The sequence below is a fragment of the Clostridium sp. UBA1652 genome, from assembly GCF_002320975.1.
Classification (GTDB): Bacteria; Bacillota; Clostridia; order Clostridiales; family Clostridiaceae; genus Clostridium_T; species Clostridium_T intestinale.
In genome coordinates, this window is record NZ_DCLI01000039.1 from 57,672 (window position 1) to 113,862 (window position 56,191).

At 30.0% G+C, this 56,191-nt stretch carries 53 protein-coding genes, 2 tRNA genes and 1 other RNA gene (1 of these 56 running past the window's edge); 46 read left to right on the forward strand and 10 right to left on the reverse strand.

The window, feature by feature from the left end; genetic code table 11:
• The 8 genes from B3N22_RS06710 to B3N22_RS06745 all read left to right on the forward strand — a co-directional run.
• The gene (locus tag B3N22_RS06710; RefSeq protein ID WP_286905677.1) for an IS3 family transposase occupies nucleotides 1-732 on the forward strand; it begins 410 nt to the left of the window's first position. Within the gene, nucleotides 1-732 belong to an annotated coding region that runs on past the window's edge; the region does not span the whole gene.
• Nucleotides 733-1,217: 485 nt separating this feature from the next.
• On the forward strand, nucleotides 1,218-1,451 hold the full coding sequence (locus tag B3N22_RS06715; protein WP_286905679.1) for a single-stranded DNA-binding protein: 234 nt from the start codon (nucleotides 1,218-1,220) through the stop codon (nucleotides 1,449-1,451).
• A 65-nt stretch (nucleotides 1,452-1,516) separates the two neighbouring features.
• Nucleotides 1,517-5,161 carry a UvrD-helicase domain-containing protein gene (locus B3N22_RS06720; protein WP_286905681.1) on the forward strand — a complete coding sequence of 1,215 codons (3,645 nt, stop codon included), beginning with the start codon at nucleotides 1,517-1,519 and terminating at the stop codon, nucleotides 5,159-5,161.
• The gene (locus tag B3N22_RS06725; protein ID WP_286905683.1) at nucleotides 5,161-6,105 is read left to right on the forward strand and encodes a DNA-processing protein DprA; all 945 of its coding nucleotides are present in this window, start codon (nucleotides 5,161-5,163) and stop codon (nucleotides 6,103-6,105) included. Before B3N22_RS06720 ends, B3N22_RS06725 begins: the two co-directional genes overlap by 1 nt.
• Entirely contained in the window at nucleotides 6,102-6,623 is a 522-nt protein-coding gene (locus B3N22_RS06730) for an HAD family hydrolase (RefSeq protein WP_286905686.1), read from the forward strand. The genes B3N22_RS06725 and B3N22_RS06730 overlap by 4 nt, the downstream gene beginning before the upstream one ends.
• A 298-nt stretch (nucleotides 6,624-6,921) precedes the next feature.
• On the forward strand, nucleotides 6,922-7,905 hold the full coding sequence (locus B3N22_RS06735) for a DUF4003 family protein (RefSeq protein ID WP_286905688.1): 984 nt from the start codon (nucleotides 6,922-6,924) through the stop codon (nucleotides 7,903-7,905).
• An 18-nt stretch (nucleotides 7,906-7,923) separates the two neighbouring features.
• Nucleotides 7,924-9,543 carry a DUF2207 domain-containing protein gene (locus B3N22_RS06740; protein WP_286905690.1) on the forward strand — a complete coding sequence of 540 codons (1,620 nt, stop codon included), beginning with the start codon at nucleotides 7,924-7,926 and terminating at the stop codon, nucleotides 9,541-9,543.
• A gap of 87 nt (nucleotides 9,544-9,630) precedes the next feature.
• Nucleotides 9,631-10,491 (forward strand): pyridoxamine kinase, encoded by an 861-nt coding sequence (locus B3N22_RS06745; RefSeq protein ID WP_286905692.1) that lies wholly within the window; start codon nucleotides 9,631-9,633, stop codon nucleotides 10,489-10,491.
• A gap of 44 nt (nucleotides 10,492-10,535) precedes the next feature.
• Here the strand turns inward: B3N22_RS06745 and B3N22_RS06750 are convergent, their stop codons facing one another.
• The gene (locus tag B3N22_RS06750) at nucleotides 10,536-11,615 is read right to left on the reverse strand and encodes a tetratricopeptide repeat-containing glycosyltransferase family 2 protein (protein ID WP_286905694.1); all 1,080 of its coding nucleotides are present in this window, start codon (nucleotides 11,613-11,615) and stop codon (nucleotides 10,536-10,538) included.
• 200 nt (nucleotides 11,616-11,815) lie between these two features.
• Between B3N22_RS06750 and B3N22_RS06755 the strand changes: the two genes are divergently transcribed.
• Nucleotides 11,816-13,183 carry a bifunctional glycosyltransferase family 2 protein/class I SAM-dependent methyltransferase gene (locus B3N22_RS06755; protein WP_286905696.1) on the forward strand — a complete coding sequence of 456 codons (1,368 nt, stop codon included), beginning with the start codon at nucleotides 11,816-11,818 and terminating at the stop codon, nucleotides 13,181-13,183.
• Between the two features lie 229 nt (nucleotides 13,184-13,412).
• Here B3N22_RS06755 and B3N22_RS06760 read toward each other — a convergent pair whose 3' ends face one another.
• Nucleotides 13,413-14,426, reverse strand: a complete 1,014-nt coding sequence (locus B3N22_RS06760) for an exosporium glycoprotein BclB-related protein (RefSeq protein ID WP_349676614.1) — start codon at nucleotides 14,424-14,426, stop codon at nucleotides 13,413-13,415.
• Nucleotides 14,427-14,610: 184 nt separating this feature from the next.
• On the opposite strand from B3N22_RS06760, the gene B3N22_RS06765 reads away from it, so the two are divergent.
• The 5 genes from B3N22_RS06765 (at nucleotide 14,611) to B3N22_RS06785 (ending at nucleotide 19,607) form a co-directional block, all read left to right on the forward strand.
• Nucleotides 14,611-14,685 (forward strand) — tRNA-Arg (locus B3N22_RS06765).
• A 500-nt stretch (nucleotides 14,686-15,185) separates the two neighbouring features.
• Nucleotides 15,186-16,481, forward strand: a complete 1,296-nt coding sequence (locus B3N22_RS06770; RefSeq protein WP_286905698.1) for a sensor histidine kinase — start codon at nucleotides 15,186-15,188, stop codon at nucleotides 16,479-16,481.
• Nucleotides 16,482-16,629: 148 nt separating this feature from the next.
• Nucleotides 16,630-17,748 (forward strand): efflux RND transporter periplasmic adaptor subunit, encoded by a 1,119-nt coding sequence (locus tag B3N22_RS06775; RefSeq protein WP_286905700.1) that lies wholly within the window; start codon nucleotides 16,630-16,632, stop codon nucleotides 17,746-17,748.
• A complete protein-coding gene (locus B3N22_RS06780) occupies nucleotides 17,738-18,460 on the forward strand; it encodes an ABC transporter ATP-binding protein (RefSeq protein WP_337250876.1) in 723 nt (240 codons plus the stop codon). The genes B3N22_RS06775 and B3N22_RS06780 overlap by 11 nt, the downstream gene beginning before the upstream one ends.
• Nucleotides 18,423-19,607 (forward strand): ABC transporter permease, encoded by a 1,185-nt coding sequence (locus B3N22_RS06785; RefSeq protein WP_238905270.1) that lies wholly within the window; start codon nucleotides 18,423-18,425, stop codon nucleotides 19,605-19,607. The genes B3N22_RS06780 and B3N22_RS06785 overlap by 38 nt, the downstream gene beginning before the upstream one ends.
• A 75-nt stretch (nucleotides 19,608-19,682) precedes the next feature.
• Here B3N22_RS06785 and B3N22_RS06790 read toward each other — a convergent pair whose 3' ends face one another.
• Nucleotides 19,683-20,105, reverse strand: coding sequence for a hypothetical protein (locus tag B3N22_RS06790; protein ID WP_073021706.1), 423 nt, complete (start codon nucleotides 20,103-20,105; stop codon nucleotides 19,683-19,685).
• Between the two features lie 166 nt (nucleotides 20,106-20,271).
• Between B3N22_RS06790 and B3N22_RS06795 the strand changes: the two genes are divergently transcribed.
• Genes B3N22_RS06795 through B3N22_RS06805 form a run of 3 tightly spaced genes read left to right on the forward strand, consistent with a single transcriptional unit; the run spans nucleotide 20,272 to nucleotide 23,060 of the window.
• Complete coding sequence (locus tag B3N22_RS06795; protein WP_073021705.1) at nucleotides 20,272-20,997, forward strand: LytR/AlgR family response regulator transcription factor; 726 nt, start codon at nucleotides 20,272-20,274, stop codon at nucleotides 20,995-20,997.
• 24 nt (nucleotides 20,998-21,021) lie between these two features.
• Nucleotides 21,022-22,317: a sensor histidine kinase gene (locus B3N22_RS06800; RefSeq protein ID WP_286905707.1), complete on the forward strand. Its 1,296-nt coding sequence runs from the start codon at nucleotides 21,022-21,024 to the stop codon at nucleotides 22,315-22,317.
• Nucleotides 22,318-22,322: 5 nt separating this feature from the next.
• Nucleotides 22,323-23,060, forward strand: coding sequence for a LytR/AlgR family response regulator transcription factor (locus B3N22_RS06805; protein WP_286905709.1), 738 nt, complete (start codon nucleotides 22,323-22,325; stop codon nucleotides 23,058-23,060).
• A 65-nt stretch (nucleotides 23,061-23,125) separates the two neighbouring features.
• Here B3N22_RS06805 and B3N22_RS06810 read toward each other — a convergent pair whose 3' ends face one another.
• Entirely contained in the window at nucleotides 23,126-23,485 is a 360-nt protein-coding gene (locus B3N22_RS06810; protein ID WP_286905711.1) for a hypothetical protein, read from the reverse strand.
• Nucleotides 23,486-23,905: 420 nt separating this feature from the next.
• Here B3N22_RS06810 and B3N22_RS06815 point away from each other — a divergent pair, with 420 nt between their 5' ends.
• On the forward strand, nucleotides 23,906-24,202 hold the full coding sequence (locus tag B3N22_RS06815; protein ID WP_286905713.1) for a hypothetical protein: 297 nt from the start codon (nucleotides 23,906-23,908) through the stop codon (nucleotides 24,200-24,202).
• A gap of 48 nt (nucleotides 24,203-24,250) precedes the next feature.
• Here B3N22_RS06815 and B3N22_RS06820 read toward each other — a convergent pair whose 3' ends face one another.
• Complete coding sequence (locus B3N22_RS06820; RefSeq protein WP_286905715.1) at nucleotides 24,251-24,439, reverse strand: hypothetical protein; 189 nt, start codon at nucleotides 24,437-24,439, stop codon at nucleotides 24,251-24,253.
• Between the two features lie 285 nt (nucleotides 24,440-24,724).
• Here B3N22_RS06820 and B3N22_RS06825 point away from each other — a divergent pair, with 285 nt between their 5' ends.
• The 5 genes from B3N22_RS06825 (at nucleotide 24,725) to B3N22_RS06845 (ending at nucleotide 30,478) form a co-directional block, all read left to right on the forward strand.
• Nucleotides 24,725-26,941 carry a peptidase domain-containing ABC transporter gene (locus B3N22_RS06825; protein WP_286905717.1) on the forward strand — a complete coding sequence of 739 codons (2,217 nt, stop codon included), beginning with the start codon at nucleotides 24,725-24,727 and terminating at the stop codon, nucleotides 26,939-26,941.
• Nucleotides 26,931-28,346: a beta-barrel domain-containing protein gene (locus B3N22_RS06830; protein WP_286905719.1), complete on the forward strand. Its 1,416-nt coding sequence runs from the start codon at nucleotides 26,931-26,933 to the stop codon at nucleotides 28,344-28,346. Before B3N22_RS06825 ends, B3N22_RS06830 begins: the two co-directional genes overlap by 11 nt.
• A 481-nt stretch (nucleotides 28,347-28,827) precedes the next feature.
• Nucleotides 28,828-29,634 carry a hypothetical protein gene (locus tag B3N22_RS06835; RefSeq protein WP_286905721.1) on the forward strand — a complete coding sequence of 269 codons (807 nt, stop codon included), beginning with the start codon at nucleotides 28,828-28,830 and terminating at the stop codon, nucleotides 29,632-29,634.
• A complete protein-coding gene (locus B3N22_RS06840) occupies nucleotides 29,597-30,118 on the forward strand; it encodes a sigma-70 family RNA polymerase sigma factor (RefSeq protein WP_286905724.1) in 522 nt (173 codons plus the stop codon). The genes B3N22_RS06835 and B3N22_RS06840 overlap by 38 nt, the downstream gene beginning before the upstream one ends.
• Before the next feature lie 12 nt (nucleotides 30,119-30,130).
• Nucleotides 30,131-30,478 carry a hypothetical protein gene (locus B3N22_RS06845; protein WP_286905726.1) on the forward strand — a complete coding sequence of 116 codons (348 nt, stop codon included), beginning with the start codon at nucleotides 30,131-30,133 and terminating at the stop codon, nucleotides 30,476-30,478.
• Between the two features lie 77 nt (nucleotides 30,479-30,555).
• Here the strand turns inward: B3N22_RS06845 and B3N22_RS06850 are convergent, their stop codons facing one another.
• Nucleotides 30,556-31,500, reverse strand: coding sequence for an alpha/beta hydrolase (locus tag B3N22_RS06850; RefSeq protein ID WP_286905728.1), 945 nt, complete (start codon nucleotides 31,498-31,500; stop codon nucleotides 30,556-30,558).
• Between the two features lie 186 nt (nucleotides 31,501-31,686).
• Here B3N22_RS06850 and B3N22_RS06855 point away from each other — a divergent pair, with 186 nt between their 5' ends.
• On the forward strand, nucleotides 31,687-32,007 hold the full coding sequence (locus B3N22_RS06855; RefSeq protein ID WP_286905730.1) for a hypothetical protein: 321 nt from the start codon (nucleotides 31,687-31,689) through the stop codon (nucleotides 32,005-32,007).
• Here the strand turns inward: B3N22_RS06855 and B3N22_RS06860 are convergent.
• Nucleotides 31,994-33,376 (reverse strand): MATE family efflux transporter, encoded by a 1,383-nt coding sequence (locus tag B3N22_RS06860; RefSeq protein WP_286905732.1) that lies wholly within the window; start codon nucleotides 33,374-33,376, stop codon nucleotides 31,994-31,996. The two genes, B3N22_RS06855 and B3N22_RS06860, sit on opposite strands and share 14 nt — an antisense overlap.
• A gap of 290 nt (nucleotides 33,377-33,666) precedes the next feature.
• Between B3N22_RS06860 and B3N22_RS06865 the strand changes: the two genes are divergently transcribed.
• Entirely contained in the window at nucleotides 33,667-34,908 is a 1,242-nt protein-coding gene (locus tag B3N22_RS06865) for an HlyC/CorC family transporter (RefSeq protein ID WP_286905734.1), read from the forward strand.
• A 26-nt stretch (nucleotides 34,909-34,934) separates the two neighbouring features.
• Nucleotides 34,935-35,369: a nucleoside deaminase gene (locus tag B3N22_RS06870; protein ID WP_286905773.1), complete on the forward strand. Its 435-nt coding sequence runs from the start codon at nucleotides 34,935-34,937 to the stop codon at nucleotides 35,367-35,369.
• Between the two features lie 24 nt (nucleotides 35,370-35,393).
• Here B3N22_RS06870 and B3N22_RS06875 read toward each other — a convergent pair whose 3' ends face one another.
• Nucleotides 35,394-35,924 carry a hypothetical protein gene (locus B3N22_RS06875; RefSeq protein ID WP_286905736.1) on the reverse strand — a complete coding sequence of 177 codons (531 nt, stop codon included), beginning with the start codon at nucleotides 35,922-35,924 and terminating at the stop codon, nucleotides 35,394-35,396.
• Between the two features lie 121 nt (nucleotides 35,925-36,045).
• Between B3N22_RS06875 and B3N22_RS06880 the strand changes: the two genes are divergently transcribed.
• The 4 genes from B3N22_RS06880 to B3N22_RS06895 all read left to right on the forward strand — a co-directional run bounded on the left by B3N22_RS06880 (nucleotide 36,046) and on the right by B3N22_RS06895 (nucleotide 39,493).
• On the forward strand, nucleotides 36,046-37,059 hold the full coding sequence (locus B3N22_RS06880) for a homoserine dehydrogenase (RefSeq protein ID WP_286905738.1): 1,014 nt from the start codon (nucleotides 36,046-36,048) through the stop codon (nucleotides 37,057-37,059).
• 109 nt (nucleotides 37,060-37,168) lie between these two features.
• Nucleotides 37,169-38,011 (forward strand): hypothetical protein, encoded by an 843-nt coding sequence (locus tag B3N22_RS06885; RefSeq protein ID WP_073021679.1) that lies wholly within the window; start codon nucleotides 37,169-37,171, stop codon nucleotides 38,009-38,011.
• A 71-nt stretch (nucleotides 38,012-38,082) separates the two neighbouring features.
• Nucleotides 38,083-38,346: a putative Se/S carrier protein gene (locus tag B3N22_RS06890; protein WP_021803924.1), complete on the forward strand. Its 264-nt coding sequence runs from the start codon at nucleotides 38,083-38,085 to the stop codon at nucleotides 38,344-38,346.
• 10 nt (nucleotides 38,347-38,356) lie between these two features.
• Nucleotides 38,357-39,493 (forward strand): aminotransferase class V-fold PLP-dependent enzyme, encoded by a 1,137-nt coding sequence (locus B3N22_RS06895; RefSeq protein ID WP_286905742.1) that lies wholly within the window; start codon nucleotides 38,357-38,359, stop codon nucleotides 39,491-39,493.
• Nucleotides 39,494-39,542: 49 nt separating this feature from the next.
• On the opposite strand, the gene B3N22_RS06900 is transcribed toward B3N22_RS06895, so the two are convergent.
• Entirely contained in the window at nucleotides 39,543-41,072 is a 1,530-nt protein-coding gene (locus B3N22_RS06900) for a coiled-coil domain-containing protein (RefSeq protein WP_286905744.1), read from the reverse strand.
• A 116-nt stretch (nucleotides 41,073-41,188) separates the two neighbouring features.
• Between B3N22_RS06900 and B3N22_RS06905 the strand changes: the two genes are divergently transcribed.
• The 11 genes from B3N22_RS06905 to B3N22_RS06955 all read left to right on the forward strand — a co-directional run bounded on the left by B3N22_RS06905 (nucleotide 41,189) and on the right by B3N22_RS06955 (nucleotide 50,370).
• Complete coding sequence (locus tag B3N22_RS06905) at nucleotides 41,189-41,809, forward strand: GTP-binding protein (protein ID WP_286905746.1); 621 nt, start codon at nucleotides 41,189-41,191, stop codon at nucleotides 41,807-41,809.
• A gap of 21 nt (nucleotides 41,810-41,830) precedes the next feature.
• A complete protein-coding gene (locus B3N22_RS06910) occupies nucleotides 41,831-42,718 on the forward strand; it encodes a permease (protein ID WP_286905748.1) in 888 nt (295 codons plus the stop codon).
• Between the two features lie 9 nt (nucleotides 42,719-42,727).
• Nucleotides 42,728-43,468: a TIGR03943 family putative permease subunit gene (locus tag B3N22_RS06915; protein WP_286905750.1), complete on the forward strand. Its 741-nt coding sequence runs from the start codon at nucleotides 42,728-42,730 to the stop codon at nucleotides 43,466-43,468.
• Nucleotides 43,469-43,577: 109 nt separating this feature from the next.
• Nucleotides 43,578-45,110, forward strand: a complete 1,533-nt coding sequence (locus tag B3N22_RS06920; protein ID WP_286905752.1) for an ATP-binding protein — start codon at nucleotides 43,578-43,580, stop codon at nucleotides 45,108-45,110.
• Between the two features lie 14 nt (nucleotides 45,111-45,124).
• A complete protein-coding gene (locus B3N22_RS06925) occupies nucleotides 45,125-45,805 on the forward strand; it encodes a response regulator (RefSeq protein ID WP_286905754.1) in 681 nt (226 codons plus the stop codon).
• 217 nt (nucleotides 45,806-46,022) lie between these two features.
• A complete protein-coding gene (locus tag B3N22_RS06930; protein ID WP_286905757.1) occupies nucleotides 46,023-47,441 on the forward strand; it encodes a flavocytochrome c in 1,419 nt (472 codons plus the stop codon).
• A 24-nt stretch (nucleotides 47,442-47,465) separates the two neighbouring features.
• Entirely contained in the window at nucleotides 47,466-47,810 is a 345-nt protein-coding gene (locus tag B3N22_RS06935; protein ID WP_286905759.1) for an FMN-binding protein, read from the forward strand.
• A 254-nt stretch (nucleotides 47,811-48,064) separates the two neighbouring features.
• Nucleotides 48,065-48,853, forward strand: a complete 789-nt coding sequence (gene lgt, locus B3N22_RS06940) for a prolipoprotein diacylglyceryl transferase (protein ID WP_286905761.1) — start codon at nucleotides 48,065-48,067, stop codon at nucleotides 48,851-48,853.
• Nucleotides 48,854-49,028: 175 nt separating this feature from the next.
• Nucleotides 49,029-49,118 (forward strand) — tRNA-Ser (locus tag B3N22_RS06945).
• 4 nt (nucleotides 49,119-49,122) lie between these two features.
• Nucleotides 49,123-49,387, forward strand: an RNA gene (ffs, locus tag B3N22_RS06950) — signal recognition particle sRNA large type.
• Nucleotides 49,388-49,662: 275 nt separating this feature from the next.
• Nucleotides 49,663-50,370, forward strand: coding sequence for a superoxide dismutase (locus B3N22_RS06955; RefSeq protein WP_476728472.1), 708 nt, complete (start codon nucleotides 49,663-49,665; stop codon nucleotides 50,368-50,370).
• A gap of 26 nt (nucleotides 50,371-50,396) precedes the next feature.
• Here B3N22_RS06955 and B3N22_RS06960 read toward each other — a convergent pair whose 3' ends face one another.
• Complete coding sequence (locus B3N22_RS06960) at nucleotides 50,397-50,888, reverse strand: dihydrofolate reductase (protein WP_286905764.1); 492 nt, start codon at nucleotides 50,886-50,888, stop codon at nucleotides 50,397-50,399.
• Nucleotides 50,889-51,154: 266 nt separating this feature from the next.
• On the opposite strand from B3N22_RS06960, the gene thiS reads away from it, so the two are divergent.
• Genes thiS through B3N22_RS06985 form a run of 5 tightly spaced genes read left to right on the forward strand, consistent with a single transcriptional unit; the run spans nucleotide 51,155 to nucleotide 56,174 of the window.
• A complete protein-coding gene (gene thiS / locus B3N22_RS06965; protein ID WP_073021663.1) occupies nucleotides 51,155-51,370 on the forward strand; it encodes a sulfur carrier protein ThiS in 216 nt (71 codons plus the stop codon).
• Nucleotides 51,360-52,175, forward strand: coding sequence for a HesA/MoeB/ThiF family protein (locus tag B3N22_RS06970; RefSeq protein WP_073021660.1), 816 nt, complete (start codon nucleotides 51,360-51,362; stop codon nucleotides 52,173-52,175). Before thiS ends, B3N22_RS06970 begins: the two co-directional genes overlap by 11 nt.
• 23 nt (nucleotides 52,176-52,198) lie before the next feature.
• Nucleotides 52,199-52,606, forward strand: coding sequence for a M67 family metallopeptidase (locus tag B3N22_RS06975; RefSeq protein ID WP_286905767.1), 408 nt, complete (start codon nucleotides 52,199-52,201; stop codon nucleotides 52,604-52,606).
• Between the two features lie 23 nt (nucleotides 52,607-52,629).
• Complete coding sequence (locus B3N22_RS06980; RefSeq protein WP_286905769.1) at nucleotides 52,630-54,933, forward strand: sulfurtransferase TusA family protein; 2,304 nt, start codon at nucleotides 52,630-52,632, stop codon at nucleotides 54,931-54,933.
• Nucleotides 54,934-54,944: 11 nt separating this feature from the next.
• Nucleotides 54,945-56,174, forward strand: coding sequence for an O-acetylhomoserine aminocarboxypropyltransferase/cysteine synthase family protein (locus B3N22_RS06985; RefSeq protein ID WP_286905771.1), 1,230 nt, complete (start codon nucleotides 54,945-54,947; stop codon nucleotides 56,172-56,174).
• The last annotated feature ends 17 nt before the right edge of the window (nucleotides 56,175-56,191 follow it).

Sequence of the window (56,191 nt, forward strand, 5' to 3'; positions counted from 1 at the left end):
AAGATAGAAGAAAAAATTACAGATATCCACAAAGAGAGCAAAAATCGTTATGGAGCAGTTAAGATAAACGAAGCTTTAAAGTCTTCAGGGATAACTATTAGCCTAAAGAAAACGCAACGATTAATGAAGAAACTGGGGATAAAATCTGTAATAGTAAAAAAATATAGACCTACTTCATCCAAAACGAAAATAAAAGCACAGGAAAACGTTTTAAAAAGAGATTTTAAGACTACGACAATTAATGAAAAATGGGTAACAGACATAACTTATATTCACACAGTGAAAGATGGCTGGTGCTATTTAGCCTCAGTTATGGACCTATACAGCAGAAAAATAATTGGTTACATGTCTAGGTCTATAGATACAACACTTGCCTTACAGGCCGTAAAAAACGCTATTAAGCTCCAGAAGCCAACTAAGCAGCTTGTTTTACACAGTGACTTAGGTTGCCAGTATACAAGCTACGCTTTCAAGGAATACATAGATAGCACTAAAATAATTAAGCATTCCTTTAGCGGTAAAGGATGTCCTTATGACAATGCTTGTATAGAGTCTTTTCATGCTTCTCTAAAAAAGGAAGAAGTTCACCTTGTTAATTACTTTGATTATGATACAGCAAGACTAGCAATATTTGAATATATAGAAGCCTGGTATAACAGAAAAAGAATACATGGAAGCATTGGTTACATATCTCCACAAAAATGTGAAGATTTAGCTAGAAAAATTGCATAAAAAGTTCAACTTTTTGTGTCTAAGATATTGACATAGATCCAAGATGAAGACTTAAACTATTTTGAATCGCAAGGCACCATTCTCTCCTGCCTTGCCTGTGGCAAATATTTTGTGCGACATTCGAGTCGTCAACTATATTGTGACAGTTGGGATTGCCAAGCTGAGCGTAATCGTAGAAACAGACGAGCCAGCTATGCTCGCAAGAAGGCCGCTGAAGCTGAAAATAAAGAATAAAAAACAGACCTAACTGCATTGCCCGGTGTGGGTATAGTAATTAGGTCTATTTATTATTACGGTTATGCCAGTATTTATTTTTATTAAGCAATATCATCCTCTCTCTCAAGTTATATTAAGAGGAAAAGCTGATTTTATCCCGTAGATAAAAATGAATTTTGGTTGGTTTCTCTTGTAAAAAACTTCCTATGAGAGTATAATTAGAATAACAATGTTGTTGATATTGTTATTGATGTGGGAGGTAAGAAAAAATGCCAACTGTGAATGAATTATTAGATAAAGCAAAAGATGAGTTGTCAAATCTATTACATGGAGAAGTTTTCCTTTTGCGAGACCTATTTAAGGGATACGAGTGGAATAGGATTTCTCGCAGTGATCGATTGCTCCTTGGTACCTTATTTCTCAATTATATAAAAACAGCTGATATAAGGGTTGTTCCGATTGAAAAGACGTCATCAGGTCAACAGAGATATGTTTACAGATAATTCAATCTAAGATTTTATATAAATGCAAAATGGATTCATTATAATTGAGAAAAAGGGGTGTAGATGTGGGTTTTTTCGATTTTTTTAAGAGAAAAAGGAATGTTGAAAATATAAAAACGGAAGTTGATAAAACATATGACAGTGAGACTGGACTCAAAATTGGGCAGAAGTTATTTGCTCAAAACGGTGAACTGGTCACAGTCTGTGCGATTAAGGAAAAAACAATAATTGTTGAATATAAATATAAGAAACATGAACGTGATAAGGCTGTTGTTGGCAAAACCTTGTTTGTTTCGAACCCTCTTGAAAGAAATGACATGCAACATCAGGCACAAGTGGAGGAGGAAAAGCGTCAAGAACAGTTAAAGCTTAAACAGGAGCAAGAAATTGAGCGTTTGCGTCTAGAACAATTAGAGTTTGAGAGGAAGCGAGCGGAGGAGCGCAAGAGACAAGAGCAATTGGAATTTCAAAGGAGAAAAGAAGAGGAAAGAAAGCTACAAGAGCAGCTAGCACTCCAGAGAAAGAAAGATGCAGAACGTAGAATACAGGAAAAAAATGAATTAGAAATAAAACAAGAAGAAGAGCGCCGGGCACAAGAACAGTTACGGCTTAAAAAAATAAAAGAGATTGAATTATCGGGAGGGTTTAAGAAAAATGTGACACCTCTCTATCATGATATTTATGGAGAAGGTGTATTTGTTGAGTTTGATTCAACTAATAATTACATACATGCAAGGTTTAATGGCGAAGCAAAGACTACTGTTTTCTCATATCCTGATGCTATTGGAAAGCATTTGTTTATGCAAAAGACGGACAAACTCTTAAAGAGAGAAGAGTTCTTAAAAGACCCAAAAAACGAGCAAGAAGATATAGAAGAACAACAGCATTTTGTTAGAGTATGCGAAGTCGCGGATAAAAACCTGAAAAGTGCAAGTCAAGAAGAGAGTCTCATAAAATATGGGTATAATGATTTTTCTGATAGCTATGATTCTTCAATTCATCAAAAGCATCAAATTGCAATTAAAGAGTTGGATTTATGGAGAGAGATTAGAAATAATCCATATTTTGCTCGAGTTGATCACGGTAAAAATTTGAAATTCTATATTGGCAAAAATGCAATAAATAACCTGGTTGTTGATTGGAGAGATAAAGTCTGTAATCTATACTACCAGTATAATATCTACATTGGGAATGAAGAGCATAACCTTTCGCTAGTACGTGATTTTGAGATTATTTCTGGAATTTATCGTGGCTTTATCGATAAATATTCTAGAAAAGGTGACTACGGAGCTAGCAATATAGAAGACAACGTGATTTCTGACAAATTTCTGATAAAAGTCATAAGTGCAAACAGAGGTGATAAGAAAACACACGATATTATTCAGACTATCCAAAGAAATCAGTATGAAATAATTACCTATGATGCTTTGAAAAGTATGCTTGTTTTAGGGTGTGCTGGTTCTGGAAAGACAATGATAATGCTACATCGCCTTTCATATATGGTTTTCAATAATCAAGATTTGGATATCAAGAGTATTTATATAATTTCTCCGACACGGTTGCTGAATTTAGAAAATGATGAATTGTCGCAAACATTGAAGATTAATTTAGCGAATAGGCTTGCAATTGAGCTATTCAACGCTAGTCTGATAAGACAGTACTATAATCAAAATAATGTATTTAATAGTTTAGATCTCCGAAAAATCACATCGAATTCTTTTATAGATGCTGATTTTATTAAGCTTGTTTATAGTGATAGTTTCATCAAAGCATTTAAAGGAGATGTCATTGCAATTGTATTATCTGACAGTGAAAAGCGTGAGAAGTTTATAGAACTCGAAGATGCGAGAATATTGGATGAGTATAGATATTTCTGTGAAGACGGCTTAATGTTTAGTAACATTTCAGACGCATATGCAAAGAATGCATCACTAAATGATATCTATGAGAATGTAAAAAAAGTAGTTTCGAAATTGCCTTTGGAAAATGCTATCGAAAAATTAAAAAAGTTTACTGAGTCTCTAAATTCATCTAATTCAAATGACAAAACATTGGAAGGCAAAAAAGAAGTACTTGAAAATCTTATTAATGACTGGGATTTATCTGATAAAACTGTCTATACAAAGAAAAATAATAGGAATGAAGTTTCGGTATCGGATGACATATTTAGTGATGTGTTTGGATATTTCAATGTTTTAGGGAGAAGTAACAGCCAAAACAAAGATATCTTAAGCAGATTTCCACATCTAGGAGTTCGTTATAGCACTACTCTACAACTATTTAATAGCTACAAAGCAGTTGCAGAAAAAATAAACCGGTTTGAACGGTTTGTTAATGGGCAAAGCTATGATTATTTATCTGAAATTATCAGGCAATTGATTGTTGATATAAAGAAAAATAACAGAATAGATTGCAAATTCACTTATGAATTCGAAGCATTTCTGCATTTAGTAGGGTGCAATGCAATTTTTAATAGTCTACATGATAAACGTACACTAATATTTGTTGATGAGTTTCAGGACTATGCGGTTACTGAAATATCACTATATAAGCAGATATTCCCTAATGCTTTATTCAATCTGTTTGGTGACATTAAACAAAGTATCAATCCTAAAGGCTTGAATGAAAATGAAGTAGAACAAGTAGTAGAAAACCATTGGAAGATGTACAGCATAAATGAAAATTACAGAAACGCTCATCAGATAACAGAGTTTATTAACTCGGAGTTCGGCATTGACATGATGCCAATTGGAATTGATGGTTCTGTAAAGCAATGTGATATAAGTGAGATTAGTTCAGTAATTCAGCTTGACGATACTGACAGAATCGCTCTTATCATAAAAAACATTCCATTATATGAGAACATAGAGTCAAAATATCGTTTTGGTGCTGTTGAAAAAGTCAATGTGATTAAAGATGATGAATGTGTAGTAAAAAGAGGGTTTTTAAATGTCATACCTATAAGCCTAGCTAAGGGGTTAGAGTTTGAAAGAGTTTATGCTATACCACATCAGATGACGCAAAACGAAAAATATGTAGCGTATACAAGAGCATTAAATGAGCTGTGTATTATCACTATGGGGGATATAATGAGTAACGAATTCATCATTGAAAGAAATAATTTTTTGAAAAGAAATACTATTGGATATTATCATCAGAACTATACGGGATTTAGACAACCGGGAAATCCTGATTTTTTGAATACGTTGAAAAATACTTTCGAGTCAGAAACACATAAAAACTTAATAGAAGCAAGAGACAAGGTTATAGAAATTTTGAAAGATGATCTACCGCAAATAATAAAAGAACAAAGCATGTCAAATTGTATGCTTGTTTGCGTACCTAGAGCGAAATCATTAAAATCATTTTCAAATTCCCAGCTAATGTTTAAAGCAGCAATAAAAATTGCTGTTAATAATATTCGTGGCACGATTGATGGAACGGATTGTATTAAAAGAGTAGTAAATACTCGTACAACACATCTGGGCAATGCATCTGGTATTGCTAATGATGGCGATAAACCATATCCAGGGATCACTGTTGCTACTTGTGAAATAGACAAAACTAGAATAATGAATCAAAACATTATTCTTATCGACGATATATATACAAGAAATGTTAATATAGATGAAGACTGTATCCAAGCATTACTTGATAATGGTGCGAATAAAGTGATATTTTATTCAATCGGGTATACGAGGAGGATCTAATGAAGTATTCAGATATTGGATTAAGGGTACTTGCTGCAAAAGAGTGTGGCATAGTAAAAACAAATGCGCAATTTTGGGGAAACTTTGCGGACAGGGAAAAGTTTAATAAAGTAGTATTGAATGATGATAGAGTTATTAAGACATCAGAAAAAATATCAAGCGAACTCGATTCAACAGATAGAGAAGAAGGAATCATTTGTGCTTATGATGATGAGTTCCCATTTATTAACCGAAAAGTTAAAAATAATGGAGACAAACCATATTTATTATTTTATAGGGGTGACTTATCATTACTTAATGATTTGAATAAGAATATCGCAGTTATAGGACTGACAGATCCAGACGAAGAAATTATAAAAAGAGAGACTGATATAGTTAGAAGACTTGTTAAAAACGATCTTGTAATAGTAAGTGGATTGGCAATAGGTTGTGATACAATTGCTCACAAAACTAGCTTGGAAACAAACGGCAAGACAATCGCCATTTTACCATCTCAATTGGGTAAAGTATATCCTACTGAAAATCGAGATTTTGCAGAAGAAATCGTCAGAAAAGGCGGTCTGTTAGTTTCTGAATATTATAAAGATGCTACTTCAAAATATGAAGCAATAAATCGATTTATTGAAAGAGATAGATTGCAAGCAATGTTTTCAAAAGCAATTATTCTGATAGCTAGTTATAGAAAAGAAGAAGGAGACAGTGGTTCTCGTCATGCAATGGAAGCCGCAAGGAAGTATGAAATAGAACGATATGCTATGTATAATAGCAAGATGGATGAAGACAATAAGCGATTCGGTTTAAATAAGGATTTAGTAAATAGTAAAGGCGCAGATCAAGTGAAAATTTTGATGCCGAGTTCGATTGATCTTATTAAATCGTTAGCGAATCCTAATTTATCTTTAGATGCGGAACCTAATATTGGTGAGCAGTTGACACTATTATGATAACAATGAAGAGACATGTATTTGATCTGGACAATACGCTGATATACACAGATTTATTAAATAATGATTCTTACAATTATGCATTAAATTTGCTTGGATTAGCATCTATTGTTGATTGCAAAAGGATTACTCGAGATGTTGTTTTTAGTAGATATCCAGATTTGAATAGCATACAAAAAAATAAAATCATAGAATTAAAGCAGAAGTACTTTATAAATAACTTGAAGGAGACTATTCCAAACAAATCATTAATTCAACTTTTAGAAGATCAAAATGTTGAATTGTGTATTCTATGGACAAGTGCTGATGAGACTAGAGTATTAGCAATTTTGGATTACTACAAAATTAGCAATGCATTTAAGAGAGTCCTATTCAGCAGTAAGCTTGAAGTGACAGAGGATATAGTGAAAATCTCTGAACTACTTGTATGCGGTATTGAACACTTAATTTTTTACGAAGATAATCAGAGAGTAATTCAGGATTTGCAACGGTTAAACCTGAATGTAATCTCTGTATGATCAGTGAATCTCACAAGTGATAAAGATATTAATGAATTAGTTGTGGTGTGTCGATGAAATAAAAGACAAAATAAAGACCTCCCCCAAAGTTATACTTTGAAGTGGTCTTTATTTGTTTAGCCTCCGCTTGAAGAGAGTCGGTCAAAAATTTACTTGTTTTCGTAAATCCCTAAGTTGAACTCCCATTAAATGGAGTGTTCTTTTTATTTATGGTAAAATATTGACAAGAGATAAAACTAATGATAGTATAAAACCTATAAAGAGTTAATAAATAACTCATAAAATGGAGTGATAATTTGTGAGAGCAGAGTTACAAGAAAAATTAGAATTACTAAAAGATAATTATAGTGATGCTAAGAAAGAATTTAAATGGGACATGGCTATATTTAATCATTTTATAGCATTAAGTTATGCTAGCAAAGGTAAGAGAGCAGATACAGAAAAAATTAAAGAAATAAAAACTTATATTAAAAATAATACTGGCTTTTTCTCGAAATTTAGAGGGAATAGTTTATCTTTAATGTCTTTATTTTTATCTTTTGAGGAAGATTATAAAACTACTTTTAAAGAGATAGAAGAAATGACAATTAAACTTAAAGAAAATGGTATAGCCTCTTATGAATATAGTCCAATGATAGCATACACATTTTTGAAGAATTCTAATAAAGAAAACATAGACAAACATATTCAAAGAGCTAGATTATTTTATGAAGATATGAAAGATAATCATGTATTTTTGACATCTAAGGATGACTATGTATATGCGGCATTATTAGGATGTACAGATTTAGATGTAAAAGGAACTTGCGATAAAATAGAATATATATATTATAAATTGCACAGTATTGGATATAGTAGGAGCAATGGACTTCAGACAGTATCTCATATTCTATCACTGAGAGATGACTATGAGTTTAGGGTAGAACTGTTTAATCAGATAGTAGTTAAGTTAAAGCAATTAAGGGTTAAAGTTAATAGTTATAATCTAGCTTCCATAGCATTAGTTGCTTTAATCGTTGATGATTACTCAGAGATTTGTAATGAAATACTAGAAGTATATGATGATATAAAAAATGCCAAGGGTTATAAATATGGGGTGCAGGCACATATAAAAACAATGTTTAGCTCTATTTTAGTTTCAAGTATATATACAGATGAAAAAAATAAACTTATGGATATATCATCAGGGCTAACAATGCAGCTAATTGTAGTGGCACAACAACAGGCTATGATGGCAGCAGCGTCTGCAGCAGCCGCTTCAGCGGCAGCATCATCATCTTAATAAATTAAGGAGGTTCTTATGAGAGTTATTAGTAGAAGTATGGCTATTTTTATATTAGGAATTATAGGATTTTTTGTTTTTCTAAGTCCAAGTAATACTTGGGCAGCATCCAAAGAATATTATATTTCAAATATAAACATAGAAGCTAAAGTCGATGATAAAGGCAATATGAATATTGAAGAAACCTACAAATACAACTTTACAGGAAAGTTTAATGGAATAAAAAGAAACGTAAAAACTAAAGGTTCTGATGGGGTTGAGGATGTTAAGGTATCCATAGTAAATAACAACAAGGATGAATTTATAAATGAAAGTAATAGTGAAAACAACAATACTTTTCAGTTAAATAAATCAAGTAGTGAAACTGAAGTAAAGATATTTAGCCAAAGTCAAGATGAAGAAAAAGTGTTTAAGATAAGGTACACATTAAAAAATGTAGTAACCAGTTATAGTGATTTATCAGAGCTTAAATGGGTGTTTTTTGAGAATGAAGATGATGTAAAAATAGATAATATTACTGTATTTTTGACTCTTCCTAATGAGATCACAAAACAGGTTACTTATAGTGGAGAGGGTCCCAAAAGAGGAGAATTAAGAAATATTGACAATAAATATATAAGACTTACTTTAAATGATATGGAGAATAATGACGTTATAGGAGCTTCGGTATTATTTCCATCAACTTGGATTAATACTTCTAAAGTAGTAGATAAAACCTATGATGAATACTCTAAAGAGGCTAAAAAACAAAAAACAATTACTACAGTTGTTATAGCTTCAGGAATATCAATAGCAGTACTTTTAATAACTATTCCTTTATATTTAAGTAATAAGCGTAGAAAAAAAGCAATAGATAAATATAGGGAAGATTATGTGTTTTTTAACGGAAACTTATATGAAGATATACCATCAGATTTAACTCCTGCATTAGTATCTAAATTAGTAAATGGAAGAATAGATATAAATGATTTCCTAGCTACGATATTATACCTCTCAAACAAAGGAATAATAAAATTTGAGGGGAATTACAGTGAAGATGATTATGAAAATGTCTCTATATCAATAGATGAAAATCATAGTTCAGCTTATCTTTTAGATAGTGAAAAGTATTTAATAGGCTGGTTAAAAGGATATATGAAAAATGGGAAGGTTAAACTTTCAAAATTGCAAAAGGTATCTAAAAGTGAAAGCTTTAGAGAGGAATACTCAAGCTGGGAAAATGTAGTTGATATAGATGCTGAAAATCTTAATTTCTACACAAATATTTTAGGAAAGCAGATATTAACAAATGAGTATGAGGATGAAAGGCTTAAGTGGAGAGCTTTTGAGAGATACTTTACTAACTTAAATGATGTTGATGATTTAAAGGACTTAAACATATGGAGTAGAATATTACCTTATGCAATAGCTTTAGATATATTTGAGGATGTACAAGATTTTATAAAAGAAGATTCAAATTATTATGATTCATATAATCCTATGTATAACTATGGATTTATGTATTTCTATGCAAGTAGTTATCATGATAATTTTAACCACAATTTCTCTAGCTCAGATAGTAGCAGTTCCACAAGTAACTTCTCCGGTGGAAGTGGAGGAGGAGGCTTTGGTGGCGGAGGGGGAAGTAGTGCCTTCTAAAATCTCTTAACTGTGATATAATTTAATATATATTTTAATAGTGGATATATGTGTTATTATCCACTATTTTCTTTGGAGGAGTAGGATATGAAAAGAGTTGCAGCTGTTCATGATTTGTGTGGATTTGGAAAAGCTTCTTTAAATACAATTGTACCTATATTATCTTCTATGGCGATTCAAGTGTGTGCTGTACCAACTGCTGTGTTGTCTACTCATACAGGCGGGTATAAGGATATTGCTGTAAGAGATTTAACTGAATATATGGAGGAGCATATAAATCATTGGAAGAAGTTAAATTTGAGTTTTGATTGTATATATTCTGGATATTTAGGTTCTCCCAAACAAGCAAAAATAATAAAAGAGTTTATAGAATACTTTAAAACTAAAGATAATATAGTTTTAATTGACCCCGTAATGGGAGATGATGGAGAACTATATTCATCAATAACAAATGAAATGGTCTTAGAAATGAAAGATCTAGTATCACATGCAGATATTATAACGCCTAATGTAACAGAAGCTTTAATGATATTGGGTAAAGAATATAAGGACAAAGAAGATTTATTATACTGGAAGGAAATTTTGATTAACCTAGCAGAATTGGGTCCTAAAAAAGTTGTATTAACCTCTGTAAAAGTTTTTGGTAATGAAAATGTATTTACTTTGGCTTATGACAAAGATTTAAATAAATTCTATAAGGTTGAGACTCAGCATATAAACATATCATTTCCAGGAACTGGTGACACCTTTGCATCTATAATGCTTTCGTACATACTAAAAGGGGAAAGTTTTGATAAAAGTGTGAGTAGAGCCTGTAGCTTTATATATAAGCTTATAGAAGAAGGTAAACATCATGTAGAAGATATACGTGAAGGATTACCATTAGAAATGTTTTTAAAAGAACTTATTTTAGATGATTATTATTTAATAGATTCTAATGAGCTATAATAAAAAGAAGCCTTCTAGTATGATTTTAGAAGGCTTCTTTTTATTTATTTTAATTGTGTAGCAAGGTATTCTCTATTATGAATTACACTTGGGTTATTAGGAATGTATTTTGCAGCAAGTTCATTATGAAGGTTTGCTTCTACAAATTTACCTTGTCTAGAATAACAAACACATAATTGAATATGAGGAATCCAGGTAGAATAGCTAGCTTGAACTAAAGCAAGAGAACCTTTATTTTCAGGTAGTTTTGTAGCTAAGTCATACCAAAATATAGCTTGATCTAATTGATTGCTACTAAAGAAATAATAAGCTACTTTACAACAAAAATCAGCTCTAGGTATATCATACTGGAATGTTTTTAAGCAATAATACATAAAACTATCCATGTCTTTCTTTTTAGCATAACATTCAGCTATGTTTGAGCAAGCTGTTTTATTATCTTCAACCCATCCTTGTTTTGAGTTTATAAATTTCTCATAATAAGTTATAGCCTCATCAGTTCTATTGTTATAATAAAGCTCATTAGCAAAATAAAATGTATCTCTTGGAGAAAACTCTTCTCCTCTTTCAGCTCTTGCCTCAAAAATTCTTAAGTTTCTATTGCCACTAGATTTAAGTTTCTTGTGATATACGTTAATATCACCACTATGGATATTACCATACACAGATAGATACTCGTGAACTGGCCCTATCCACTCGAAGTTATTGCTCCTTTTTACAAGTCTATTTCTTCTAAGTTGGCTTGTAGGATTCCCATATTCATCTTGACCTAAAATATAATTCATAGTTACTGAATCTATAGTTGTGTCAAAATTACTTTTTAAATTTATAAGTTTATTTACGTCTTCCTCCAATAAAATGTCGTCCGCATCTAACCACATAATATAATCTTTAGTGGCCTTACTAAAAGAAAAGTTTCTAGCTTTTGCAAAATCATCAATCCATTCAAAATCATAAACCTTAGCACCAAGCTCTTCTACAATACTTTTAGTATTATCTGTAGAACCAGTATCAACGATTATAATTTCATCTAAAGCATCTCGAACGGAGTTTAGACATCTTGCAATAACATCAGCCTCATCTTTTACTATCATACATAAACTTATAGATATTTTTTCATTCATAAGTGCACCTCTTTTGTAATTTATAAAAATACTTTCAAAGTATATTATGAATTTACTCTATAAATGTACACTGTAAATCCCTCCAAAATAATATGAAAGGCTAAGAAAATACAATTTATATATATAAAATATAAATTTCATGAACAGGTAAGGAGATATAATAATAATTTATATAGTAAGTAAAATTTTTGGAGGAAAAGATGAAAACTAGTATAATCATATTAACTTATAATAAACTTGAATACACAAAACAATGTATAGAAAGTATTAGAGAATTTACAGAAAAAGATTCATATGAATTAATAGTTATAGACAATAATTCAACTGACGAAACACCTAAGTGGTTAGGAGAGCAAGAGGACATAATAGCAATATTAAATGAAGATAATAAGGGATTTCCTAAAGGATGTAATCAAGGGATAGAGATAGCCACAGGAGATAATATATTACTTCTTAATAATGATACTGTAGTTACAAAAAATTGGCTTAAAAATTTAACTACTGCATTATATAGTGATGAAAGTGTAGGGGCAGTTGGGCCAGTTACCAATAACTGTTCTAACTTTCAAAATATAGCTGTGACTTATAACAATCTAGAAGAAATGAAAGTATTTGCTGAAGAGTATAATAAATCAAATAGCGATAATTGGGAGCATAGACTTATATTAATAGGATTTTGTTTACTTGTAAAAAAAGAAGTTGTAGATAAGATAGGACTCCTAGATGAAAGATTTTCACCAGGAAATTATGAAGATGATGACTATTGCTTTAGAATTACTGAGGCAGGATACAAACTAATTTTATGTAAAGATACCTTTATTCATCACTATGGAAGCCTAAGCTTTAGTGCAGATTTAGTAGCTTTTAATCATTTAATGGCTACTAATGGAATTAAATTTAAAGCTAAGTGGGGTTTTGATGTAGGATATTCATGTGGAGTTAGAAATGACATTATAGGACTTATAGATTCACCAAAAGATAAGGCGATAAATGTATTAGAGGTTGGATGTGCTTGTGGAGCTACATTAATAAGAATAAAAGACCTTTATAAAAATGCTAATATATATGGGGTAGAGTATAATTTAAATGCAGCAAAAATTGCTGGGAAAAATGTTAAACTGCTAGGATATAATATAGAAACTGATAAAATAGAATGTGAAGAGGAATTTTTTGATTATATTATATTTGGAGATGTACTAGAACATTTACATGATCCTTCTAAAGTATTATTAGATTTAAAGAAGTTTCTAAAAAAGGATGGCTTTGTAGTAGCTAGTATACCAAATGTTATGCATTATAGTGTTATAAGAGGACTTTTAAATGGAAACTGGACTTATGAGGATGCTGGATTATTAGATAGAACACATTTAAGATTTTTTACTTTTAATGAAATTAAAAAGATGTTTATTAATACGGGCTATGTTGATAGATTTTATCTAAAGGTATTTATAGGAAGAACTCCTCAAGACGATGAATTTATTAACAAAATATCTCCATTAATTGATGATAGCTTAAAATGGCAATTAGATGCATATCAATATCTTGTTAAAGCTCAAAGAATAAACTAAAAATAGGAATATTTTTAATTAATAGATAATATACATGTATAAAATACGTATATATTATCTGTTTTTTTATTTTTTAGATAAGTATAGTTTGCAGTAAATGAATTTAATGAAGCTGAGAAAGAAGGAATCTAATATAGAATAAAAAAACATCCTTTTAGAAATAGGTTTCTAAAAGGATGCATGGTTAAATTATTTTAGATTCTTATAGTTATTATAAACTATAGAATAACTAGTTGATAGTTAAACCTGCACTTGCATATCCAAGTACTGTATTTATTAGTGTTACTCCAGCAGCAGTTGCTGAGAATACTAATAGAAGACGAGTCTGAGCGGTTACAGGAATAGCTAAACCAGTTGTAATTCCATTACTTACAGCTCCTATAGCTACTATACCAGTTAATGCTGGTGCTAAAGTTACACTTGCACCTGGAACAGCAGTAAAGGTATCATCAGGTGTAGGCGAACTAAATAATTGAGCTGTAATTGTTATAGTAGTTCCTACAAGTGTTAGGGCAGCTGCTGTACTGAAGTATGCTGCTATTGAGGTAATTGTTCCATCACGAGGAGCTGAGAATGCAAAATTATTAATACCAGTTAGATCTATAGTACCACCAAGTATGCTTATACCTGTTTCATTTGAACCAAATCCAATAATACTAGTAGTACCAACCAAACCACCTGCTATAGTAGTAAGTGCAGCAGGTGTACCAGAAGCAAATGGGATTATAGCACCTGCAGCAGTAGCACCAGTAACACCAGTAGCACCAGTAGCACCAGTAGCACCAGTAACACCAGTAACACCAGTAACACCAGTAGCTCCAGTAACGCCAGTAACACCAGTAGCACCAATAGCACCAGTATCGCCGGTAGCACCAGTAGCTCCGGTAGCACCAGTAACACCAGCAAGACCAGCAGCACCAGTAGCGCCAGTAGCGCCAGTTACGCCAGTAATACCAGGATCACCAGTAGGGCCAGTAGGACCAGTAACTCCAGTAGCACCAGTAGCTCCGGTAGCACCAGTAGCGCCAGTTACGCCAGTAATACCAGGATCACCAGTAGGGCCAGTAGGACCAGTAACTCCGGTAGCACCAGTAGCACCGGTAGCACCAGTAACCCCAATACCAGGACCAGTAGGACCAGTAGGTCCAGTAGCACCAGTAGCGCCAGTAGCACTAGTGGCACCTCTAAAAACAAGTGTGCAGCAAGCATTATTGCAACAACCATTATTTAATCTATATACCATATTTAAAAGTACCTCCTAATATATAATTAGAAATAAAATATCTCCTATATATAGATTATGGAATTTGGTGAGATTTGCCACATTTTATAATAAACATAGACATTTTTAATTTCTGATAACAAATATAAATAGGGTGAAAGTTGACATAAGGAAAACAATGTATTAGAATTTAATAGTAATTTATGTCCTCATAGTTCAATGGATAGAACAGTCCCCTCCTAAGGGACAAATGTAGGTTCGATTCCTACTGGGGATACCAAGAACCAAAAAGCCGATTTAAACTCAAAGTTTAAGTCGGCTTTTTTATATTAAGATTGTTAAACTATTAAATTATAACAACGAAACTCGAACATTAAATCCAAATAAGTAAATTATATACAGAAAAATTGAGAAAATAATTATTAAACACAAATTAAATAGAATTTTAACAAAAAAATAGTGAATATTCACACTATTTTAGTGTACAATAGAATTAAGATACACACTTATAAAATAAATGTGTAGAAAAGGGGCCATAGGAAATGTATCAGTTTTACTGAACGTTATCCTATGGTTTTTTTTATCTGTATTATTACCATATAAGCTATTCCACGAATTACTTACAAAAACTAAGAGAAAAAGAGATAATACAAGAAAAAGATTAATAAATCACTTAAAAAGATATTAAATAACCTATTTAATGGTTAACAATAAGTTGTGATAGAAATATTAATGGGTTATAATGTAATAAAGTAATAAATAGAGGAGAATATAGGATATATGCCCATATACATACAAATCTTAGTGACTGTATTATTGATATATGTGTCAATAATAAATCTAGTTAGCTACAAACTAAGCCTTAAAGATCTTTTCATAATGATATTAGCTGCTGAGCTTATTGCAGTACCTGTAGCTCAAATAGAAGAGTTTTTAGCCATAATTCCAATGATAATAATAACAGGAGCTATTTTATATAAATATGATAAGAACCTTATGATAAGCATAATAATTCCAATAGGGGCAGTGCTTATAGGTGTGGTTGCAGATTATATAGTGAGTAATACCTATATATCCTTATTTGGTATAAATGTAACTAGAGGAAATTTTAATATAGGAGTTGCCTTACTGGAGTTTTTTATATGCATAATGATAAGTAAGGGGATAGGATACTTATTAAATAAAAAAATCAAGTTAACTAATATAAACCTAAAAGGAAAGTATGGAGTACTTATAGTTTTAAGCTTACTACTAACATTAATTATTTTTTATACAAACATTTATTTAGGTAGCAAGGCTGGTTTTAATGAAGATGTATTAAGAGCTAACGGAATTTTATTTTTAACATACTTTATTTTGCTGGGAGTAATTCTTTTTGTTTTAATTAGAAGCTTAACTAAGGAGTTAGAATTTAGAAATAAACAAAAGGAATTTGAGAATCTAAAACAATATACTGAGAGTTTGGAAAAGCTTTATTCTGATATGAGAGTATTTAGACATGATTATATAAACATAATATCATCAATGATTGGATATATAGATAATAGAGATATGGACGGATTAGAAAGACATTTTTATGAAAATATAATTCCTGTAAGTAAAAGTATGCAAAAAAAGGATTTTAAAATTGGAGCAATAAAAAATATCCATATACCAGAGATAAAAGGAATAGTTTCTTCTAAGCTTATAAGAGCGCAGGAATTAGGATTAGATGTTCATGTAGAGGTAGTTGAAAATATAGATGATATAAAAATGAATATTATAGATTTAAGTAGGATATTAGGAATTTTATTAGATAATGCAATTGAAGCATCTAAAGAAAGTTTAGAATTTAAGTTAAAGCTCGCATTTATTAAAACAGAAAAAGCAATAATTATTGTAATCTCTAATAGCTACAAGGAAAAAAATATTTCTCTAAATAAGATATTTAAACCTAATTATTCTACAAAGGGATCAGGAAGAGGACTTGGATTAAACAATTTAAAAAAGATAATAGATGATTATGATAATGTATTTTTAGAGACAAAAATGATAGATAATTACTTTATACAAGAGCTACAAATAACTAATACTTAAGATAAAATCTCTGAATTATTTTTCAGAGATTTTTTTTAAAAGTGACGTTTATTACAGAAATAAGCACGTTTACTGCATAATCAACACAAAATTTTACAAATATGTTACATTAAAATAATATACATATAATAAGATAAGGGGGATATTAATGAAGAAACTGAAAAAAAACCACATAATATTAATAGCTATAGCAGTTATAATTTTAGCAACCAGTATAGGTTTTTATTTATTAAAGAAAAATATGCACACAAATGAGAAGGCAAAAATAAGCACCTATACAATATCATCAGGAGAAAAGGTATTTGTTAATGGTATCATTGGTCCAGAGGGTACTGAAGATATATATCTAGATGCAACAAAAGGAAAAGTAGATAAGGTTTCAGTTAAAGATGGACAAGTAATTAAAAAAGGAGATAACCTGTTTACTTATAAAAATGAGCAGGTAACTGAACAAATTAATCAAATTAATTCTCAATTAAAGGCAAGTAAATCCCAAAGGGAAGAGCTTTTGGCACAAAAAAAGGCTCAAGAAGAGGCTATTAAAAATCAAGCTTTATTAGCAAGTCAAAATCCAACAGAAGATAAAGCTACTAATACATCAAATATTAATAGTAGCCTTGTATCTACAGCTAGTATAGATAGTCAAATAAGTGTGTATGAGGAGCAATTAGCTTCACTTAAAAATAAAGAATATGCAGGTATAAATGCACCTATAGACGGAAGAGTTATACTACATGGCGAGTCTAACAATATGACGAGTCCGTATATAACTATAGAATCTGTTAAATTTTATATTAAAGGAACCGTTAATGAAAAGGATCAACCTAAATTAAAAGAAAATCAACTGGCAGAGATAATAATCCTTCCTACAAACAAAAAAATAACAGGAAAAGTTACTACAGTAGGAAACAGACCAGTAACTAATAATATAGCCATTGCTAATGCAACTGCAGCAACTGCTGGTGCAAATATTTCTAACTATGAAGTAATAATAACACTGGATTCACAAGAAAATTTAACTAATGGATTCCATGTACAAGCTACCATAAGGTTAGATGATAAAGGGGTAGAAATACCTAAAACTTCAATCTTAAAAGAGGGTGAAGAGTCTTATGTTTTCAAGGTTGTAGATAAAAAATTAGTTAAACAAGTTATAACCTACAGTGAAGATGGAGAAAAAGCAAGAGTTACAAGTGGACTATCAGAAGGTGATGAAATAGCAGAAAATCCTAATGATGAAATGAAAGAAGGGATATCTGTTGAGTAAGGTTATAGAGCTTAAGAATATAGATAAATACTATAAGTTAAAAGGCGATAGATTACATGCACTAAAATCTATAAATTTAGATATAGAACAGGGAGATTTCTTAATGATTATGGGTAAGTCAGGTAGTGGTAAGACAACCCTTCTAAATCTTCTTGGTTTTCTAGATAGCTTTGATAGTGGTAATTATATATTTAATGGGAAAGATGTAACTAACTTAAATGAGAATGAAAAATCAGAATTTAGAAATGAATATTTGGGTTTTATATTTCAACAGTTCCACCTTATAGAATCGTTAACTATAGGGCAAAATGTTGAATTACCACTGCTTTATAAGGGAAACATACCCCATAAGGAAAGAGATAAAAGTATAGAAAAATATCTAGACATGGTTGGATTATTAAATAAAAAAAATCAGATACCTACAGAATTATCAGGAGGTCAGCAGCAGCGTATAGCAATTGCTAGAGCTCTAATAAATAACCCCTATGTAATATTTGCAGATGAACCTACAGGAGCCTTAGATAGTAATACAAGCACAGAGATAATGAACATACTTAAAAAGCTTAATGAAGAGAATAAAACCATAATAATGGTTACTCATGATGAGGATCTAGTTAAGTATGCAAATAAAGTAATAAATATAAAAGATGGGGTTATAACAAAGGGGATAGGATATGTCGATAATAAGCTTAATCAAAACAGCGCTCTATAGTTTAAGATCGCATAAACTAAGGGCATTTCTAACCATGATAGGGATAATAATAGGAATAAGTTCCGTAGTAACTATACTTTCCATAGGAAATGGGCTTAAGGCTGAGGTTCTATCATCAGCAGAAGATACAAGTGCAAATAAAGTAAATATGTATTTTCAAGCAGAAAATATTGGAGCTGATACAAGCCTAATAGAACCATTTAATAAAGATGATATATATAATATTCAAAGGATTCAAGGAGTGCAGCAAGTAGAGGCCGCTCAAGGTATTCTAGCAGGGTTAAATTTTATAACTAGTGAAGCAAGTTATTTTGATAAAAGAAATTTTATCATGCTAAATTCATATAAAGATAAAAAGTTAAATATAGAGCATGGAAGAAACTTTAGAGATGGCGAAGAAGATAAGAAATTAATAGTACTAGATAAAAATGTTACTAAAGAGCTGTTTGGTTCTCCAGAAAATGCTTTGGGAAAAGCTATAACAATAGGAGGATATAACTATGAAGTTATAGGAACATTAGCTGAAGCTGGGATGCTCTCATTAGATGGAGGGTCAAGCTACATATCAGAAGAAGCCAAAAAGTCTATGACATCAGAAAGCGCTATAAATGCAATAGACATTTATATTAAACCTAATGAAGATAAAGAGTCAGTTCTTGAAGATATAAAGAAAGAATTAAAGAGTAGCCACCCAAACATACAAGGAACTTATGAGGTGCAAGATCCTCAAGCTATAACAAAAGCTTTTGAGAAAATTATAGATGGATTAACAACATTTATAGCCTTAGTTACTGGAATTTCCTTATTCGTAGGTGGAATAGGCGTAATGAATATAATGTATGTATCAGTAACAGAAAGAAAGCGAGAAATAGGAATAAGACGAGCTATAGGGGCCAAACCTAAGAGTATCATGTTACAATTCCTATTTGAAGCAATAATAGTAACAGGAACAGGTGGGCTTATAGGAATAGGCTTTGGATATATAGTATCCAGGATAGTAGGAGCATTTTTACCATTTACTCCAGTATTAACGGTAAGTAGTTTTATAGGGGCAACTTTAACATCAGTTATTGTTGGAATAATATTTGGTATAATACCAGCCTACAATGCTTCAAAACTAGATCCTATTAAAGCAATATATATGTAAAAAATATAAGGGCAATTACTTGGCGTAGTTAAGTAATTGCCCTTATTATATATGGTTGTAAATTTAGAGGCTATATTAATTGTATGTGTTTACATTTCCATCTTTATCCCCAAAATAAAGATGTTTTTTCTTATATATAAAGAAAGCCATAAGTGCTGGGAGTATCAGTGAGCTTAAAGTTGAAATTTTAAATCCATTCATTATAATAGAATATAAAATATTTATTATTATGCATGTGAAAAATATATAAACTCCTAGTGATTTTTTGGCTAAAATTAAAATGATGCCTAAAACTAAAATTACAATTAATACAATACTAATAATTAAAGTAGGACCACTTAAAGCAGCCATAGCTTCCTCTCCAACAATACTAGAAAACTGATCTTTCATTAAAAGAACAGGAACTAGACCTAATAGAGCAAATCCATAGATAACTAGTTGAATTATAGATACAGTTAATATTCCTGCACCTAAAGTATACCTTTTATAATCTTCCATAAATAAATCCCCCTCATAAATAATCATGAAAATATTATATCAAAGACTAATCAAAAATAGTTAAAAGTGTAATAAACGTTGGAAAAACTGTAATAAACGTTAATGTTTTACCAAAATTATGCTATAATTTATGATGCATGCTTTAAAATAAGTTAGGAGGATTGTGATGCTTAAAATATTTATATGCGAAGATAGTGATATTCAAAGAAAAAGATTTTTAAATATAGTAGAAGATTGTATAGAATTTAGTGATTATAATATGGAAGTAGCATTAGAGACAGGTAATCCTAAAGAGCTTATAAATCATGTACGTAACAATGATGAGATCGGTATATATTTTTTAGATGTGGATCTAAAGTCTGATATAAATGGAATAGAACTGGCTGCGGAAATAAGAAAATACGATCCACGTGGTTTTATTGTTTTCGTAACAACCCATGAAGAAATGAGTTACTTGACCTTCAAATATAAGGTTGAAGCAATGGATTATATAGTAAAGGAAGACTATAAAGAACTTAAACCTAAAATAAGGCAATGTCTAGAAGAGGCCTGTAATAAGTTATCAGATAAAAGAATAGATGATAAAATCTTTAGTGTAAAGGTTGGAGATAAAATAATTAAAATACCTTTCAATAAAATTCTCTTTTTTGAAACATCAACCTTTATAAGAAAAATTGTTTTACACGGAGAAAATAGATATATAGAATTTATTGCACAAATGAAAGATGTTGAAGAAAAGTTAGATTCAAGATTTTATAGATGTCATAAGTCATATATAGTAAACAAGGATAATATAGAAGAGATAGACGTTAAAAAAAGAATAATATATATGAAAAATGGAGAAGAATGTTTAGTTTCTATAAGGCATATGAAGAATTTAATAGGGGATTAGACGCATGTATTAAGGAGACAGAAGATGGACCAATATAGTTCAGTAATTGTAGTTGTACTATATACTTATATAACTATAATTAACTTATCTAATATGAATATAAAGTTTAAAGAAACTATATTTATGGTTTTTATAACCATACTTTTATCAGCAGTATTATTTAAAGTAAATACTAATTTAAAAATAATTGCCTGTATTATTGGGGGAGTGGTATATTTATATAGAAATAGTAGAGATATAATATATAGTATTATGTTTACAGTAGCTTCAATAATTCTAATACTTATAATTGATTATGCTCTTTGTGCTCTACACTATATGATGACTAATTCAGGTGAGTTTGGATTTGTTTTTTATATTTCGGAATTATTAACTATATTTTTTGTGAGCTATTTATTAGGAAAAATAACAAGGAAATCAAAATTAAGATTAATAGACATATTATTAAACTATAAGTTTTGGATATTAATGATTATACCAATAATTTTAATAATAATAAGAGTTTATATGGCGATAGTAGCTCAAGATATAAGGAGTGAACAACTTGAAAAAGTTAATATATTTCTATTCTTTATAACATTTACGCTAATAATTTTAATAATGTATATAGGATTTAGAGGAGTAACAAAAGAAGTAGAATTAAAAAGTAAGCAGATCAATTTTGAAGTTTTACAAAACTATACTACAAAAATAGAAGGCATGTATAGTGATATGAGGGCTTTTAAACATGATTATGCTAACATAATATCATCAATGATAGGATATATAGACGAAGAAGATATGACAGGTTTAAAAAAACATTTTTATGATAATATATTGCCGTTAAGTCAAGAAATAGGAAGAAATGATCTAAAAATAGCTGGTCTGAAAAATATGAGAATTGTAGAAGTTAAAGGGCTATTATCTTCAAAGCTTATAAGAGCTCAAGAAATGGGAATAGAAGTTTTCATAGATATAAAAGAGCCTATAGAAAAAATAGATATGTACATCATAGACTTAATTAGAGTATTAGGAATATTATTAAACAATGCTATTGAAGAAGGAGAAAATAATGACAAGCACATTATTAGGTTTGGGTTTATAAGAGCGGATAATGTGTTAATTATGATAGTATCAAATAGCTGTAGAGAGGATATTCCTCCTATATATAAAATAAATAAGAAGGGATATTCAACTAAAGGTGCAAATAGAGGAATAGGATTAAGTAACTTAAGAGATATATTAGATAAATATAAGTATGTAACTTTAGATACGATTATACAGGATGAAGAATTTATTCAGAAGATAACTATAGAAAATAACTTTGGAAAAGGTAGGTAAATAAAGTGATTAGGGTATTTATATGTGAAGATGATAAGATACAGAGGAGTGATTATAAAAAAGTAGTAGAAAATACTATAGATATAGAAAACTTGGACATGCAATTAGTAGAATGCACAGAAAAACCAGAAGAGATTATAGAATATGTAAAAGATAATAAAGGGGTTGGATTATATTTTCTAGATATAGAGTTAAAAGGACAAAAAATGGACGGAATAAAATTAGCTGATGAAATAAGAAAATACGATCCGTTAGGCTTCATAGTATTCATAACAAGTCATGTAGAAATGAGTTATTTAACATTTAAACATAGAATAGAAGCTATGGATTATATTGATAAATATAAGTTTAATGAGATAAAGGAAAGAATAGCGCAGTGTATATTAGATGCAAATAATAGATATGCATCAAGTAAGACAGATATAAAAATGTTTAGCATTAAAGTAGGTGGAAAGTTAATAAATATTGAACGAGATAGAATTTTATTTTTTGAGACTTTAACTGGAAAACATACGGTAGTATTACATGCGATAGGAAGGCAGTTGGAATTTGTAGGAAGTCTTAATGAGGTAGAAAAGGAGCTAGATGATAATTTCTATAGGTGTCACAAATCCTATATAGTTAATAAAAAAAATATAAGAGAAATAGATGCTAAAGATAAAATAGTACATATGCTAAATGGAGAAGAGTGTATGGTTTCTAGCAGGCGAATTAAGGAACTCATAAATAAGTTAAGTATATAAGCAAAGCAACCAACTGTTTGGTTGCTTTTAATCGTTATGTTTAATGATATCAAAAACAGTACTATCTAATGATATTTCTTCTTATAAATATATTTATATAAGAAAAATGATAGCAAACTTCCTAATAAGGTTGCGATTATATATTTTACATCAAACACCATATTAGAGTAGATTTGTTCAAACTCATAAAACAGAAGACCAAGAGTCATAAATATAATCAGTTTTATTATAACTTTATCTGTTGTATTCTTAATAAAACAGATACCTATAAATATTATACCAATTATATATAAAAAATTTGGTAAGGAATCACTTAACCCAAAATCAAAAATATTATGCTTATATATAAAATATCTATAAGGAATTTTAGATATAAACCCTAACAAACAACTAATTAGAGCAACTGTAAAAAATCTCTTATACATTATTAATCTCTCCTTATTGTTCTGGTGAAATATTTAACAACTTATTTTCTATTTATTTTAACATTAATAGAATATATTTCAAAATAAAGATTTAGTAGATTTACACTCGTTATCCTTAATAACGAGTGTAAAAATTAATTTAAGTTTATGTGTGAAAATTTTAATCAAATATTATGTAATCATTATATTAGTATAAAAGCACATTTCTATAGTAAAAAATTAAAAAACATTACTAAACTAAGTTTTTAATTCTAAAAAACACGTTTAGGAAGAAAAATCAAACGTTTAGGAAAAAATAATATAAAATGCTAATAGTATGATAAACTAGTAGTGTAATAAATCTTATTTACATATAATCCCTAAATAATTAGTTAATAATAGTCTTAATAGTTTTTAAATTTAAATATGAGGTGATATTTTATGAAATTTTTTAATGAGGAAAGACTATATAGAGTAAAAATTATAGAAACATGTCCTATTATGACTTTAATACAATCTATATTTAGTAAAGGGTATTTGCCAAGCAATAAATCCTTTACTAAAGGTAATTTTGGTTATATTCCAGTTGGAATTGAAGGGTGGGTAATTAAAAAATTCAATAAGAGTTATTTTTTACCTGATGAAGCTCAAGAAGGATTAGATTTATTTATACCAGCTAATCAAAGCAATGTATTAATTTCTTATGATAAGATAGAAAAGTACTGTGAAAAATTATAAATTCACAGTACTTTTTTAAAGCTATTAATATATTTTAATAGTATATGATTAGTTAATACCATGAGCATGGTTGTAAACATCTTGATAATAACTAGGTCCCATACTAGTGCCATTATTGTAAAAATTTGAACCAACGTTATACCATGGATCTACTACTGTTCCAAATATTTCCCATGCTGTGTTAAGCCAACCTCCACCGTCTATATTGTTCAATTCTTCTAAATTCAATTCAATCATTTAAAAATCCTCCTTTTATTATATTAATTATTTATAATTAAACTTTTGAGCTCATAAAGTTAATTAACTTAAAGAAGTTATGTAATCATTATAACAATCGAATAATATAAAATTACATTTTTACCCCAAAATATTAAAAAATAGTCATAAACGTAAATTCCCATATTAAAAAAATACGTTTAGGGTAAAAATACAAACGTTTAGGAAATAGTATCTATTAAATGTAATAATTATGTTAAATTTAAAGAGACATTAAATTTTTCATTATAAGTATTGGAGGATAATATGGGAATATTAAAAAAATATGTTTGTATAAAGCAGCATGATATTAAGGATTGCGGCGCTGCTTGTTTAGCTACTATATCTAAGCAATATGGGCTTAAGATTCCTATTTCAAAAATAAGGGAAGTGGCAGGAACAGACAAACAAGGAACATCTGCTTATGGAGTTATTAAAGCAGCAGAAAATTTAGGTTTTACAGCTAAAGGAGTTAAGGTTTCAAAGCCAGAGGATATATTTCAAGATTTTCCGAAACCTGCTATAGCTCATGTAATTATTGATGGTGCTCTTCTTCATTATGTGGTTATACATAAGGTAACTAAGGAAGAAATAATAATAGCAGATCCAGCTAAAGGTATAGTTAAAATGAAACCAGAAGAGTTTTATAAAATATGGACAGGGGTTTTAATTTTAATGGTACCTTCTGCAACCTTTGAAAAAGGTGATGAAACTAAAGGATTATTCCAAAGGTTTTGGGGGCTTATTAAAGTACAAAAGAACCTTTTAATTAATATATTTATATCATCTATTTTAATAACTTTACTTGGAATCATAGGTTCTTTTTATTTTAAGTTTCTTTTAGATGATATATTACCTAATACTTTGGATAATAGTTTATTAGTTATTTCTTTAGCCATGATAGGATTAGCTGTTTTTAAAATTTTAACTGAATTCTTTAGAACTATGCTTCTAATACATCTATCTCAGAATATAGATATACCCTTATTACTTGGATATTATAATCATGTAATTAGCCTTCCTATGAACTTTTTTGGCACTAGAAAGGTTGGGGAAATAGTTTCAAGATTTAATGATGCTAGTAAAATAAGAGATGCAATATCTTCAGCAACGTTAACTTTAATGATTGACACCTTGATGGCTATAGCTGGTGGAGCAATATTATTTAAGCAAAACTCAAAGATGTTTTTCTTGTGTTTTATACCTATAGTCCTTTATCTAATATTGGTTTTTGTGTTTAAAAAACCTTTAGAAGATGTGAATAGAAATACTATGGAGGACAATGCTAAACTAACTTCATATCTAGTTGAATCACTAAATGGTATTGAAACAGTTAAGGCTTTTAATGGAGAAAACAAGGTAAATTTAGAAACAGAGAAAAAGTTTATAAGACTTATAAAAAGTGTTTTTAAGTATGGATATGTTAATAATCTACAAGGCTCTATAAAAGGAACAGTAAAAGGGGTATTTGGGATAGTGGTGCTTTGGATGGGAGCTTATTTAGTTCTAAAAGGAGACATAACAATTGGTTCATTAATAAGCTTTAATGCTTTATTAGCTTATTTCATAGAACCTATAGAAAGACTGATAAATCTTCAACCTACTCTTCAAAGTGCTATGGTAGCAGCTGATAGGTTAGGAGAAATACTTGATCTAGAGGCCGAAAAATCAGTAGATGAGGATAAAAAAATAAATCCAACTACATTAAATGGAGAGATAGTCTTTCAAAATGTGGATTTTAGATATGGAACTAGACAGCTTATTTTAAATGATATAAATATGAAGATAGGTAAAGGAGAGAAAATAGCCTTAGTAGGGGAAAGTGGTTCAGGAAAAACAACTATAGCTAAGCTTCTTATGAATTTTTATCAATGTGAAAAGGGAGAGGTAATCTTAAACTCCTATAATATCAAAGATATAAATAGAGAAGCTCTAAGAGATAAAATAGCATATATTTCTCAAGATGCATTCTTCTTTTCAGGAACAATTAAAGAAAATTTAGAATTTGCAAATCCAGATGCTACCTATGAAGAAATTATAGAAACTTGTAAATACGCTCAAATTCATGAATTTATAAATAACTTACCTACACGATATGATACTATGCTTGAAGAAAATGCTACTAACCTTTCGGGTGGGCAAAAACAAAGATTAGCTATAGCTAGAGCTTTACTTAGAAAACCAGAAATACTTATAATGGATGAAGCTACATCAAACCTTGATTCTATTACTGAAAAAGCTATAGAAAGAACCATAGAAGAGTGTACAAAAAATGTTACTACGGTAATAATAGCTCACAGATTAAGTACAATAATGAGATGTGATAAAATTTATGTAATTGATAAAGGTCATGTAGCTGAGTATGGAACTCATGAGGAATTAATGAATTCTAGAGGATATTATTATAATTTATGGAGTCAACAGATACCAGTTAGCTATGAGGAGGTTGCAGCAACAGAGGGGAGAGATAGTAATGAGATATAGTATAGAAAATCTTAATGATATTACAGATAGTAGAGAAATTATGAATTCTAGACCCAAAGGGTTTACTATGTATATGATGTATATTATTATTTCACTTTTGACTGTCACTATAATATGGTCAGCGGTTGCAGATAAAGAAGTAACTATAGCAGCTAGTGGTATGGTTAGACCAAACAATGAAATAATAAAAGTAGCTAATAAAAGTATGGGAAGTATTACAGAATTGAATATAGCTGAAGGTATGGAAGTTAAAAAAGGAGATAAACTTCTAACTATAGATTCTGAGGATCTTAAGGCTCAGAAAGCCGCATTAGATAAAGCTATAGAAGAGAAAAATTATAGTATAAATAACTATGAGAAACTAAAAAAATCTATTTTAGATAATAAGAACTACTTTGATAATAACAATGCAGTTGAAAAAGAATATTATCAAAAATATACACTTTTTATGTCAAGTCAAAACGATTCTGGAAAGCAAAAAGAGTTAATTCAAAGTCAGGTTGGATCCTTGAATAAAAATATATCAGATTTAAACCTATTGCTAAAATCTATGGATGAAGGAAAAAATTACTTTGATAAATCAAACTCTATGTATTATCAATATAATGATTATTCCTATAATATAAATGATTTAAATAATACAATAAAAAATAATGAAGATAACTTAAATAAATTAAAAAAGCAGGACGGTATACTAGAAGAGCAAATAAAAGCGGCTCAAGCTACTTTAGATAGCAGCAAACAAGCCTTAGAGAAGTATAAAAACAATCAAAGGATGACAGTTTTAAATACTATATCTCAAACAAAACAAAATATTGAACAAGCCAATATAAGTGGAAGTACTAGTAATACTACTAAAGAGCAGTATGTATCTCAAATAGATGATAATATAAAAGCTTTAGAAAATAGTAAAACTGAGATAAATGTTAATATTGAAAGTTTAAAAAGTAAGATTGAAGCTTCAACAGTAAAGGCTGAAAGTGATGGGATAATAAATATAATCAGCGGGGTAAAAGTAGGGGACTATATACAAAGTGGTACAGAAATAGCCTCTATTATTCCAAAAGATAGCTCAAGCTATAAACTTGACATATATATAAAAAACCAAGACTTTGGTAATGTGAAAGAAGGACAAACTGTAAATATAGCATTTGCTGGTTTACAACAAAAAGACTATGGAGTTCTTAAAGGAATAGTTGAAAATATAAGTGCAGACTCAAAAGTAAATCAAAAAGATGGATCAAGCTATTACACAGCGCAATCACATATAGATACTAATTTTTTGACTAACAAAAAAGGGGAAAAGTCAGAAATAAAACCTGGAATGATAGTAGAAGGTAAGATAGTAAATAGGAGAGTATCTTATTTAAGATACTTCTTAGAGAAGATTAATATATTAGAATAAATGAAACTAAGAGCTGTAATAAAATAGAGCTCTTAGTTTTTTTACTTACAGGATTCATTTTTTTATATTCATAAGATCTCTCATCTAATATATAATTTCTCTAGGGTTTTTGGTTAAAACATCCCCAAAAAATTATACTCCAATATATTAGAGTTAGTTAAAAAATACGATAACCGTTTAAAAATAACCAATTAACGTTTTATATTGAAGAGAGGAATTAAGCACTGTATTAAGATCATTAAAAAACATATTTATAAAAAATTTTTGTACAACTGTACAACTGTACAATCGTACATATGTACACCTGTAAATTTGTAAAGCTGTAAAAATGTAAATTTGTACACCTGTACAATTGTACAAGGTTAACAAAATATTGATATATATAATTTATACAAAAACTTTTAATAATTAGAATTTTTTGTCCAATATCTTCAATTAATTTACGAATATATGGTAAAGAACCTTATTAGGAGGAAGTAATATGAATAAAGAAATAGCAAAACTGCTAAATGAAAACACTTATGATGAAGATGAGATAGAAAGTTATATGAACTTTTCTGATATTGATGACAACAGTTTAAATAGGATAACAAATGATGTTAGGACAAGAATAGCTAGAGGAGGGCTTAAGAAAAGTGGATTACGTGCCCAAGAAATGTTAGAGCAAGGTGAATTTATAGAGAAGACTATTAAAGGTACGGATATAGATGTTTTAGAGGATTCAATGATGATAAACATGATAGCTAAAATACCCTTTATGTCTGGTGATGGCTACTCTTTTAATAGGTTAATGTTTTGCACAAATAAGAGAATTATGATAACTTCAGCAAATTATTATAACAACCCATTTGTAACAGAGAGTTATTTAAAAGAAGAAATCAAAAAGATAAGTTTAGGTAAAAAGGTTAAAAGGCAATTTAGACTTAAAAGGTTGCTTGAAAGTAATTTAAGTTTAACAAAAGCTCTTATAACACTTGTAGCTGCGATACCGTTTTTGTTTTCAATAGGAGTTGCAGGAGGTACGTTAGCCGTTGGAATATATTTTGCTACAAAGTCTGAAGTTTTAGCATTGCTTGGTTTTTATAGTGCTATATTAGGTCTTGGATATATTGTAATAGTAAGACCTAAACTTATCACAGAAGTTTTATTAGAAACTAAGGATGGTAAAAGTTATGATGTAATTATTAGAAACGAGGATTATAAGGAAATCCATGAGTATTTAAACACTTTTCTAGTTAGGGGGGAGGAGTTTGACAGAGAGAGATATAGTCACAGGTATACTAAATAGAAAAGAAGATGCTTTGGAAGAGCTTAAAAATAATTATGGACGCCTTCTTTATGGTGTTATAAATAAGATATTATCATCTTTTTGCGGGGTAATGGATATAGAAGAGTGTTTTAATGATGCGCTTATGAGCATATGGGAAAATATTGATTGTTATGATGAAACTAAAGGGGAACTCAGAAATTTTCTAATATCTGTAGCAAAATTTAGAGCTTTAGATTATAAGAGAAAAATAAGTAAGCAGAAAATAAATCTTGAGTTAAAAGATGAGATATATAAAGACCAGGATAACATTCAAATAGATGATGAAGGTTTTTACGAACTTATAGAGAATTTAAAAGAAAAGGATAAAGTTATATTCGTAAAAAAATATTTGCTGGATGAGTCTGTAGAGAAAATAGCTAAAGATATAAATATGGCTAAAGATACAGTATACAAACGGTTAATAAGAGGAAGAGAGAAAATAAAAGAATATATTGAGAATTAGGGAGGGGTGTTAATGACTGCTAATTATGTGAAGATTTTTCCAATCATGTATGTAGTTAATTCAACAGATGAGGTCTTAAGAAATCTATATTTTACCTATCAAGGAATGCTGGGTCCAGATGTAAAAATTAAAAAGATAGGTAAGGGTAGTATGGAAGCTACAGCTATTGTAACTAAAAATGCAAACGAATTTAAAAAATTATTTATGTATCATTATGATAAAGAAAATATAAAACATGAATATATAATAACTAATAGACTATTGTGGGGAGATATTAGGGATAGAAAAATTGAAATACTAGGTGTTAATGAAGATGGTTCATACAAACTTAAAATAGAGCATGATTTTGTATTGGTATAATAAAGAAAAGCTAGAATGCTAAATAGGTGCATTCTAGCTTTAATTATATTAAACTTAAAATAATTAACATAGTTGTCCTAATTTACATATTTATTAAGAAAGTCACTAATTTTTTTCTCATAACCTTCTTTATCTTCTCTATAGGCTGTTGCATGAGTAGCATTAGGAACAACAAATATATCTTTTTCACTGCTACATGCTTCATATAGTTCATAGACCATTTCATAAGGAACAAAGGTATCTTTATCCCCATGTATAAATAAAGTTGGTGTATTAGATTTAGAAACCTGCTTAATAGCTGAGGCTTCACCGAAAAAGTATCCAGCTTTTATCTTAGTTAATAAGCTTGTGGTATTAACTAAAGGGAAGGATGGAAGGTTGTACATTCTTTTCATCTGGTAAGACAACTCAGCTTTTACTGAGGTATAAGCACAATCTGAAATTATAGCTTTTACATTGCTAGGAAGAGTTTCACCACTAGTCATTAAAACCGTGGCACCACCCATAGATACACCATGTAATATTATTTCAGACTTTGGATTAATGTTTGCAATTATATAATTGATCCATTGCAAGTAATCTTTTCTATCATGCCAACCAAAACCTATATAATCTCCTTCACTTTCACCATGGCCTCTATTATCAGCCATTAAAACATTATACCCTAAAGTCTCATAATAAAATCTTGCATAGTTGGACATCTCTTTAGCTTTACTAAAATATCCATGAACAATTATAGCAGTTTTATCGGTGGGTTTATTTGCTTTAAGATAATAGCCACGAAGCTTCAAATTATCAAAAGATGTGATTTCTATATCCTCATATCCAATCTCATCAAGCCAAGTTTTTCTAGGGGTTACGGCAGGGACTGATTGCTTGAAATCTAGAGATGTGTCACCCTTTAAGAAATCTTTGCTTGTACGAGCTACTGATAAATCATAAAAATAGAAGCTTGCCAAAGTTAGTCCTATTAATAATATAAGAGTTATTAAGAGTAACGTAATCCTTAGTAAAATTTTCATTAATTCAGTCCTTTCTATAGTTTTATTGTATTTATAATAATATATTAGCTTACATAAGGCAATTGGTTATTAAATGGAATAAAATATAACGATTATTACATAATTTGTAACGTTTACTACATATTTCACACAAATAAATTTATGTATGATAGAATCAAAATAATAAAAATATAAGGAGGGATATAGATGAAATATGAAAAACCTAAAACTAAGGAAAGAAGCAAAGTTAAAGGGATGTTTTTAATTAGTTTGCTTGTTATTATATACATATTGTTAAGAATAAACATTCCCTCTTTTGATAATAATGAAAACTTAGGTTTATTAATATTTATGTTTATAATTTTAACTATAACTTTTAGAAAAAAATTTCTTAGGAAATATTTTAAGGGCAGCTTATATAAAGAAAAAGAGTCAATTAACACGAAATGGTTAATTGACTCTTTAACTGTTTTTAAATTATATAGATACCAAAACAAGGTTTTGGATTATCACTTTATGATAATTTAGGTTTAAGAACTCTTTTTGGTTCTTTAACTTTTGGAGTAATAGTTCTCTTCATGAAGAAGATAGATGTTATGGCAGATATTAAATCTGATAAGGGATAAGCAATCCAAGCTCCCATGGCTCCAAATGAATTAATTAGTATTATTGCTAGAGGAATAAATATTATTATTTGTCTATAAACTGAAAGTAAAAAAGATTTTCCAGATTCCTCTATTGCTTGATAGTAGTAAATTCCAATATAATATATCCCTACTACTGGAAGGATAGATATACATATTCTAAAAGCCGTTATGGTTTCTTTTAATAATTCAGCTTCTTTAAGGAAAAATCCTATTATAGATGGAGTGAATAACATAAGTACGCTCCATATTGCTAAGGAGAATATAGTTACCCATTTTATAGAAACCTTTAAGGCTTTAAGCATTCTTTCTCTATTTTCTGCACCATAGTTATAAGAAACTATAGGTTGCATAGATGAACTTACTCCTATTATTGTAACAAACATAAACATAGAAACCTTTGTTATAACTCCTATCATAATTATAGCATTGTCTCCAGCTGTTGATAAAAGTAAGTTATTAAGTACTACTGAAACCACAGCATCTGAGATTTCTATAACAAAGGTTGAAAATCCTATAGTAAATATATCTTTTATCAAACTTCTTGAAAATTCTTTGTTTAATCCAGAAGCAGTAATATCTAGTTTTAAAGTATTCTTTATTTTATAGAATTTATAACTTATAAATAGGAAAGCTATAAACTGGGATGTTATTGTTGCAATCGCTGCACCTTTTACTCCATAACCAAGCATTGCTACAAATAAGTGATTTATAAATACATTAGCTATAGCACCTAAAGAGTTTGCATAGAGATTTATTTTAGTATCACCTAAAGAGGTCATTATATATCCCATAACTATTGTTAGTCCCTGAAATACTGTTCCTATAAGAATTATAGATATATAGTCTTCAGCAAATGGATATAAATTTTCACTGGCCCCTAATTTAGTTATTATAGGTTGATGAAATACATATATTATTAAAGATAAAATGCCTAAAGATAAAAGTGTCATTATTATACTGTTTATTATTGTTTTTTTTATGCCATTATAATTTTTCTCTCCTAGATTTTTAGCAACAAAGGTAGAAGTTCCAACTGAAATCAACATACCTATGGATGTCATAAATCTTTGTACAGGAAAGGCTATGGTTAATGCTCCTATAGCGTTAGAACCGATGTATCTACCTACATATATAGTATCTACCATGTTATAAAGTTCAACTACTAAGAGAGAAATCATTGCAGGAATAGCAAACTTTAATAAAGTTTTTCCTATTTTACCTTCTGTAAATATTTTATCATTAACTCCCATAGCCCTCACCTCCTTTAACATTATTTAATCTCATAATAATATTATAAGTCAGCGATCCAGTTAATTTGAGTGACTTAAATGAGGTGTTTGAGGTATTAATATGGGCACATAAGAATAACTAATAATGAACAAAAAGCATAAAAAACTTAAAATAAACAACATTAAACCTAGGATTAGTACTTTTTTTAAGTAGTTTATTAGATATTTTGTCTGGTAAATATTAATCGAAACATATAAATATGGTATAATATTTGAAATAACATTTACCAAACTGTAGGAGAGTGATTTTTTTGGATTCAAGTTATACGTTGCAGATAATAGTGCTTATATTTTTACTTTTATTATCTGCGTTTTTTTCAGCATCGGAAACAGCACTTATGTCTTTAAGTAAAATAAGAATAAGGCATATGGTTGAAGATGGAGTCAAGGGAGCAAAATTAGTAGAAAAGCTTACAGAAGACCCAAACAAACTTCTTGGAAGTATATTAGTTGGGAATAATGTAGTAAATATAGGAGCATCTGCATTAGCTACTTCTGTAGCTATGAAGGCGTTTGATGAATCAGGAGTAGGAATAGCCACTGCAATAATGACTATTTTAGTGCTTATATTTGGAGAAATAACACCTAAATCTATAGCGAAACAAAGATCAGAAGGAGTTGCTTTAAAGGTTTCAGGTATTGTAAATATATTTGTAAAAACTTTAAGACCCTTTGTTGCTATATTTACATTTATATCTTCTTTTATATTAAAATTATTTGGAGCAGATTTAAATAAAGATCAGCCATTTATAACTCAAGAAGAATTAAAAACCATGGTTGATGTTGGTGAAGAGGAAGGTGTTTTAGAAGAAGAAGAAAAGGAAATGATCTTTAACGTGTTTGAATTTGGTGATATTCAAGTTAAAGATGTAATGGTTCAAAGAGTAGATATAGTAGCCTTAGGTTTAGATTCAACCTATGATGATGTTATAGATATAATTAAGGAAGAACAGTTTTCTAGGATTCCTGTTTATAATGAAAGTATTGATGATATTATAGGAATAATGTATGTTAAGGATTTAATCCTTTTAAATAATAAAGATAACTTTAAGGTTCAGGATTGTATAAGAGAGGCATATTATACCTTTGAATTTAAGAAGGTAACAGAGTTATTTAAAGAGATGAAAAAAAGTAGAAATCATATGGCTGTTGTATTAGATGAATATGGTGGAACAGTTGGAATAGTTACTATAGAGGACTTATTAGAAGAAATAGTTGGAGAAATAGAAGATGAATATGATGAGCTAGAGGAAGAAATTGAAGTTGTTAAAGAGGATGAATATATTGTAGATGGTAGGATAAGATTAGACGATCTAAGTGATTTGATAGGTGTAAAAATGGAGTCTGAAGAGTTTGATTCTATAGGAGGATTTGTTATAGGGCAGCTTGGCAGAATACCAGAACCTAAGGAAGAAGTGAGCTACGAAAACATGAGGTTTGTAGTTGAAGAAATAGATAAAAATAGGATTAAAAAAGTTAGGATATTTACTTAAGAGGAGAGGTTTTTCTATTGGGTTATATGAAAGAAGCTATTAAAGAAGCTTATAAAGCTCTTGAGAAGGATGAGGTGCCTGTTGGAGCTGTAATAGTAAAAGATGGTCATATTATAGCTAGAGCCCATAATTTAAGAGAAAGTTTAAAGTCTTCTTTAGCCCATGCAGAGGTATTAGCTATAGAAGAGGCTTCTAGATATTTAGGGGATTGGAGATTAAATGGTTGTGAATTATATGTAACCCTAGAACCTTGTGTTATGTGTGCTGGTGCTATAATTCAAAGTAGGATAAGTAAGTTATATATAGGAACTTTTGATCCTAAACTAGGGGCATGTGGATCGGTTGCAAATATAATTAATCATCCACATTTAAGTAGTTTTGTAGAAGTAAATTGGACTTATGATGGAGAATGTAGTGAAATATTAAGTAACTTTTTTAAAAATAAACGTAAAAAAAATTGACCACTATGTATTAGTGGTCAATTTTTAATATGCTGCCATTTGATAGTTGTTTAATGGTCCCTGATACACTATTTCAGCAGAAGGTATTTCTAATAAATCCATAGGCTCTACAAAGTTTAGAGGCTTGTCAAATTCATAGACATTAGTTTCTTTAAGTAAATAAGCAATCATTTCTGAACAAAAGAACTTGTCCCTCGCTTGATACTCCTTGTTAAATAATCTAAAGAATATTCCCATTAAGTTATATTTAACTTGTTTTCTATTAAAATCTTTAAGTATTGAATTCATTTGCGTGTATTGAGTTTCGTCTACAGTTATTTTTATTACTACAGATGGACAATTTGGATAAAATGAAAAAACACCCTTATTTATCTCTTCTTTTTTAAATTCTCCTAAAAATGGGTTTCTAGCATACTTTCTGCACATGCTGTACATATTGCTTAATTCTTCATCAAGAGAAATGGAAGAATGAGTATATTGTTTTTTTGTGTATAAACGTATAGCTCTAGCATAAAATGTACCTGTTGCTGTAAGTACAATATAAATATCTCTCATCGTCTTAATCACCTCATAGTTTTTATCAAGTAATATAATTATATAACATTAAGTCATATAAGTGTATTTAATAAATCTTAAATTTATATAAAGAATTAATAAAAGTGTTGGAGGTAGTGTAATGAATTTGGCATTATTGGGTTTCGGTGGAGTAGGAAAATCATTTATAAAGCTATTGGTTGATAAAAATGATGAACTTATAGACCAAGGTTTAAATATTAATGTAGTAGCTATATTAAATTCTAAGGGAGGAGTTTATAGTAGTGAGGGCATAGATTTACAGGAAGTATGTGGTTTAAATGATTTAAGTGATCATTCATTATGGAATAAGGACTTAGATTATAGAGAAGTGTTAAATTCTAATTGTGTGGATTTAATGGTAGAGTTAACACACACAAATAAAGAAACTGGAGAACCGGGGTTAAGTCATATAAGATATGCACTTGATAACAGGATAAATGTAGTGACTGGAAATAAGGGACCTATATTATTAGCATATAGTGATTTAAAAGAGCGGGCATTAAAGAGTGGAGTGTCTATGGGGCTGGGGTGTACTACAGGAGGAGCTCTACCTTCTTTAAATTCTGGATTAATAGAATTAGCAGGTTCTAAAATTTTGTCTATAGAAGGGATATTAAATGGTACAAGTAATTTTATATTAGAAGAGATGGAAAGTAAGAGTATATCCTTTAATGAAGCATTAGAATTAGCCAAGGATTTAGGAATAGCTGAGTCAGACCCATCTTTGGATATAGAAGGATGGGATACTGCAATTAAAATGACTATAATGGCAAATGTTATTATGAATAAAAATATATCACTAAAAGATATAAATGTGGAAGGTATAACCCATTTAAAGAAAGAAGATATAGAAAAAGCAAAGAAAAATGGGTCTAAATACAAGTTAGTAGGACTTATATCTAATATAGATAATAATGTTTCCATAGAGGTCAAACCTAGATTAGTAGAAAAAAATAATGTTTTAGCTTCAATTAATGGTAAAAATAAAGGTTTGAGATTTAAAACTGATACTTTAGGGGAGTTAGTTGTTATGGGCGGGGCATCTGGAACTATAAATGCAGCTGCTTCTATTTTAAGAGATATTATAAACATACATAAAGGATATAAATATTAATTTAAATTAGAAAATTTTTACAATAACAAATCACACATATCGAAGGTCCTCCATATTATATTATTGAAACTAATATAGAATCCTATAATTTTAATAAGGAGGATAAAAAATGCAAGATAATTTTGAAGTTAATGGTTTAGCAAGGCAACAAGAAATCATAGATGAATGTATAATAGCTAAAAAAGTATACGGAAAGTGTAAACAAAAAGATTGTTTAAGCACTTTTTCTCCTAACACTTGTTGTGGTTGTTCTAGCCATGAAATCTCTAAACATGGTGATTTAGATCCTATACCTATAACAGCGTTAGCGCTAGCAGCACCAGCTATAAACCCAGCTATTATAGCTGTTCTAGTATCCAATGTTCCTGGGGACTCTTTAGCATTTACTGAACCTGTAACATTATTAATAGTTGATTCAGTAATTACTGGAATTACAACTAGTGTTGTTCAAAGTCCATTCTGTGAAAATGGCTATTGGAATGTAAATATAACTTATAATTTTACTATAACACTAACTGTTACAACTGCTGGAGGAGTAAGTGAAACTTTAATTGCTACAACATCTTTCAGTAAGGTTGCTTATTTATTTGGAGGAGAAACAGGAAATTCAACTATTTATACTTTTGACTCAACAACTGTTCCTCAATTCGTTATAAATCCAGAAGCACCAAATGTATTTGTTCAAGCAATTGTTAATCCATTAGCAGCTACTTTAGTTCCTATAGATGTTGAGGGCGTTCTACAATATGTTCCTAATGCAGTAATAGGATTGTTTACTATAATTAAACTTTATAGAATTGTTAATTTATCAGTATCTTCAGCAGGACCTTGCGAGCTTCCAGATTGTGAAACAATCATTCCTGGAGACCCATGCAAGTATTTTGATACTTTAGATTTTCCAATGGATTGTTTTGATCCACCATCTTCAAATGATTATTTCTGCGGAGAATAAAGGAAGATACTATCAACCCCCTGTAAATTTAAGATATGGGGGTTGATTTACGTAATACAAAGGAGGCTGTTATGAAAATTGCTTATATAGTTGTTTTTTACTCTAATAGTGAGTGCCTACAGCTTTTTAAGATACTAAAGAATAAAGAATTTGATATAAGTATGATTGCAACACCATGCACAATTACAGCTGGTTGCTCTCGTGCAATAGAATTTACTGAGAACGATCTTGATAAAGTAATAGAGGAGATTAAGAGCAATTCAATAAGAATTAGAAATGTATATAAAAGAGTGATTAATGGGAAAAGCCTACGTTATGTTCTTGTGAAGATATAGGAGGATTTAAATGATATATTTAGATAATGGAGCTACTTCTTTTCCTAAGCCTCGTAGTGTATATGAAGAGATGATAAAGTGTGTAAGGGATTATTGTGCTAATCCAGGAAGAGGTGCTCATGATATGTCTATAAGATGTGATATGGAGATATATGAGTGCAGAGAAAGGATAGCTAAACTTTTTAATATAGATAATCCATTAAATGTGATTTTCACAGCAAATGCTACAGATGGATTAAATATAGCTATACATGGGTTATTAGAAAAAGGAGATCACATTATTACCTCTTACCTTGAGCATAATTCGGTATTAAGACCTGTTAAGCAAAAAGAGAGACAAGGAGTTGAAGTATCTTTATTAAAAGGTGATAAAGATGGACTTCTTTCAGTAGATGAAATAGAAAAAGAAATTAAATCTAATACTAAAGCTATAATAATAAATCACGGTTCAAATGTAATTGGGACAATTCAAGATATAAAAGCTATTGGGGACTTGGCTAGAAGAAATAATATTAATTTTATAGTTGATGGCGCGCAAACTGCCGGAACTATAGAAATAGATATAGATAAGTATAATATAGATCTTTTAGCGGTACCTGGACATAAAGGTTTATTAGGCCCTCAAGGAACAGGAGCTTTGATTATAAATAAAAATGTTGCTTTAAAAGAGCTTAAGTACGGAGGGACAGGAAGTCAATCACATAGCTTAGAGCAACCTCAATTTTTACCTGATAAGTTTGAGAGCGGAACTTTAAATACACCAGGAATTGTAGGTTTAAATAGCGGACTAAAGTTTATTGAAGATGTGGGGATTAACAATATAAGAATAAAAGAAAAAACTCTTGTAGATTTCTTATTAGGTGAATTTGAATGTATGCCTTTTATAGAATGTTATGGGACAGATTCTAAAGATAGCTCGGCTATAATATCTATAAATATAGAAGGTATGGAAAGCTCTGAAGTAGGAAAATTATTAAATAAAAAAGATATATACGTAAGGACTGGGTATCATTGTGCTCCATTAGTGCATAAAGTTATAGGGACAGAGAAACGGGGAACCGTAAGGATAAGTCCAGGTTACTTTAATACACTTGATGAAATGAAGCAACTATTGATTGAATTGAAAAATATATATATCAATAAATAAATGTTAAGGATACTGAAATTTCTAGAAACAGAAACTTCAGTATCCTTCTCTATTCAAAAAATTTTTTTAGTATAGAGCCTCTGGAGGTCTTTAAGGTCTCAATTTCATTTTGCAAAGTTTTTATCTCTAATCTGAGGTTTGATATAGTAGATTCTTTATCTAACAATTGAAGTTTAAGTTTAGATACAGTATCACTGTTTTCCTGTAATAAGGTAATCCTATCAAAAAGTTCCTTGTTGCTTAGAGTCAAAGAATCTATGACCTTACGCTTATCAGATAACTTCTCTTGTAAGTCAGATACAATACTATTTAAGTTTTTTATTAGGATGTCTTTATCCTTTAGTCTTCTTTCATATTCCTGAACAGTAGAAGAATTTTTTCTTAAGGAATCTTCTTTTAAGGCTCTAATTTCATTATCTTTGGATTCAACGGTTGTCCTAGTTCTTTCTAGTTGAGATATATCATTTTTTAGATTTGAAATATCTAGGTTTAGTTTGTTTATCAAGCGTTCTTTTTCAATAAGTTGTCTTTCATAATATAAGGTTGTATCCACTTTTTTTGTAGCAGTACTATGTTTAGGTTCATTATTTATAACTCTTGATATTAAAGATAACACTGAAAATTTTAATTTATTATTTTCATATAATATAAAACCAGATGTAAAAGAAACACTCTCAAGATCACTTTGAACAATATATTTCTCTATTTTACTTTCTTTAGAATAAGGAATAGTATCTATAGATATTAGATCTCCGCCAACAGACAAAAGATTTAGAAATAACTTATTTTTAAATGTATAGGTCAAGTAAAAGTGGTCTTTTTCATATATAAGATATGAATAATTATTTACATTTTCTGTTGTTTTTAAAGTTTTTCCTTTGAAAACATTATCTATTATAATTCCATATCGCAAAAAAGAATTATAATTGTCCTTTATAGAATAACTAAGAGCTGATAGATTATTTTCTCCTAATATAAATGAATAATCATAAGGAAGAAGAGGAGATTTATCTAAAGTTATGAATGATCCCCAGGCATATTTAGTAGGTGAAAATGCTCTATAACCTATATAGTAGTCTTGAGATTTTTTTAAATATAATACAATCAAATCAGTAGAATTAACAGTAGCTATAAAGGGAAAATCAGTAGTTTTTTGAATTCTATCAATTAAAACTGGTGCAGTTATATACAAATTAGAATCAATTATTCTATGATAAAGGCTTAATGAGCTATTATCGTATCTTGTATATATTAAATTTAACGAGTTATTTAGAGAAATAACTTGAATATACTCCATATCAAAAGAGTAATTTAATAAAGTATTTTCTCTTATGCCTAAATCACTATAAGTATAAAACATTAAGGCCTTAGTTGAGGATATAGCTAATATATAGATATATCCATTGTTACTCAAAATAACCGAAAGTAACTTATGACAGTCTTTTATTAAAGAAACCTCCTCTCCAGAAGAATCTTCTTTCAATATTGTATAACAAATTTCGTTTTTATAGTTTTTATAAAATGTCCATAACTCTTCATTTTTCATGATTAAAAACTCATCTTTTTTATATGAAATCATATTTCCTCCTAAATAATTAATTTCCTTATAAAATATATGATAAGTAATAATGTAATATTTAAAAGAATATAAATATTAAAGTAAATATAGGAAAAATATTTATGTGAGGGCGTAGAATGGCAAAAAAATGCACAGTAGAAATAGTAGGCGGTTTTTTATCCTGGGGTAAAACTTCATTTATTAATGCTTACTTGGAAGAAACTTTGACTAAGGATGAAAAAGTACTTATTATGCAGTGTGAAAAGGGCAACACAGAAATAAGAGATGATTTAAAGTCAGATGATAGAGTTGTTATAAAGGAATTTAGTAGCAACGCCCAAATAGATAAGAAAGTATTAAATAGAGCTATAAACTTCCATGAACCTCATAGAATAATAATAGAAGCAAATGGAGTACAAACTGTAAATAATCTTATAGAAAATGTAGATGCATCAAAAGGAACTTTAGGGGCTTTATTCGTAATTGTAGATGGAAGGATTATTGAGATATTTCTAAAAAGTATGGGGGCCATCATATTATCTTACATTCATAGAGCAAATATGATAATAATAAATAATTGCGGAGATCTTCTCGATGAAAAAAAGAATAAGGTTGAGGATACTATTATGAATCTAAATAAGGATTCATACATATTGATAAGTAAATCAATAGATTCGCTACAAGAAGAAATTAAAAGCAGCAAAATAATAAGTAAGGGAATATACAAAATGATAACAGATTATTTTAAAAATATGTGAATAGGAGGTGGGTAAGAATTAATGGCTTTAAATGATATGTTTAAAAGTTTTTGTGTTTTATTTATTGGAATATTTATAGAAGCTATTCCTTTTATTTTAATAGGTGCTTTAGTAGCAGGTATTATTACCACCTTTTTGACTGAGGAATTAATAAAGAAAGTTCTACCTAAAAACAAGTTAGGAGGAGCCATAGTAGCATCACTATTAGGGCTCTTTTTTCCTCTATGCGAATGTGCCACTGTTCCAGTAACTAGGGGACTTGTAAAAAAAGGTGTTCCTACTAACATAGCAATTACATTTATGCTTGCTGCACCTATAGTAAATCCTGTGGTTATGCTCTCTACATATCAAGCATTTGGTCAAAGTGCCAAGCTTTTGTTATTAAGGGTAGGTATAGGGAGTACATTAGCCATAATTATTGGGTTTTTAGTAGAGGTTCTAAATAATAACAATTATGTTCTAAAAGAAGGAAATTTAAATTTTACTTGTGACTGTGGATGTGAAGAACTTAAAAAAGAGAAAAGCCTTAAGGTATTAATAAGACATATAGGTGAAGAGCTATACAGTATAGGAAAATATTTAATAATAGGAAGTATATTAGCTTCTTTATTTCAAGTAGTAATACCCACTGATATTGTAAATAGACTAGCTGTTAATAAATTGTTAGCCGTAATTGTTATGATGGTTTTAGCTTATTTATTATCACTTTGTTCTGAGGCTGATGCTTTTGTTGCTAGAAGCTTTTTAACTCAATTTTCATTAGGTCCAGTTATGGCATTCTTAATACTAGGACCAATGTTAGATTTAAAAAATAATTTAATGCTTTTTAGTGGTTTTAAGAAAGGGTTTGTATTTAAACTTATGTTTTTAGTATTTTCTTCATGTTTTTTAATAGGTTGCTTAATATAGGAGGTATGGATGAAGAAATTTAATTTAAATGAATTTATATGGTTTTTGTGTTTGATATTTATTGATTTGTACTTGATATACTTATTAAAAACTGAAGGACTCTATAATTATGTGCATCCTAAAATGTTTTATTACACTGTATTTGCAATAATATTAATAGGAATTATTTGTTTGTTTCAATTAACTAGAGTATTCACAATTCCTTCAAGACAAGGGGTTAAAAAAGGATATGGTATTTTTTTTATCGCTTTTATTTTGATGATGTATGGAAGAGAAGTAAGTGGAATAGAAGCTACTGAATATAAGGGGGTAACATTAATATTAAACAATCAGGATATACATGAAGATAAAGAAAGTCATGAAAAAATTAATGATACGGGAATAATTAAATTCGATAAAGAACATTTCTTTTGTTACTTTGAGGAACTTCAGGATAATCCTAAAAATTATTTAGGAAGAGAGGTCGATATAAGTGGATTTGTATATAAGGTAGAAAAAGAGAAGGGAATTTTTTATCTAGGTAGAAGTGTACTTAATTGTTGTGTGGCTGATTCTCAGAACTTAGCATTAGTATTTAAGTCTGATGAAGCAAACATGCCAGAAAAAGGACAATGGCTGCAGGTAAATGGAGTTATAAATGTTAATGAAGTAGAGTATAAAGGAAACAAGGTAGCCTTACCAACTATTAAGGTGAAATCAACAAACAGAATTCCAAATGACCAAAATGAATTTTTATATAAAGAAGCTTGAATTAATCCTGTAGAAGCCCCTTTTGGGGCTTAATTTATTTCCCTGTTATTATGAACCCTGGTTTTTTGTTATACTAGTTTTATTAGAGTTTGTTACTTAGGAGAATAATATGAAACTTGGAAATAAAATAATGTTATTAACTATTGTAGTAATTATGGCGGTTATAGGGGTAATTTCTAACTTCGCCATGAAAATGGTTAGAGATAAAGTAAATGCAAAAAATGAAAACTATCTATTAGATACAGCTGAAGCTGTTGCTTCTGTACCACTTATAGAAGATGAACTTGAGAAGGGTGTTAATAACTTCAAGATTCAGACATTTACAGAAAAACTTAATTTAAAAATGAAGGTTAATTTTATAGTTGTTATTGATATGAATGGAATAAGGTATTCTCATCCATTAAGGCAATACATAGGTATGCCTTTTGAAGGTGGAGATGATAAAAGAGTACTTAAAAGTGGAGAAAGTTACATATCAGAGGGGCAAGGAAGAATTGGTTATTCAGTAAGAGCTTTCGCTCCAGTTTATAAAGAGGGTATACAAGTAGGTGCTGTATGTGTAGGAATTTTAAAAACTGACTGGAAACAAGAGGCGACATCCTTTATGTATAAATTAATTCCCTATATAGGACTAGCGTTTATAATAGGTGTTATTGGGGCATATGCTCTTTCAAATAACATAAAGAAAACTATATTTGGATTAGAGCCAAAGGAAATAGCTTTGGTAGTTGAAGAAAGAAAAGCTGTAATAGATAATACAAATGATGGTCTAATAGCAATAAACACTAAAGGTGAGATAACGGTATTAAATAAAAAGGCAAAGGAAATTTTAAATATAGATGATAAAGAATACATTTATCCAATCATATTAAATAATTTAAAAGAAGTGCTTGAAACTGGAGAAGAGTATTATAATAGAACTGAAAAATTATCTGATGATACTATAATATTAAGTAATTATAAAGGTATCACAGGCAATGAGGGAAATATAATAGGAGCTTTAGTTAATTTCCAAGATAGATCATTAGTAACTAAAATGGCAGAGGAGCTTACGGGTATAAAGTTATTAACTTGGGATTTAAGGGCACAAAACCATGAGTTTATGAACAAACTACATACTATTGCTGGATTAATTCAATTAGAGAGATATGATAAGGCTTTAAAATATATTTTTGATGTATCTGAGATGGGAAATAAGGTAGTAGAATCTCTTAAGAAAATAGAAGATGTGTCTATACAGGGATTGATTTTAGCTAAGTACCATAAAGCCCAGGAAGCAAAAATAAAATTCATAATAGAAGAGGGATGTAATCTGAAAAAAGAGCGTGAGAAGGTAGGAACTCATGATTTACTCACCGTAATAGGAAATCTTTTAGACAATTCTATAGATGTATTAAAAGATAAAGAAAATGGAGAAATGTCTATATTTATATCTGAGGAAGATAATATTATAATACAAGTAAGAAATAATGGTGAGCCTATAAAGGAAGAAATAGGGATTAATTTATTTGATAGAGGATTTACAACTAAAAACGGTGATAGAGGGTATGGTCTATATAATGTAAAAGAAATACTAGATTCTTTAGGTGTAGAGATACGCTTTACCAGCGGAAAAATAACAGAATGGAAAGTTAAAATATAAGAGGGGATGATTATTTGATAAAGGTTATTATTGTAGAAGATGATCCTATGGTAAGAGAGATAAATAAAGAATTTTTAGGTAAAATCGATGGCTTTAATGTAATCTATGAATGTTCAAGAATTAAAGAGGCTCAAGAGTTTTTATCAGAAAATAGCGTAGACCTAATCTTGTTAGATGTTTTTTTACCAAATGGGAATGGAATTGATTTATTAAAATGGATAAGGAAAAATGATATTAATTGTGATGCTATATTAATAACAGCAGAAAAAGGCGTTCAAAGTGTAGATGAATCCTTTCGGTATGGAGCGGTTGATTATTTAGTTAAGCCATTTTCTAAAGATAGATTTAATGAGGCATTGATAAAATATAAAAATAGACATGATAAGATGAGTTCTTTAGTTGATTTAAAGCAAGAGCATATTGATAAATACATAGTTAACAGTGAAAATTCTAATGTAAGTAAAAAAGAAACTGTAAAAGGCTTAAGTTTAGTAACTTATAATGAGATATGGAGAACAATAAATAATAATCCTGCTAAGGAGGTTACGGCTGACAGCTTAGCTGATGAGGTAGGATTAGCTAGAGTTACAGTAAGAAGATATTTAGAATATATGGTTGAGGAAGGAAAAATGGAATTAACTTTAGAATATGGAAAAGTAGGAAGGCCTAACAATTACTATAGATTAAAAAAGTAGCGAAAGCTGCTTTTTTTGTTTATAGGTGTGAATAAAATAACAAAATTAATTTTGTTATTTGCAATAAATTATTAATAAACATCAAATGAAATCATTTAACTATAAATAAAGCTGTGAACAAAAAGACCAAAATAAACAATAAGAGCAGAATATTGTTTGTTTATTAATTAACAAATATACTCTAGGTGTAGAAAAAATTTTACAGGGGGATACAATAATGAAGAAAAAGATTTTAGCGGTAATGATGGTTTTTACAATTGCTATACCAGTTTTAGCGTTAACTGGATGTAAAAAAACTGAAAGCGCAGATATAGTAGTAATAGGTGCTGGTGGAGCAGGTCTTTCAGCTGCTGTACAAGCTAAGCAGGATGGTGCTAAAAATGTTGTAGTTTTAGAAAAGATGCCTATGGTTGGAGGAAATACAAACAGAGCTACAGGTGGATTAAACGCAGCAGAAACTGAACAACAAAAAGCAAAAGGGATAAAAGATAGCATAGAAACTATGTATGAAGACACAATGAAGGGTGGATATAACAAAAATAACCCAGACTTAGTTAGAAAATTAGCTAATGAAGCTAAAGATTCCGTTGCATGGTTAACTAAGTTAGGAGCTGACTTAAGTGATGTTGGTAGAATGGCGGGAGCGACTAACTATAGAACACATAGACCTACAGGTGGTGCAGCAGCAGGAGCAAGCATAGTAAAAACATTAAAAGAAGCAGCAGATAATGAAAAAGTTGATATAAGATTATGGAATAAAGCTACACAGATAGTATTAGATAAAGACGGAAAAGTATCTGGAGTTAAAGCTACAGATAAAGAAGGCAAAGAATATACAATAAATACAAAAGCAGTTATACTTACAGCTGGTGGTTTTGGAGCAAATGAAGAAATAATAGTATCATATAATGCTAACTTAAAAGGATTTGCAACTACTAATCATAGTGGTGCTACAGGAGATGGTATAAAGTTAGCTGAAGCAATAAATGCAGATTTTGTTGACATGGCAGAAATTCAAACTCATCCAACTGTTGTACCTGATAAAGCAGTAATGGTAACTGAAGCTGTAAGAGGTAATGGAGCTATACTTATAAATAAAGATGGTAAAAGATTTTGTAATGAGTTAGAAACTAGAGATGTAGTTTCAGCTGCAATATTAGAGCAAAAAGATAAATTAGCTTATTTATTCTTTGAAGATGGATTAAAAGAAAGTTTAAAAGCTACAGAAGAATATTTTAATATGGGACTAGTTATAGAAGCAGATAATCTAGAGGAATTAGCAAAGAAAATAGAAGTAAATCCAGCGGCATTAACTGAAAGTGTTAATAAATACAATGCAGGTGTTGAATCTAAAAATGATGAATTTAAGAGACCAGACCTTCCAAGACAGTTGAACAAAGGAAAGGTTTATGCAATTCCTGTTACTCCAGCAGTTCATCACACAATGGGTGGAGTTAAAATAAACACTAATGCAGAAGTTGTAAATAAAGATGGAAATGCAATCCCAGGATTATATGCGGCAGGAGAAGTTACAGGTGGAGTTCATGGTGGAAACAGATTAGGTGGTAACGCATTAGCAGATATAGTTACTTATGGAAGAACAGCAGGAAAAAATGCAGTAACATTTATAAAATAATTTATAATTTGGAGGATTTATATAGTGAAAAAGTTAATGAGATTAATGAGCATATTAATGGTTCTAAGCGTTTTATTTGTTGCATGCAGCAGCGGCAAATATAAAGATGGAACATATACAGGAGAGGGAAAAGGAGCTTCAAGTAATATAAAAGTTGAAGTAACTGTAAAAAGCGGTAAGATAGATAATATAGAAGTTCTTGAACACAAAGAAACTGAGACAATTATAGATGGTGTTAAAAATGAATTAATACCAAATATAATTAAAAAACAAAGCACTGAAGATGTAGAAGCAGTTAGTGGAGCATCATCTTCATCTAATGGAGTGTTAGAAGCAGTTAACCAGGCTCTAGAAGGAGCTAAAAAATAGAACCCCTTAAAGAACCGTTACAATTAATTTTGTAGCGGTTTTTTTATTTTGTAGGAGAATATAAGAAGATAAGAATATATCTTCTTATAAATATATATTGTTAAGAATATATAGTGTTTATGAGCCTTAGAGCGGAATGGATATAAAATAGAATAAATATAAAACTGTATTAATTTGTATCATTATAGAATACACTTCAAATTCTTCATATAAATTCTATAAAAATGTGGTATCATAGAAAATATAAAAAAAGTATGGAGGAGAAAGACATGAATCCAGTTGCGTTTGATTTATTTGGAATAGAATTTAGATGGTATGGAATTCTTATTTCTTTAGGGATTATACTTGCATTTTTATTAGCGTATATAAATGCGCCTAAAAGAAAAATAGACTTTGAGAAATTAATTGATATATTTATAGTAGCATTTCCACTAGCTATAGTGGGGGCAAGAGCTTATTATGTTATATTTGAATTGGATTATTATAGAAATAATTTATCTGAAATTATAAATATAAGACAAGGTGGCTTAGCTATACATGGAGGACTTATAGGAGCTTTGCTTGGAGCTTTTATATATACTAGATGGAAGAAGATATCTATGTTAGATTATGCAGATTTAGCAGCACCATCAATAATACTAGCTCAAGCATTAGGTAGATGGGGAAACTTTTTTAATTCTGAAGCTCATGGTGGAAAAGTATCAGAAGAATTTATAAGTAAATTTCCAGAGTTTATTCAAAAAGGAATGTATATAAATGGATCTTATTATAACCCAACATTCTTATATGAATCTATTTGGAATGTTCTTGTGTGTATATTTTTAGTGTGGATATATAGAACATATAAAGGTGACCTTAAGGGAAGATTGTTCTTTGCTTACTTTGCATTATATTCATTAGGAAGAGTATTTATTGAGGGCTTAAGGACAGACAGCTTATACTTTATGGGAGTAAGAGTAGCTCAGTTAGTAAGTATTATAGGTATAATTGTTGGCGTTATATATATATCAGCTGTAACTTTTAGAGAAAGAAATAAAGCTTAAGATATATGGGAATAGTTATTGATAGCTATTCCCATATAGTCTTCAATAAGTGAAAACTTACCACAGGTCTATTTTAGTATAATGCCTTGACTCAATACTTTTAAATTGTTATAATGAAATACGTGTCAGGAAATTAGGTAATAACCTAATACGCCTAGAGGAAATGCACTTATATGGAGAGATGTCTGAGCGGTTGAAGGAGCTCGCCTGGAAAGCGGGTGTAGGGGAAACTCTACCGGGGGTTCGAATCCCCCTCTCTCCGCCATATGCCGTGCTAGATGGGGAGTTAGCGGTGCCCTGTAACCTGCAATCCGCTATAGCAGGATTGAATTCCTCGCCTAGGCTTTAATTTGTGGAGTCTGCCCTAAGCAAGTAGTGTTGAGGATTGGGTCCCACGCAACGGAAGCTCATGAACCTCGTCAGGTCCGGAAGGAAGCAGCGATAAGTGAATCCTTCCGTGTGCCGTGGATTAACCTGGTCTGAGCTAACTACTTAGGTAACGTTCATAGATTACTGTCGAAGTGAGGTGCACGGTGTTATATTGTATATTAACCTTTAAGAGAAATCTTAAAGGTTTTTTTCATTTTAAAGGAAGATTAAAAAAAGAATATACTATAAAAAAGTTATCAACAACATATTGTGGACAATGTGGATAACCTATACTATATGTAGAAATTTCGACGGCATGCGGCTGGAAAACAAGAAAAAATATGTAAAAAAATATCACAAAAGAAAATTTGGTAGAATTTACATTAATAAAACTCCTTAATAAGGTAAAAAATACTTTAGAAAAAAGGAGGGTTTATATAATGAAAAAATTATTAGGAATACTTTTAACAGCTATGCTGATTTTAGGAATAGTTATGGTTCCAGTAAAGGCTAAAGATGATAAAGTTGCAGGAAATACATACCCATTTCAGCTTCCAGCATTAAAATATGCATACAATGCACTAGAACCATATATAGATGAAGCTACAATGAGAATACATCATGACAAACATCATCAAGCTTATATTGATAACTTAAACAAGGCATTAGAAAAATATCCAGAGCTGCAAGATAAAACTTTAGAATACTTATTATCTAATTTAGAAAAATTACCTAAAGAAATTAAAGAACAAGTTAGAAATAATGCAGGTGGACATTATAATCATACATTCTTTTGGGAAATAATAGGGCCGAATAAAGGTGGAGAAGCAAAAGGGGAATTAAAAACTTCTATAGATAAAACTTTTGGTTCATTTGATAAATTTAAAGAAGAATTTAAAAAAGAGGCGTTAGGTAGATTTGGATCTGGATGGGCATGGTTAATTAAAGATGATAAAGGAAATCTTAAGATAGTATCTACTCCAAATCAAGATGGACCAATAGAATTAGGTGTTAAGCCTATAATAGCTATAGACGTCTGGGAACATGCATATTATCTTAAATATCAAAATAAAAGGGCTGAATACATAGATAATTGGTGGAATGTTGTAGATTGGGATAAAGCTGAACAGCTATATAAAACTAAATAGACGTAAAAGAGAGTATTAGAAATTTTCTAATGCTCTCTTTTTATTAGATTTGTATACTTATATTTTAAATTGTTCTCTTCTTGTACAGGACTCTCATAAGTCTTTTCCCATTTAGAGTAGTCTATTTCTGGAAAGAAAGTATCACCATTAAAATTTTTATAAACTTTGGTTAAATAAATTTTTTCAACATATGGAAAGAAAGAAGCATAAATTTCTCCTCCACCAATTATAAAAACCTCTTCAGGATTATTAGAGTATTTTTCTAAAATAGTTTCTAATGAATTAATAACAGTCACGTTTTTATCATCTATACTAAAATTTTTATCTCTAGTTATAACTATATGATGTCTGTTAGGAAGAACTTTTGGTAGAGAAAGAAATGTTTTTCTTCCCATAACGATAGTATTACCATCAGTTATTTCTTTAAATCTTTTTAGATCCCCTGGCAATCTCCATAGGAGATTGTTATCTTTACCAATAGAATTATTTTCAGCTACAGCTACTATTATTGAAAGCATAAGAACATCCTCCTTTATCTAGTAATTATATAATAAAATGGCGAAAGTATAAAGATACAAAAATATTTTATATTTAAAAATATATTTTCTAAATAAGTAAGTGTGACTAAATGCGGATTGATGTGAATTTACTATGTATAAGCTCTTTAATAAATGGAAAATTCATATTGACAATTTTAATACAAAGTGGTATTTTTAATAATAATTCAAGAAAAATATAGTATTCATACTAAAAAACTAGGCAATAACGATTAGGGGGAGAAAACATGAATATCAAAGTTAACGGAGAACAAAAAAGTTATGAAGAAATTTTAACAGTAACTGAGCTTTTAAAAGCAGAGGATGTAGAAATGCCGGATATGGTTTCAGTTCAATTAAATGGGGAGTTTTTAGAAAGAGATAGTTTTTCTGACACTAAGCTTAAAGAAAATGATGAAGTAGATTTCTTATACTTTATGGGAGGTGGAAGTATTGGACTTTAGAGATGATCAAATAGAGAGATATTCTAGACACATAATACTTTCAGAAGTTGGAGTAGAAGGACAAGAAAAACTTCTTAATTCTAAGGTTCTTATAATAGGTACTGGTGGACTTGGGGCCCCAGCAGCAATGTTTTTAGCGGCAGCAGGTGTTGGAACTATAGGACTCGTTGATGCTGATGTTGTTGATTTATCTAATCTTCAAAGACAAATAATTCACCAAACAAAAGATGTAGGCAAGCTTAAAGTCCAATCAGGAAAAGAAACTATAAATGAAATGAATCCGGATATAAACGTAATAACTTATCATGAGTTTGTTACATCAGAAAATATATTGAAGATAATAGCAGATCAAGATTATGACTTTATCATAGATGGTACAGATAATTTTTCAGCTAAGTTTTTAATAAATGATGCCTGTGTATTAGCTAAAAAGCCATTCTCTCATGGTGGGATAATAAGATTCCAAGGACAGCTTACAACATATATACCTGACAACGGAACACCTTGTTATAGATGTATATTCCAAACACCACCACCAGAAGGTGCAGTTCCAACTTGTAGAGAAGCTGGAGTTTTAGGGGTTATGGGAGGAGTGATAGGAACACTTCAAGCTACTGAAGCATTAAAATATTTGCTTGGAATCGGGGAACCACTTGCAGGATATCTTCTTACTTATGATTCATTAAAGATGCAGTTTAAGAAAATCAAAGTAAATCATAATAAGAAATGTGGAGTTTGTGGAGAACATCCTACTATAACTGAACTTATAGATTATGCAGCTCCAACTTGTGACCTTAAGCTTTAGGTTTAACTTAGGAGGGCTATATAATGATATATTTACCAAAAGTAGAGTATGAAAAGATAATTAACCAAGCTAAAGCAGAATACCCATTAGAGTGTTGTGGACTTATCGCAGGTACAAAAAAAGAAGAGGATGTCTATATAGAAAAGGTATATGCATTAAGAAACATAGATGAAAGTAGTGAACACTTTTCTATGGATCCCAAAGAGCAGTTTGATACTATTAGAGCTATAAGAGGAAAAGCACTGATATTATTAGGGAATTTTCATTCCCATCCTTATACTCCATCAAGACCATCTGAGGAGGATAAGAAACTTGCCTACGATCCTAAAGCTTTATATGGAATAGTTTCGCTAGAAAAAGAGGAGCCAGTTTTTAATATATTCAAGATAACTAAAGAAGGTGTGGAGAAGTTAGAATACCTAATTAGTTAAATAATTATTTGGGGTGTGTGAAGATGATTAATGTATTAGAAGAGCATTTTAAAAGTGTAGAAGAGTTTGATATAAAGTCGAAACAGTATCTAAATAAAGAAATAGACCCATTAAGATTTAAAGCATTTAGAGTAGCTATGGGAATTTATGAACAAAGAGAAAAAGAAACTTACATGGTTAGACTTAGAATACCTGGTGGAGTAATTAACCTAGAGCAGTTTGAAACAGTATCTAAACTAGCAGATAAGTATTCTAACGGGAAAATACATCTGACTTCTAGAGAAGATATTCAGTTTCAAAATGTAGAATTAACAAATGTTCACGCTATTATGGAAGAATTAATAAAGGTGGGAATAATCACAAAGGGAACTGGGGGAAATACAGTAAGAAATGTTGCCTTATCACCATTATCAGGAGTTTCTAGTGATGAAGTCTTTGACGTAACTGCTTATGTAAAAGAGGTTACAGACTATCTTATTAAGGATCCATCAACTATGAATCTTCCAAGAAAGTATAAAATAGCTTTTTCAAACTCTCCAGAAGATACAGCCAATGCGACTATTTCTGACTTAGGATTTATTGCAAAGCTTCAGGATGGAGTTAAGGGCTTTGAAGTATATGGTGGAGGCGGCTTTGGTGGAAATCCACGAGTAGCCATTACGTTATCAGATTTTATAGAAACTAAAGAAGCTTTATATTATGTACAGGCTATGAAAGAACTTTTTGAAAAAGAAGGAGATAGAAGCAATAAACATAAAGCTAGAATTAGATATATAGTTCATAGATTAGGGGAAGAAAAATTCCTTGAGCTATTCAATAATGAGTTAAATAGGGTAAAAGCGAGTAGAGACCTAGATTTAGTTATAGAGGACAGTGCTTTTGAAAACACTGACTATGATGCAGGATATTCTATAGAGATAAAAGATGAATATAAAAATGTTATATTTAAGCAAAAGCAAGAAGGATATTATTCGGTTTATGTTCATCCTCAAAGCGGAAACATGAAATCAGAATCTATAAACAAGATAATAAATTTTGTTAAGAATTTAGGATATTATGCTGACATTAGACTAACTTCTACGCAAGGACTTTATGTAAGAAATCTAAAAGGAAATGATGCAGAAAAATTAGCAGAAGAGATTGAAGATTTTTCATCAAGATTTGATTTAGATAATTCAGTAACCTGTGCAGGAGCATCAACCTGTCAATTAGGATTATGTTTATCCCAAGGACTACTAAAGGGAATAAAAGAAGAGTTTAAGGGAGCAAGTGATGAAATCAAGGATGCTTTACCTAGACTATTTATTTCTGGATGTCCTAACTCTTGTGGACAACATCAAAAAGGAGCAATTGGGTTTAGTGGAAGAGCAATAAGATCTGAGGATGGATTAGTTCCATCTTATTCAATATCATTTGGTGGATTCGTAGGTGCTGGTGGAGCAAAAATGGGTGAGGTTTTTGGAGATATTCCAGCTAAAAAGATTCCTAAATATCTACTAGATCTTGCTGGTTTAAAAGTTTCTTCAGAAATTAAGGACTTTGAGAAGTTCCTAAAAGAAAAAAGAGAAGATATAAAGAAATTAGTTGAAGACTATTCTTCTGTAGATAGCGCTAAAGAGAATCCAGAACTTTATTATGATTTTGGTGCTTCTAAAAAGTTCTCTATAGAAGGTAGAGGAGCTGGAGAATGTAGTACAGGAGTATTTGACGTTATTAAGCTAGATTTAGCCAATGCAGATAGCTCACTTCAAAAATTCTCTGTAAGCAAAAGTTCAGCCGATCTATATAGCGGAGCAGTATCAGCAGCTAGAGCGCTTTTAATATTAAAAGGTGTTGATACAGATAAGGATAGACAAATATTTAAAGAGTTTAGCAAACATTTTATAGAAGAGGGATATGTAAAAGAAAGTATAAAAGATCTTTTTGATGAACTTATAGATTACAAATTAGGAGATGTAAGTGATATAACCTCTAAAGAACATGATATTAAATATTTAGCAACTAAAGTTAAAGATATGTATGCTTCTTTAAATGGACAATTAGAAATAACCTTAGCGAAAGAAACTGAAATAGAGGCAGAAAAGGTTGAATATTCTAAACCTTCTGTTCAAGTTGTTGACTTTAGAGGTGTTCAATGTCCTATAAACTTTGTAAAAGTTAAGGTAGAGCTATCTAAGATAAAATCTGGAGATCAGAGAGGGTTTTACTTAGATGATGGAGCGCCAATAAATAATGTTCCTAAGAGTGTTGAAAAAGAAGGACACAAAATAGTTTCTATAGACACTAACTATGATGGCTATAACTTATTAGTTATAGAAAAGAAGTAGGGGGTGCGCTTATGAAGTTTACCACGAAGTTAATCCATGGAAATGAGGCTTTAGATAGTACAGGAGCTACTAACACTCCTGTGTTTCTATCCAATGCATATGCTCACACTTCACCAGAAAAGCTTGAAGGAATATTTAAGGGAACAGCTATGGGGTTTGCTTATACAAGAATATCAAATCCTACTATAAATGCCTTTGAAAGAAGAATAGCTAGTGTAGAAGGTGCAATGGCGGCTACAGCAGCGGCTTCAGGCATGAGTGCTATATATCTAGCTATTATGAACATAGTTGAAAGTGGAGACGAAATAATATCTTCTTCAGGATTATTTGGAGGAACTTATACTTTATTTAGAAACCTAAAATCCTATGGGATAAAAACTAATTTTCTTGAGACTTTAGATGAAGAAAGCTTAGAAAAAGTAGTTACTGAAAAAACTAAGGTTCTATTTGCAGAGGCTATAGGAAATCCTAAGTTAGATATTTTAGATGTTGAAAAAGTAAGTGAGTTTTGTAATAAGCACAATATTATATTTATTGTGGATTCAACCATAACAACTCCATACCTAATAAATCCTATAAAATATGGAGCAGATGTTGTTATACACTCAACTTCAAAATATATAAACGGAACTTCTAATTCAATAGGTGGAGTTATCGTTGATGGTGGAAGTACTAAATATAAAAATGAGAAGTTTGAGAACTTCAGTAACTATTCTAAGAAGTTTGGAAAGATGGCCTTCACAGGTAAGCTAAGAGATACAATAGGAAAAGATTTAGGGGCAGCTTTATCTCCTATGAGTGCGTTCTTAAATCTTACTGGAATAGAGACTCTGTCATTAAGAATGAAGCAGCACTGTGAGAATACCTTAAAGGTTGCAGAATATTTGGAAGCTCATGAGAAGGTAGTTTCAGTAAATTATCCTAAATTAAAATCTTCACCTTATTATGATTTAGCTGAAAAATATTATGAAAAAGGTGCCAGTGGGATTTTAACTTTTAGACTAGGAAGCAAAGAGAGATGCTTTAAGTTTATAAATGCATTAAAACTAATAGTTAATCTTACTAACGTAGGAGATACAAAAACACTTATAATACACCCTGCATCTACTATATGTTTAAGCAACACAGAGGAAGAAAAACTTCAAATGGGAGTTTATGAAGATCTAATAAGATTATCTGTTGGAATTGAGGATATAGAAGATATAATCGGGGACATTGAAGAAGCATTAAAGGCTATATGAGACTAACTATATGAAGT

Bases quoted from the DNA above. Each gene is read 5' to 3' on its own strand.
- B3N22_RS06715 (WP_286905679.1), top strand. From the start codon at position 1,218: ATGCCAACTGTGAATGAATTATTAGATAAAGCAAAAGATGAGTTGTCA.
- B3N22_RS06725 (WP_286905683.1), top strand. From the start codon at position 5,161: ATGAAGTATTCAGATATTGGATTAAGGGTACTTGCTGCAAAAGAGTGT.
- B3N22_RS06730 (WP_286905686.1), top strand. From the start codon at position 6,102: ATGATAACAATGAAGAGACATGTATTTGATCTGGACAATACGCTGATA.
- B3N22_RS06740 (WP_286905690.1), top strand. From the start codon at position 7,924: ATGAGAGTTATTAGTAGAAGTATGGCTATTTTTATATTAGGAATTATA.
- B3N22_RS06745 (WP_286905692.1), top strand. From the start codon at position 9,631: ATGAAAAGAGTTGCAGCTGTTCATGATTTGTGTGGATTTGGAAAAGCT.
- B3N22_RS06750 (WP_286905694.1), bottom strand. From the start codon at position 11,615: ATGAATGAAAAAATATCTATAAGTTTATGTATGATAGTAAAAGATGAG.
- B3N22_RS06755 (WP_286905696.1), top strand. From the start codon at position 11,816: ATGAAAACTAGTATAATCATATTAACTTATAATAAACTTGAATACACA.
- B3N22_RS06760 (WP_349676614.1), bottom strand. From the start codon at position 14,426: ATGGTATATAGATTAAATAATGGTTGTTGCAATAATGCTTGCTGCACA.
- B3N22_RS06770 (WP_286905698.1), top strand. From the start codon at position 15,186: ATGCCCATATACATACAAATCTTAGTGACTGTATTATTGATATATGTG.
- B3N22_RS06775 (WP_286905700.1), top strand. From the start codon at position 16,630: ATGAAGAAACTGAAAAAAAACCACATAATATTAATAGCTATAGCAGTT.
- B3N22_RS06785 (WP_238905270.1), top strand. From the start codon at position 18,423: ATGTCGATAATAAGCTTAATCAAAACAGCGCTCTATAGTTTAAGATCG.
- B3N22_RS06790 (WP_073021706.1), bottom strand. From the start codon at position 20,105: ATGGAAGATTATAAAAGGTATACTTTAGGTGCAGGAATATTAACTGTA.
- B3N22_RS06795 (WP_073021705.1), top strand. From the start codon at position 20,272: ATGCTTAAAATATTTATATGCGAAGATAGTGATATTCAAAGAAAAAGA.
- B3N22_RS06800 (WP_286905707.1), top strand. From the start codon at position 21,022: ATGGACCAATATAGTTCAGTAATTGTAGTTGTACTATATACTTATATA.
- B3N22_RS06810 (WP_286905711.1), bottom strand. From the start codon at position 23,485: ATGTATAAGAGATTTTTTACAGTTGCTCTAATTAGTTGTTTGTTAGGG.
- B3N22_RS06815 (WP_286905713.1), top strand. From the start codon at position 23,906: ATGAAATTTTTTAATGAGGAAAGACTATATAGAGTAAAAATTATAGAA.
- B3N22_RS06820 (WP_286905715.1), bottom strand. From the start codon at position 24,439: ATGATTGAATTGAATTTAGAAGAATTGAACAATATAGACGGTGGAGGT.
- B3N22_RS06825 (WP_286905717.1), top strand. From the start codon at position 24,725: ATGGGAATATTAAAAAAATATGTTTGTATAAAGCAGCATGATATTAAG.
- B3N22_RS06830 (WP_286905719.1), top strand. From the start codon at position 26,931: ATGAGATATAGTATAGAAAATCTTAATGATATTACAGATAGTAGAGAA.
- B3N22_RS06835 (WP_286905721.1), top strand. From the start codon at position 28,828: ATGAATAAAGAAATAGCAAAACTGCTAAATGAAAACACTTATGATGAA.
- B3N22_RS06845 (WP_286905726.1), top strand. From the start codon at position 30,131: ATGACTGCTAATTATGTGAAGATTTTTCCAATCATGTATGTAGTTAAT.
- B3N22_RS06850 (WP_286905728.1), bottom strand. From the start codon at position 31,500: ATGAAAATTTTACTAAGGATTACGTTACTCTTAATAACTCTTATATTA.
- B3N22_RS06855 (WP_286905730.1), top strand. From the start codon at position 31,687: ATGAAATATGAAAAACCTAAAACTAAGGAAAGAAGCAAAGTTAAAGGG.
- B3N22_RS06860 (WP_286905732.1), bottom strand. From the start codon at position 33,376: ATGGGAGTTAATGATAAAATATTTACAGAAGGTAAAATAGGAAAAACT.
- B3N22_RS06870 (WP_286905773.1), top strand. From the start codon at position 34,935: ATGAAAGAAGCTATTAAAGAAGCTTATAAAGCTCTTGAGAAGGATGAG.
- B3N22_RS06875 (WP_286905736.1), bottom strand. From the start codon at position 35,924: ATGAGAGATATTTATATTGTACTTACAGCAACAGGTACATTTTATGCT.
- B3N22_RS06880 (WP_286905738.1), top strand. From the start codon at position 36,046: ATGAATTTGGCATTATTGGGTTTCGGTGGAGTAGGAAAATCATTTATA.
- B3N22_RS06885 (WP_073021679.1), top strand. From the start codon at position 37,169: ATGCAAGATAATTTTGAAGTTAATGGTTTAGCAAGGCAACAAGAAATC.
- B3N22_RS06890 (WP_021803924.1), top strand. From the start codon at position 38,083: ATGAAAATTGCTTATATAGTTGTTTTTTACTCTAATAGTGAGTGCCTA.
- B3N22_RS06895 (WP_286905742.1), top strand. From the start codon at position 38,357: ATGATATATTTAGATAATGGAGCTACTTCTTTTCCTAAGCCTCGTAGT.
- B3N22_RS06900 (WP_286905744.1), bottom strand. From the start codon at position 41,072: ATGATTTCATATAAAAAAGATGAGTTTTTAATCATGAAAAATGAAGAG.
- B3N22_RS06905 (WP_286905746.1), top strand. From the start codon at position 41,189: ATGGCAAAAAAATGCACAGTAGAAATAGTAGGCGGTTTTTTATCCTGG.
- B3N22_RS06910 (WP_286905748.1), top strand. From the start codon at position 41,831: ATGGCTTTAAATGATATGTTTAAAAGTTTTTGTGTTTTATTTATTGGA.
- B3N22_RS06915 (WP_286905750.1), top strand. From the start codon at position 42,728: ATGAAGAAATTTAATTTAAATGAATTTATATGGTTTTTGTGTTTGATA.
- B3N22_RS06920 (WP_286905752.1), top strand. From the start codon at position 43,578: ATGAAACTTGGAAATAAAATAATGTTATTAACTATTGTAGTAATTATG.
- B3N22_RS06930 (WP_286905757.1), top strand. From the start codon at position 46,023: ATGAAGAAAAAGATTTTAGCGGTAATGATGGTTTTTACAATTGCTATA.
- lgt (WP_286905761.1), top strand. From the start codon at position 48,065: ATGGAGGAGAAAGACATGAATCCAGTTGCGTTTGATTTATTTGGAATA.
- B3N22_RS06955 (WP_476728472.1), top strand. From the start codon at position 49,663: ATGAAAAAATTATTAGGAATACTTTTAACAGCTATGCTGATTTTAGGA.
- B3N22_RS06960 (WP_286905764.1), bottom strand. From the start codon at position 50,888: ATGCTTTCAATAATAGTAGCTGTAGCTGAAAATAATTCTATTGGTAAA.
- thiS (WP_073021663.1), top strand. From the start codon at position 51,155: ATGAATATCAAAGTTAACGGAGAACAAAAAAGTTATGAAGAAATTTTA.
- B3N22_RS06975 (WP_286905767.1), top strand. From the start codon at position 52,199: ATGATATATTTACCAAAAGTAGAGTATGAAAAGATAATTAACCAAGCT.
- B3N22_RS06980 (WP_286905769.1), top strand. From the start codon at position 52,630: ATGATTAATGTATTAGAAGAGCATTTTAAAAGTGTAGAAGAGTTTGAT.
- B3N22_RS06985 (WP_286905771.1), top strand. From the start codon at position 54,945: ATGAAGTTTACCACGAAGTTAATCCATGGAAATGAGGCTTTAGATAGT.